Origin of the sequence: Nocardia colli, from assembly GCF_008704205.1 — a bacterium.
Classification (GTDB): Bacteria; Actinomycetota; Actinomycetes; order Mycobacteriales; family Mycobacteriaceae; genus Nocardia; species Nocardia colli.
The window spans coordinates 1-57,671 of record NZ_VXLC01000045.1 but is presented as its reverse complement, the minus strand read 5'-3'; the positions used below and the strand labels follow the sequence as shown (position 1 = coordinate 57,671).

At 67.8% G+C, this 57,671-nt stretch carries 48 protein-coding genes and 1 riboswitch (1 of these 49 running past the window's edge); of the genes, 18 read left to right on the top strand and 30 right to left on the bottom strand.

Going from position 1 to position 57,671, the window contains the following annotated elements; translation table 11 throughout:
• The 5 genes in view from F3087_RS43815 to F3087_RS43795 are tightly spaced (at most 27 nt apart) and all read right to left on the bottom strand, a layout consistent with a single transcriptional unit that may run on beyond the window.
• Window positions 1-4,824: the 5' portion of a type I polyketide synthase gene (locus F3087_RS43815; protein ID WP_150408116.1), read on the bottom strand. It extends 1,164 nt beyond the left edge of the window; only the first 4,824 of its 5,988 coding nucleotides appear in the window; its start codon is at window positions 4,822-4,824; the stop codon falls past the left edge of the window.
• A complete protein-coding gene (locus tag F3087_RS43810) occupies window positions 4,817-5,866 on the bottom strand; it encodes a serine hydrolase domain-containing protein (RefSeq protein WP_150408115.1) in 1,050 nt (349 codons plus the stop codon). The genes F3087_RS43815 and F3087_RS43810 overlap by 8 nt, the downstream gene beginning before the upstream one ends.
• A gap of 2 nt (window positions 5,867-5,868) precedes the next feature.
• Window positions 5,869-6,675, bottom strand: coding sequence for an ESX secretion-associated protein EspG (locus tag F3087_RS43805; RefSeq protein ID WP_150408114.1), 807 nt, complete (start codon window positions 6,673-6,675; stop codon window positions 5,869-5,871).
• Window positions 6,672-8,069, bottom strand: coding sequence for a hypothetical protein (locus F3087_RS43800; protein ID WP_150408113.1), 1,398 nt, complete (start codon window positions 8,067-8,069; stop codon window positions 6,672-6,674). The genes F3087_RS43805 and F3087_RS43800 overlap by 4 nt, the downstream gene beginning before the upstream one ends.
• Window positions 8,070-8,096: 27 nt before the next feature.
• Window positions 8,097-8,495: a hypothetical protein gene (locus tag F3087_RS43795; protein ID WP_150408112.1), complete on the bottom strand. Its 399-nt coding sequence runs from the start codon at window positions 8,493-8,495 to the stop codon at window positions 8,097-8,099.
• Between the two features lie 835 nt (window positions 8,496-9,330).
• On the opposite strand from F3087_RS43795, the gene F3087_RS43790 reads away from it, so the two are divergent.
• The 5 genes from F3087_RS43790 to galE all read left to right on the top strand — a co-directional run bounded on the left by F3087_RS43790 (window position 9,331) and on the right by galE (window position 14,283).
• Window positions 9,331-10,074, top strand: coding sequence for a tRNA-dependent cyclodipeptide synthase (locus F3087_RS43790; protein ID WP_223885804.1), 744 nt, complete (start codon window positions 9,331-9,333; stop codon window positions 10,072-10,074).
• Window positions 10,071-11,261, top strand: coding sequence for a cytochrome P450 (locus F3087_RS43785; RefSeq protein WP_150408110.1), 1,191 nt, complete (start codon window positions 10,071-10,073; stop codon window positions 11,259-11,261). The genes F3087_RS43790 and F3087_RS43785 overlap by 4 nt, the downstream gene beginning before the upstream one ends.
• Window positions 11,262-11,482: 221 nt before the next feature.
• Entirely contained in the window at window positions 11,483-11,797 is a 315-nt protein-coding gene (locus F3087_RS43780; protein ID WP_223885803.1) for a hypothetical protein, read from the top strand.
• Between the two features lie 124 nt (window positions 11,798-11,921).
• Window positions 11,922-13,157: a hypothetical protein gene (locus tag F3087_RS43775; RefSeq protein ID WP_150408108.1), complete on the top strand. Its 1,236-nt coding sequence runs from the start codon at window positions 11,922-11,924 to the stop codon at window positions 13,155-13,157.
• Window positions 13,158-13,233: 76 nt separating this feature from the next.
• Entirely contained in the window at window positions 13,234-14,283 is a 1,050-nt protein-coding gene (galE, locus tag F3087_RS43770; RefSeq protein ID WP_150408107.1) for a UDP-glucose 4-epimerase GalE, read from the top strand.
• On the opposite strand, the gene F3087_RS43765 is transcribed toward galE, so the two are convergent.
• The 13 genes from F3087_RS43765 to F3087_RS43705 form a co-directional block, all read right to left on the bottom strand.
• The gene (locus F3087_RS43765; protein WP_191094442.1) at window positions 14,270-14,962 is read right to left on the bottom strand and encodes a DUF4232 domain-containing protein; all 693 of its coding nucleotides are present in this window, start codon (window positions 14,960-14,962) and stop codon (window positions 14,270-14,272) included. The genes galE and F3087_RS43765 overlap by 14 nt on opposite strands.
• Window positions 14,963-15,177: 215 nt before the next feature.
• The gene (locus F3087_RS43760) at window positions 15,178-16,317 is read right to left on the bottom strand and encodes an aminotransferase class V-fold PLP-dependent enzyme (protein ID WP_191094441.1); all 1,140 of its coding nucleotides are present in this window, start codon (window positions 16,315-16,317) and stop codon (window positions 15,178-15,180) included.
• Window positions 16,314-17,069: an amino acid ABC transporter ATP-binding protein gene (locus tag F3087_RS43755; protein WP_223885807.1), complete on the bottom strand. Its 756-nt coding sequence runs from the start codon at window positions 17,067-17,069 to the stop codon at window positions 16,314-16,316. Before F3087_RS43755 ends, F3087_RS43760 begins: the two co-directional genes overlap by 4 nt.
• A 71-nt stretch (window positions 17,070-17,140) precedes the next feature.
• On the bottom strand, window positions 17,141-18,082 hold the full coding sequence (locus tag F3087_RS43750; RefSeq protein WP_150408103.1) for an amino acid ABC transporter permease: 942 nt from the start codon (window positions 18,080-18,082) through the stop codon (window positions 17,141-17,143).
• A complete protein-coding gene (locus F3087_RS43745) occupies window positions 18,072-19,016 on the bottom strand; it encodes an ABC transporter substrate-binding protein (protein WP_223885802.1) in 945 nt (314 codons plus the stop codon). The genes F3087_RS43750 and F3087_RS43745 overlap by 11 nt, the downstream gene beginning before the upstream one ends.
• Before the next feature lie 62 nt (window positions 19,017-19,078).
• Window positions 19,079-20,128: a LacI family DNA-binding transcriptional regulator gene (locus F3087_RS43740; RefSeq protein ID WP_223885801.1), complete on the bottom strand. Its 1,050-nt coding sequence runs from the start codon at window positions 20,126-20,128 to the stop codon at window positions 19,079-19,081.
• 65 nt (window positions 20,129-20,193) lie between these two features.
• Complete coding sequence (locus F3087_RS43735) at window positions 20,194-22,020, bottom strand: glucosaminidase domain-containing protein (RefSeq protein ID WP_150408101.1); 1,827 nt, start codon at window positions 22,018-22,020, stop codon at window positions 20,194-20,196.
• Window positions 22,021-22,038: 18 nt separating this feature from the next.
• Window positions 22,039-24,111, bottom strand: a complete 2,073-nt coding sequence (locus tag F3087_RS43730; protein WP_150408100.1) for an eL24 family ribosomal protein — start codon at window positions 24,109-24,111, stop codon at window positions 22,039-22,041.
• Window positions 24,112-24,165: 54 nt separating this feature from the next.
• Complete coding sequence (locus tag F3087_RS43725) at window positions 24,166-25,485, bottom strand: hypothetical protein (protein WP_150408099.1); 1,320 nt, start codon at window positions 25,483-25,485, stop codon at window positions 24,166-24,168.
• A gap of 13 nt (window positions 25,486-25,498) precedes the next feature.
• On the bottom strand, window positions 25,499-26,041 hold the full coding sequence (locus F3087_RS43720) for a hypothetical protein (protein WP_150408098.1): 543 nt from the start codon (window positions 26,039-26,041) through the stop codon (window positions 25,499-25,501).
• A gap of 21 nt (window positions 26,042-26,062) precedes the next feature.
• On the bottom strand, window positions 26,063-27,313 hold the full coding sequence (locus F3087_RS43715) for a hypothetical protein (RefSeq protein WP_150408097.1): 1,251 nt from the start codon (window positions 27,311-27,313) through the stop codon (window positions 26,063-26,065).
• Window positions 27,313-29,730, bottom strand: a complete 2,418-nt coding sequence (locus F3087_RS43710) for a hypothetical protein (protein WP_223885800.1) — start codon at window positions 29,728-29,730, stop codon at window positions 27,313-27,315. Before F3087_RS43710 ends, F3087_RS43715 begins: the two co-directional genes overlap by 1 nt.
• 65 nt (window positions 29,731-29,795) lie before the next feature.
• Complete coding sequence (locus tag F3087_RS43705) at window positions 29,796-29,999, bottom strand: hypothetical protein (protein WP_150408095.1); 204 nt, start codon at window positions 29,997-29,999, stop codon at window positions 29,796-29,798.
• Between the two features lie 142 nt (window positions 30,000-30,141).
• Here F3087_RS43705 and F3087_RS43700 point away from each other — a divergent pair, with 142 nt between their 5' ends.
• A complete protein-coding gene (locus F3087_RS43700) occupies window positions 30,142-30,921 on the top strand; it encodes an AfsR/SARP family transcriptional regulator (RefSeq protein WP_150408094.1) in 780 nt (259 codons plus the stop codon).
• On the opposite strand, the gene F3087_RS43695 is transcribed toward F3087_RS43700, so the two are convergent.
• The 5 genes from F3087_RS43695 to F3087_RS43675 form a co-directional block, all read right to left on the bottom strand.
• Window positions 30,862-32,580, bottom strand: a complete 1,719-nt coding sequence (locus F3087_RS43695) for a M1 aminopeptidase family protein (RefSeq protein ID WP_150408093.1) — start codon at window positions 32,578-32,580, stop codon at window positions 30,862-30,864. The two genes, F3087_RS43700 and F3087_RS43695, sit on opposite strands and share 60 nt — an antisense overlap.
• Before the next feature lie 35 nt (window positions 32,581-32,615).
• A complete protein-coding gene (locus F3087_RS43690; protein WP_223885799.1) occupies window positions 32,616-33,317 on the bottom strand; it encodes an AfsR/SARP family transcriptional regulator in 702 nt (233 codons plus the stop codon).
• 226 nt (window positions 33,318-33,543) lie between these two features.
• Entirely contained in the window at window positions 33,544-36,141 is a 2,598-nt protein-coding gene (locus F3087_RS43685) for a LuxR C-terminal-related transcriptional regulator (RefSeq protein WP_150408091.1), read from the bottom strand.
• Window positions 36,142-36,257: 116 nt separating this feature from the next.
• On the bottom strand, window positions 36,258-37,382 hold the full coding sequence (locus F3087_RS43680; RefSeq protein WP_150408090.1) for a catalase family protein: 1,125 nt from the start codon (window positions 37,380-37,382) through the stop codon (window positions 36,258-36,260).
• Window positions 37,379-39,160, bottom strand: coding sequence for a peroxidase family protein (locus tag F3087_RS43675; RefSeq protein ID WP_223885806.1), 1,782 nt, complete (start codon window positions 39,158-39,160; stop codon window positions 37,379-37,381). Before F3087_RS43675 ends, F3087_RS43680 begins: the two co-directional genes overlap by 4 nt.
• A gap of 421 nt (window positions 39,161-39,581) precedes the next feature.
• Between F3087_RS43675 and F3087_RS43670 the strand changes: the two genes are divergently transcribed.
• Window positions 39,582-40,331 carry a hypothetical protein gene (locus F3087_RS43670; RefSeq protein ID WP_191094446.1) on the top strand — a complete coding sequence of 250 codons (750 nt, stop codon included), beginning with the start codon at window positions 39,582-39,584 and terminating at the stop codon, window positions 40,329-40,331.
• A 134-nt stretch (window positions 40,332-40,465) separates the two neighbouring features.
• Entirely contained in the window at window positions 40,466-42,136 is a 1,671-nt protein-coding gene (locus tag F3087_RS43665; RefSeq protein ID WP_150408088.1) for a hypothetical protein, read from the top strand.
• A 33-nt stretch (window positions 42,137-42,169) separates the two neighbouring features.
• Here F3087_RS43665 and F3087_RS43660 read toward each other — a convergent pair whose 3' ends face one another.
• Window positions 42,170-42,559: an Imm7 family immunity protein gene (locus F3087_RS43660; RefSeq protein ID WP_150408087.1), complete on the bottom strand. Its 390-nt coding sequence runs from the start codon at window positions 42,557-42,559 to the stop codon at window positions 42,170-42,172.
• A 161-nt stretch (window positions 42,560-42,720) separates the two neighbouring features.
• Window positions 42,721-43,314, bottom strand: coding sequence for a TetR/AcrR family transcriptional regulator (locus F3087_RS43655; protein WP_150408086.1), 594 nt, complete (start codon window positions 43,312-43,314; stop codon window positions 42,721-42,723).
• Window positions 43,315-43,419: 105 nt separating this feature from the next.
• Between F3087_RS43655 and F3087_RS43650 the strand changes: the two genes are divergently transcribed.
• Together F3087_RS43650 and F3087_RS43645 are read left to right on the top strand one after the other, a co-directional pair.
• The gene (locus F3087_RS43650) at window positions 43,420-44,154 is read left to right on the top strand and encodes an SDR family oxidoreductase (RefSeq protein ID WP_150408085.1); all 735 of its coding nucleotides are present in this window, start codon (window positions 43,420-43,422) and stop codon (window positions 44,152-44,154) included.
• Between the two features lie 101 nt (window positions 44,155-44,255).
• Window positions 44,256-45,284, top strand: coding sequence for a WGR domain-containing protein (locus F3087_RS43645; protein WP_191094440.1), 1,029 nt, complete (start codon window positions 44,256-44,258; stop codon window positions 45,282-45,284).
• A gap of 15 nt (window positions 45,285-45,299) precedes the next feature.
• Here the strand turns inward: F3087_RS43645 and F3087_RS43640 are convergent, their stop codons facing one another.
• The gene (locus tag F3087_RS43640) at window positions 45,300-46,409 is read right to left on the bottom strand and encodes an NADH:flavin oxidoreductase (RefSeq protein WP_150408083.1); all 1,110 of its coding nucleotides are present in this window, start codon (window positions 46,407-46,409) and stop codon (window positions 45,300-45,302) included.
• A 205-nt stretch (window positions 46,410-46,614) separates the two neighbouring features.
• On the opposite strand from F3087_RS43640, the gene F3087_RS43635 reads away from it, so the two are divergent.
• Window positions 46,615-47,061, top strand: a complete 447-nt coding sequence (locus tag F3087_RS43635; protein ID WP_317983965.1) for a MarR family winged helix-turn-helix transcriptional regulator — start codon at window positions 46,615-46,617, stop codon at window positions 47,059-47,061.
• 3 nt (window positions 47,062-47,064) lie between these two features.
• Here F3087_RS43635 and F3087_RS43630 read toward each other — a convergent pair whose 3' ends face one another.
• Complete coding sequence (locus F3087_RS43630; protein ID WP_150408082.1) at window positions 47,065-47,949, bottom strand: LysR family transcriptional regulator; 885 nt, start codon at window positions 47,947-47,949, stop codon at window positions 47,065-47,067.
• A 189-nt stretch (window positions 47,950-48,138) separates the two neighbouring features.
• On the opposite strand from F3087_RS43630, the gene F3087_RS43625 reads away from it, so the two are divergent.
• From F3087_RS43625 to F3087_RS43605, 5 genes are all read left to right on the top strand, one after another.
• Window positions 48,139-49,335 carry a glycine C-acetyltransferase gene (locus tag F3087_RS43625; protein ID WP_150408081.1) on the top strand — a complete coding sequence of 399 codons (1,197 nt, stop codon included), beginning with the start codon at window positions 48,139-48,141 and terminating at the stop codon, window positions 49,333-49,335.
• On the top strand, window positions 49,328-50,191 hold the full coding sequence (locus F3087_RS43620; RefSeq protein ID WP_150408080.1) for a polysaccharide deacetylase family protein: 864 nt from the start codon (window positions 49,328-49,330) through the stop codon (window positions 50,189-50,191). Before F3087_RS43625 ends, F3087_RS43620 begins: the two co-directional genes overlap by 8 nt.
• Window positions 50,184-51,122 carry an NmrA/HSCARG family protein gene (locus tag F3087_RS43615; RefSeq protein WP_150408079.1) on the top strand — a complete coding sequence of 313 codons (939 nt, stop codon included), beginning with the start codon at window positions 50,184-50,186 and terminating at the stop codon, window positions 51,120-51,122. Before F3087_RS43620 ends, F3087_RS43615 begins: the two co-directional genes overlap by 8 nt.
• 60 nt (window positions 51,123-51,182) lie before the next feature.
• Entirely contained in the window at window positions 51,183-52,610 is a 1,428-nt protein-coding gene (locus F3087_RS43610) for an MFS transporter (protein WP_150408078.1), read from the top strand.
• Window positions 52,611-52,720: 110 nt separating this feature from the next.
• Window positions 52,721-53,722 (top strand): NADP-dependent oxidoreductase, encoded by a 1,002-nt coding sequence (locus F3087_RS43605; RefSeq protein ID WP_150408077.1) that lies wholly within the window; start codon window positions 52,721-52,723, stop codon window positions 53,720-53,722.
• A 103-nt stretch (window positions 53,723-53,825) separates the two neighbouring features.
• Here F3087_RS43605 and F3087_RS43600 read toward each other — a convergent pair whose 3' ends face one another.
• A complete protein-coding gene (locus F3087_RS43600; protein WP_150408076.1) occupies window positions 53,826-54,827 on the bottom strand; it encodes a methylenetetrahydrofolate reductase in 1,002 nt (333 codons plus the stop codon).
• Between the two features lie 134 nt (window positions 54,828-54,961).
• Window positions 54,962-55,095, bottom strand: a riboswitch (cobalamin riboswitch).
• 231 nt (window positions 55,096-55,326) lie between these two features.
• Between F3087_RS43600 and F3087_RS43595 the strand changes: the two genes are divergently transcribed.
• The gene (locus F3087_RS43595; RefSeq protein ID WP_150408075.1) at window positions 55,327-56,214 is read left to right on the top strand and encodes a helix-turn-helix domain-containing protein; all 888 of its coding nucleotides are present in this window, start codon (window positions 55,327-55,329) and stop codon (window positions 56,212-56,214) included.
• A gap of 34 nt (window positions 56,215-56,248) precedes the next feature.
• Here F3087_RS43595 and F3087_RS43590 read toward each other — a convergent pair whose 3' ends face one another.
• Together F3087_RS43590 and F3087_RS43585 are read right to left on the bottom strand one after the other, a co-directional pair.
• The gene (locus F3087_RS43590) at window positions 56,249-56,464 is read right to left on the bottom strand and encodes a hypothetical protein (protein WP_150408074.1); all 216 of its coding nucleotides are present in this window, start codon (window positions 56,462-56,464) and stop codon (window positions 56,249-56,251) included.
• A 109-nt stretch (window positions 56,465-56,573) separates the two neighbouring features.
• Complete coding sequence (locus F3087_RS43585; protein ID WP_150408073.1) at window positions 56,574-57,287, bottom strand: DUF899 family protein; 714 nt, start codon at window positions 57,285-57,287, stop codon at window positions 56,574-56,576.
• 174 nt (window positions 57,288-57,461) lie between these two features.
• Here F3087_RS43585 and F3087_RS43580 point away from each other — a divergent pair.
• The coding region (locus F3087_RS43580; protein WP_150401026.1) for a Clp protease N-terminal domain-containing protein at window positions 57,462-57,671 on the top strand (210 nt) is incomplete at its 3' end.

Below are 57,671 nucleotides of genomic sequence, written 5' to 3'. Positions count from 1 at the left end.
CAACGGCCGCAATACACCGGATTCGAACATCGCCGCAATGTCGGCCAGCGCCTGCTGGATCCGCTCGGCACCGACGTCGAGCACGTCGAAGGCCTGGTATGCCACGCCGGGGTGGGCCGCCGCAACGGCGGCCGCGTCGCGGAGGTCGGTCTTACCCAGCTCGATGAACCGGCCGCCGCGGGGGAGCAATCGCAGTGACGCATCGACGAAATCACCTGCGAGCGAGTCGAGTACGACGTCCACACCGGCGCCGGCGGTGGTCGCGAGGAACGTCTGCTCGAACTCGAGCGTGCGCGAGTCGCCGATGTGGTCGTCGTCGAATCCGAGCGCCCGCAGCTCGAGCTGCTTGCCGGGGCTCGCCGTGACGAACAGTTCCGCGCCCCAATGCCGGGCCAGCGCGATCGTGGCGAGGCCGACACCGCCGGTCGCCGCGTGTACCAGCAACCGCTCGCCGGGCTCCAATCGCGTCAGGTCACGCAGGGCGAGGTAGGCGGTGAGGAACACCGCGGGCGTGCCGGCGGCTTCGGCGAACGACATGCCCGCCGGAATCGGCACCACCAACCGGTGATCGGCGATCGCGGTCGACGCGATCGGACCCAGCAGTCCCATCACCCGGTCTCCCGGCACGAGCGCCGTGACGTCGTGGGCGACCTCGACCACGACACCGGCTCCGTCGGCGCCGATTTCGGCGTGCACGTCGGCGCGGGACTCGTCGTACATGCCTAGCGCGATGACGACGTCGCGGAAGTTCAGCCCGCAGGCACGGACCGCTATCCGGACCTCACCGTCCCGCAACGGCCGCTCCGGTTCGGCAAGCGACTCCAAGCGCAGGTTGGCCGACTGTAGCGTTCCGGTGCCGGCGGTCCGCAACTGCCAGGGCCCGGCATCGAGCAACTCGGGTTCGTCGACCATGTCGACGCGGGCGCGAACGAGCCTGGGCGCGTAGATGTTTCCGCGCCGGTAGGCGAGCTGTGGTTCATCGCCGGCCAGCGCCGCCGATATCGCCGCGCGGCGGTGTACCCAATCGTCGACATCCACGAGCGCGATTCGTCCCGGGTGCTCGTTCTGCGCCGCCCGCAGCAGCCCCCACACCGGTGCGTGCACGAGATCTTCCACGTCCTCGCCGCTGTGCACCGCGACCGCCCGGCAGGTGACGACGACGAGCGGGCTGTCGTCGTCACGGGCCAGCCACCGCTGGATCTGCTCGAGCACCGCGGCCAGTCGCGTGTGCACCGCCCGGGGGAGATCGCCGTCGGTCACCGGCGTCGCCCGGCATCGCAATATATTGGGAGACTGGCTGATTCGTTCCGAGCGGGATTCCGGGATCAGCACCGGAACCCAGTCGATGCCATACACCGGCGCACCCGCCAACTGCCGTCGACCGATCGACCGGAATTCGAGCGTATCGATCGCGGCGACCACGGACCCGGCGGTGTCGAACAGCGTCACCGTGGCGCGATCGTCGGCCTGCATCGCCACGTGCGCCCGCAGCGCGGTCGCGCCGACCGCGTACAGCTCGACGCCCTCCCAGGCGAACGGCACTGTCACCCTGCCGGTTTCGCGCGCGGCGAACGGCTCGATCAGCATGTGCAACGCGGCATCGAGCAGGGCCGGATGGAGGCCGAAGCCCGCCGTGCCGGAGGGGAGCGGCACCACGACGTCGGCGAAGAACTCCGCATCCCGCACCCACGCGGCACGAAGCCCGCGAAACGCCGGGCCGTATTCGTAGCCGCGGGCCGCGCATCGTTCGTAGAACTCGGCGATGTCGACCGGCGTCGCGTCCTTCGGTGGCCAGGCCGGGACGGCGGTCGGCGAAGCCGAGCGTGGGCGGGGGGACACCGCGCCGGCGGCGTGCAGCGTCCACCGCGCCGAATCGTCGGTGCGCGTATAGCACCGGACCGGTCGCCTGCCCGAGGATTCGGGCTGGCCGATGATCGTTTGCAGCTGCACCGCATCGGTGTCGGAGACGACGAGCGGCGTGTGCAGTACCAGCTCGGAAAGCCGTGGGCAGCCGACCCGCGCACCGGCCGCCAGGACGAGCTCGGCCATCGCGACACCCGGGAACAGGACCGTTCCGGCGACGGCGTGGTCGGCGAGCCAGGGCTGGCGGTCGACGGACGCCTCACCGGCGAAGGTCACTTCGCCCGACTCCGGGTGTTCGACTATCGCATCGATGAACGGGTGCACCGCCCCGGCTCCGCCCTCGTCGGGCGCGAGCCAGAATCGGTTGTGCTGAAACGGATATACCGGCAGGTCGACTCGTTGTGGTTGCAGCGCTTCGAGATAGGTCCGCCAGGAGGAGACCGCATGCACCGCGGAAAGCAGGAAGCGGCGCATGCCGCCCTGGTCGCGCCGCACGGTCTCGATCACCGTCACGTCGCCGGTGTCGAGCGTTTCCTCGATACCGACGGTCAGCACCGGGTGCGGGCTCACCTCGACGAAGCTGCGGTACCCGTGCTCGTAGGCGGCGCGCACCGCCGCCTCGAATCGCACCGGCTGCCTGAGGTTTTCGAACCAGTACCCGGCGTCGATCACGGTCGGCTCGAGCGGGCCGCCGGTGACCGTCGAGAAGAACGGCACCGTCACCTGTTCCGCGGCGGCGGTCTCGATCCCGGCGAGGGCCGAGCGCAATTCGGCGCTGATCGCGTCGACCTGGGCCGAGTGTGCCGCGTAGTTCACCGGAATCCGTTTGACGCGAAGGTCGTTGGCCGCACTGTGCTCGATCAGTTCCGTGATCGCGGCGGCGTCGCCGGACACCACGGTCGCCCGCGGTCCGTTGAACGCCGCGACGCTCAGTCGGCCGGACCATTTTTCGAGCAGAATGCCGACCTCGTCGACCGGCTGCGGGATCGACACCATGGCGCCGCGCCCCGCGATGGCGATGAGCGCGCGGCTGCGGACGACGACGACCCGTGCGGCGTCGGCCAGCGACAGCACCCCGGCGACGTAGGCGGCCGCGATCTCGCCCTGCGAATGACCGACGACCGCGGCCGGTTCGACGCCGATCGAGCGCCACAGGCGGGCCAGCGAGGTCATGACGGCGAACAGCACCGGCTGCACCACATCGACTCGATCGAGGCCGGGCGCACCCGGCCGGTGCCGCAGCACGTCGAGTAGCGACCAGTCCACCAGGTCGGCGAACACGGCGGCGCATTCGTCGATGTGCTCGGCGAATGCCGGTGCGGTGTCCAGCAATTCGATCGCCATCCCCACCCACTGCGATCCTTGGCCGGGGAACACGAACACGGTGTTCCCGCCCGGCCTGCCGGTGGTGACGACGTTGTCGGCGGCCCGGCCCTCGGCGATCGCGGTCAGGCCCGCGCGCAGTTCGTCGCTGTCCGCGCCGACGACTACGGCCCCGCAGTCGAGCCTCGCCCGACCGGTGGCCAGCGACCACGCGAGATCCACCGGCTCCTGGTCCAGCACCGTCAGCAGCCGGGAAGCGTGCTCCGCCAACGCCTGTCCCGTTTTCGCCGACAGCGCGAGCGGAACCACGACGGGCGGTCGGCGCCGCATCGCGGTAGTCGGTCCGGTCGGCGCCTGTTCGAGGATCACATGCGCGTTGGTGCCGCTGATGCCGAACGCCGAGACACCCGCGCGACGAACAGGGGAGTGCGCCGGCCACTCGGTCGGGTCGGCGACGACCCGTACCGCGCCGGCCGACCAGTCGACCGCACTGGTCGGCCGATCGACATGCAGCGTCGGCGGAATCGTCCCGTGCCGCATGGCCTCGACCATCTTGATCACCCCGGCGACGCCCGCCGCGGTCTGCGTGTGACCGATGTTCGACTTCACCGACCCGACCAGCAACGGCGTTGCGGCCGTGTGCGTTTCGCCATACGTCGCGATCAGCGCGGCCGCCTCGATCGGGTCGCCGACCGTCGTTCCGGTGCCGTGCGCCTCCACGACGTCGATGTCGGCGGGCGTGAGTCCGGCGTCGGCGAGCGCCTTGCGGATGACCCGTTCCTGCGCGGGGCCACTCGGTACCGTCAGTCCGTTCGACGCGCCGTCCTGATTGATCGCCGATCCGCGCAGCAACGCGAGCACCGGATGATCGTGGCGCCGGGCGTCGGAGAGCCGTTCCAGGACCAGGACGCCCACGCCTTCGCCGATCCCGAAGCCGTCCGCCGCGGCCGAGAACGGCTTGCACCGGCCGTCTTCGGCGAGCGCGCCGAGATCGGCGAGCTCGATGATGGCACTCGGCGAGCTCAGCACCGTCGCACCGCCGGCCAGCGCGAGCGTGCAGTCGCCGGTCCGCAATCCCTGGGCCGCAAGGTGTATCGCGACGAGCGAGGAGGAACATGCCGTGTCCACGCTGATCGCCGGGCCGGACAGCCCGAGTGTGTACGCGACCCGTCCGGACGCGACGGCCGGCGCGGTGCCCGTGGTCAGGTGGCCCGCCAAACCCATGCCCTCGGCGGCGAGCCGACCGCCGTAGTCCAGTGCGGCGACGCCGAAATAGACCCCGGTTTCGGAACCGGCCAGCGACAGCGGATCGATACCGCTGCGCTCCAAGGCTTCCCACGATGTTTCGAGCAGCAGTCGCTGCTGTGGCTCCATCGCCAACGCCTCGCTCGGGCTGAGGCCGAACAACCCCGCATCGAACGCGTCCGCCGCGTCGAGAAAGTTCCCGTGCCGGGAATTGAGCGAGGCCGGGAATCTGCTCCGGTCCCAGCCGCGATCGGCCGGGAATTCCGACGTGGCACTGCGGCCGGCGGCCGCGAAGCGCCAGAGATCGGCCGCCGAGGCGATACCGCCCGGATATCGGCACCCGATGCCGACAATGGCGATCGGGTCGGCGGCCGCGCGGACCGGCTCAGCCATCGACGAATCTCGGATACAGCGCCCGCATCAGCTCGAGCGCGATCTCCATACTGATCGCGTCCACGTTCGCCGACATGTTGGTGACGACCGCGATCGACGCGTCCTCGGCGGGATAGCGGTACACCGCGCACGACGAACCGGGCATGACGCTGTTGTGGCCGAGCAGCGCGCCGAGGCGCTGCACCCCGAGCCCGTATCGATGGAAGGCCCGCCGCCGGTCCAGGTGTATCGGCGTCAATCGCGCCCGCTGCGACTCCGTGGACAGCAGCGTGCCGTCGGCCAGCTCGCGCACCCAGACCAGCAGGTCGTCGACCGTGGAGATCATCCCACCGGTCGTCCACAGGACATGGGGGTTCATGTCGCCGAGCTCGCGCAGCGTGCCGTCGGGCATGCGGGTGTAGATCGTCGGGTGCGGCTCGGGAAGCTTTGCGACCGAAGGGAATTCGGTGCTGACCAAGCCGGGCAGCGCGGCGACGACATCGTCGTTGAGCACGTCGGCGGCGCGTTCTCCGGTCACCCGCTCGAGCACGAGGCCGAGCAGAATGTAGTTGCTGTCGCAGTAGTCGGCCTTTGCCCCCGGCTCGAAAACCGCAGGCCCGCTTCGCATCAGATCGACCTTGCGCGCTTGCGGCCAGTCCGCGTCGGGGGTGTCGAAGGACAGCTCGTCGCGCGTCGGCAGCCAGTCCGGCAGGCCGACGAAGTTGGCCACACCGGAGGACATATTGAGCAGCTGCCTGATCGTGATGCGCTCACCGTTCGGGATCCCCGGGACGAACGGTTCGAGAGGGTCGTCGAAACCGAGTCGCCCCCGGTCGATCTGCTGGAGAACGGCCGTCGCGGTGAACGACTTCGTGAGGCATCCGATGCGATAGTGGTCGCCGAGCCGGAACGGTTCGCCGGTGGTCAGGTCCGAGACGCCGAGCGCGAGCTCCCACCGCTGATCGCCCACTTCGACGACCGCGCCGAGGCCCGGCAGGCGGTGCTCGTAGAACTGCGTCTCGAGGACGAAATCGAGTGTGTCACAGGCTATCTCGTCCAGCATGGTCAGACGACGCGGAATTCGCGTTCAGTGGGCCGGTTCTCCCGGATCCGTCGGACCAGTTCGACGACCCGCTGGTTGACCAGCGCCTCGAACGCGTTGCCGTCCACCGGTATCGCGACCGGATTCGGCTTGGGCTCGATGACGTAGCGGCCGTCGTCGGCGAGGTCGCGCCAGCGCAGGAGATAGCCACGGCGGTCCTGGATCCAGTGCACCCCGCTGCCCGGCTCGACCTTCAGCTCGCCGAATTGGGTCGCTCTCGCGTTGCGCCAGTGGTCGGATCGCTGCTCCGGCGACTCGTCCCCCTCGAGCACCTGCGAGGAGCCGTAGCTGTAGTCCATGCCATCCGGCTTCTCCGAGAGGATCGGGATTTCGCCCCGCCTCCCGGGTCCGACCTTCGGCAATTGGTCGAGCACGGCCTTCGCCAGTCCAGGGACGTCGGTCTCGTAGACATTGATGTCACCACCGCGCTCGGCGGTCTCGCCGGGCTCCTGGGCCAACACCACTGCGAAGCTTTCGCGCCGCAGTCCGACCACGCGCGTCACCGCCGACATGTCCGTCTCGTCGTCGGGCGCCTCACCCGCCGCCCAGATGACGATGTCGGGCTTGACGACGGCCTCCCACAACTGTTGTGCGTCCTCCGGAAGAATCGCCAGCAGTCGTTCCGCGGTTTCCCGCTTCGCCTGGTAGTAGTCGCTCTCGTACTGGTGAGTCGGCCAGTGCGTCAGCGGAAACGGCAGGGTGTCATCCGACATCAGCTCCCACAGCACGACGAGCTCGAGCGACGTCAGCCGCCCCCGGTGAACGCTCACCGCTCGACGACCGGCTTCGACGTCACCGGGGCATCACCGATCGCCTCCTCGATGTGCTCGGTCGAATCGAGGTAGTCGGCTCGCTTGTGCTCCTTCTGCTGACCCTGGGCGCCGGGACCGGGGCCGGGGCCCATGCCCATTCCCGCGTTCGACGCGAGACCGGCACGCGCGCCGGTCGCGGCGCCGTTCGCCGTCGCCTCGGCCCGCGGGAACAGCTTGGACGCCTTGTCCAGATTCTGGTTGACGCCAGTGGTTTTCGGTGCGCCGCCGGGACCGGGGCCCGCGCCCTTGGACCCGGCGGTACCCATCGCCTTCTTCGCCTGCTCTTCCAGGTCCTTCAGGCTCGGGATGCCGGGGATGCCGGCCAGGCTCGCCTGCTGTGCGGCCTGCTGTGCCGCACTGGCCAGTTGCGATCCGACCTGCTGGGCGGCCTGCGAGAGCTGCTGGCCGATCTGCTGCGCCATCTGCGCGGCCTGCTGGCCCGCTTGCTGTGCGGCCTGCTGGGCTGCCTGTTGCTGGGCCTGCTTCTGCTGTTGCTGGGCGCGCAGCTCCTGGTCCGCGCGCGCCTTCGCCATCTGTTCTTCCAGGGCTTTGCGCTGCGCTTCGGCGTCTTGGCGCTGCTTTTCCGCCTGCGCCTGGAGCTTCTGCTGATCTTGGAGCGCGCTCTTCTGCAGGCCAGGGGGTCCGGGCGGCCCAGGAGGTCCGGGCGGCCCTGGAGTCTGGTGCGGCGACCGGGGGTCCGGCAGACCGGTCGTCACCGGTTGGGGGAGCGGGAAGGTCGGCATGGACCCGTCCGCGGATTTCCCGCCGGGAACGAAGATCTGGTTCATGACGTCGTTGGCGCGCTGGGTGAGCAACTGCTTCATCTGCGCGCGCGTCTGATCGGTCTCGTAGTCGCCCGAGGTCTTGATGATCGACTGCCCGTTGATCAGGTTGCCCTTGGCGTCCGGAATGTTGTTTCGCGTGTTGTCCAGGACCTCCGCCGAGTAGTCCAGACTGTGCGCGACCGCGTTGATCACCGTGGGGAGGGTCGAGAGTTGATCGGCGTAGCGCTGGACCGCCGCCGACGCGCTGCGGCCGCCGCCGGAATCCCACGAATCGTGGATCTTCGACTTCACCTCGTTGGAGAATTTGCCGGCGAGTGCTTGCAGCGCGTTGCCGTGATTGCGCCAATTCGTCGCCATCCCGCGCACCGATGTGGAGTTGATCGAGTCACGATAGGCGACAAGGGTTTCCAGGTCCTTGCCGTAGGTCTCCCAGGCGATCTCGCCGGTCTCGGTCCCGACCTTGTCGTCCGTGCCCAGCACGGTACTCGCGGGTACGTTCCCGTCTTTCGGCTTGAACTCGTTCAGGTTGTACGACTTCGGCTTACTCGGCGGTGGCGAGTCACCCATTGGCTACCTCCATGGACAGCTGGAACCTTACGGCTTCTTCGGCCGGAAAGCGTCCACTGCCGAATCGTATGTGGAAATCGCAGCGGTGGTGGCGTGTTCGTTCTGCAGATACGCACGGCCGGCCGAGATGAAGGTCTCCAACATGTCGTTGACGACCTCGCGGTGCTTCGTCAGCGCGTACTTCAGCGAGGAGTCGCCATTGTTCGCGCGGTCGTTGTAGCGCTTGGCGAGGTCCGTCGCGTTCGGGAGGTTCGTGCCGAAGCCCTGGACGGTGGCGAGGTGATCGGCGTCGTTGATCGCCTTGTCGAGCTCGGTGATCATCTGACTGCACATCTTGGCGCAGTCCTGTGCGGCCTGCGGTTCCAGCCGGATGTAGTTGTCCTTGGCGGCCTTGGTCAGGCGGTCGAATTCGCTGGGGTCTGCCATCGGCTGGTCCTTCTACGACGGAACACGGAAACAGGGCGTCGGCGCAGCGCCGCCCGGGCGCTGGCAGCTATGGGCTGATTGCCACACCTATAGAACTCCCCACCCGACCTCGTACGCACTGGTTTCGTCATCATAACGGACGGCCGGTGCCCGTCCATGACCAAGGTTCAAGGGGCACGGCGGTGCGGATTCGACCGTTCCGAGCGGCATCGGGCGGTTGTTGCCCTGCGGCGCCGGCGCTCGAAGAGGGCCGAGTTCAGATTGCTGGCCCTTGGCCCGTTACTCAGTAAAAGGCCCGTGTGGAGCGCAGTGAGTGTCCGGCGACGGTTGTTCTCGGCCACTACTGCACGGTCGGTCGGTGCGTCCGGATCGGATTCCGCTGCTCGAACCAGTGCGTCGACCTCGTGCACCGGGCCAACCCTTGCTGATTTCGCTCCGGGCGGGTGGGCTATGTCGCGCGGCGCGTGATTCGAGCGCAGGGCCTCGCCCCTATGAACGTCCGGCGATGTTGCGGGGGTGCGCGGTTCGAAGCGGACGTCCGGCAGGTCCTGAGCACCTGTAATCGCCTACGATGCAAGAGATTTCGGCGACGCCGCGGCGCCTGTGCAGACGATGGCGGCCGGGTTTGCAACGGTGCGATCATGAGAATTCGGCGCGCGAGTAGGCTGTGGGCATTGGACCTCTCACCGTTGCCGAAGTGCGGTGGGTGCCGCGAGGATTTGTGGACTCGTGAGCGTCGCAGGGGGCCGGGTACGACGGCGTGCACCATTGCCTCGGCAGCGCGGGAATGAGCGGGTAATTCGGTAGATCACCCTTCGGCGAAAGGCGCGCAATCGTGACGTCGGCAACGCTCCCTGGATCTGCAACACAAGCACTGAAATCCATTGTCCAGCAGGGCTTTCTGGTTCAGCCATGCACTCCGCACTGTCAGGTCGTCCAGCGCGACGGTGACCACGCCGTCATCGGTGTGTCGCCAGGAAACAGCTACTTTTCCGCTCAGCGAATCCGGGATCTCGCGCGGTGGGGCCTGGCGCACTTCGATCGAGTCGACATCGTCTACACCGACGTGTATGTGGCCGAAATGTTCTCGGCGATGGGATATTCCGAGATCGAGGCGCGGCGCAAGGCGGACAAGAATCTGCGCGGTGTGCGCGCTAAAATCGTTGCGGCCGTTGACGATGCGGATCCGGCGGGACAGCGACTGTTCGCGCGAGCGATGTCGGACTTCCGGTCCAACGACGCGTACCGGGCCCTGCACGCGGATCTGCTCAGGCGATCGGCTGAGGACGAGGAATTCCGTGCGGTGTGCGCGGAACTGGTGGCGCGGTTCCTGTCCTCGAAAGCCCAGGACGGTGTCGCACCCACCCCGCGTCAGCACGAGGTGTGCCTCGACTACATCCGCGCCGAGGTCCCACTGTTCCTGGACACGCCCGCGATCCTCGGAGTGCCGTCGTCGCTGAACTGCTATCACCAACTGCTGCCCATGGCGGAACTGCTGTATGCGCGCGGATCCGGGCTTCGCGCGTCCCGCAATCAGGGACACGCCATCGTCACGCCCATCGAAGGAGGCGTCGCATGACGACCGTCGACATCCTGCCGGCGTTCCCGTTCTCCGCCCGTGGCGACCGAATTCCCCATGAGGTCAACGTCCTTCGCGAAACCACACCCGTACGCAAGGTGCGCACCCTCGCCGGTGACGCGGCTTGGCTGGTGAGCTCCTACGCCCTGTGCAAGCAGGTCCTGGAGGATCGCCGGTTCTCGTTGAAGGACACCTCCGCTCCTGGAGTGCCACGCCAGTACGCCCTCACCATCCCGCCGGAAGTGGTCAACAACATGGGCAATATCACCGGTGCGGGTTTGCGCAAGGCGGTGATGAAGGCCCTGAACCCGAAATCGCCTGGCCTGGAGGAGTTTCTGCGAACCACGGCCACGAGTCTGGTCGACACCCTCGTCGCCGAGGGTGCGCCCGCCGATCTGCGTAACGATTTCGCCGACCCGTTCGCGGCCGCACTGCACTGTCACATCCTCGGGATTCCGCAGTCGGATGCGCCGAGGTTGATGCGCAGTCTGCACATCGCGTTCATGAACTCCGCGGAGCCCATCGCAGCCGCCGAGCTCAACTGGAATCGGGACATCACGTACATGGTCGAGCGCCTCGACGACCCGGCCACCTCGGGGCTGATGGCCGAATTGGCGGCATTGCGCGACGATCCGGAATATTCGCACGTATCGGAACAGATGCTGGCCACCGTCGGAGTCACCATGTTCGGGGCGGGCGTTATTTCCACCGGCGGCTTCCTCACCATGGCACTAGTTTCGCTCATTCAACATCCGGAACTGAAAGCCCAGTTGCTGGCCGACCCGGCGTTGATACCCGCCGGAGTGGAAGAGTTGCTGCGCATCAACCTGTCCATCGGCGACGCGCTCCCACGACTGGCGACCGAAGACGTCGAGCTCGGCGACGTCCGGATCGGCAAGGGAGAGTTGGTGCTGGTGCTGGTGGAAGGCGCCAATTTCGATCCCGCCGCCTTCCCCGAACCCGAGACGGTCGATCTGAATCGCCCCAACGCCAGTGCGCATTTGTCCTTCGGCGGCGGTCAGCACTTCTGCCCGGCCACCGCACTGGGCCGCCGCCACGCCCAAATCGGCCTGGAAGTGCTACTGGACCGCATACCGGGCTTGGACCTCGCCGTGCCCATCGACCAACTCGTCTGGCGCACCCGCTTCATGAAACGGATCCCGGAACGCCTACCCGTTCTGTGGTAGCCGCCTGACCGGCGATCACCAGTTGCGGACCATCGCCGTAAGGCCGGGCCGAGATTTCGGCCCGGCCTTACGAGTGGCGAGGAACCCCGCCGATTCGTTCATGATCTGCTGACCGCATCCGATTCCTGGGACAAGCTCGTAATGCGAGAACTGAGGAGAGGACGATGAGTAGTACTACACCGATAGAGCCGAGGCCGCTCACGGAGCTCGAAACGAGCGTCGTGACCGAACTGCTGTCCGCCTCGGGCAAAGCCGGTGCTGGTGACTATCTGGCGCAGGTCCCGTTTACACAGGTCATCGGCACTTGGGGTGAGGGTTCCCCGAGCGTCGATCTGAGGGTTCCCGCTGGTGCGACAGCTGCCTCCGATTCAACAAGCGGAATCTTCATCGATGGAAGCGTCACCGACCGCAAGGGTGCACCGATCGGCGAAGTCATTCTGTGGGTCGAGGACGGAAGACTCAGCGCAATCGAGCACACCTGGTACACCGACGAACGCCCGAAGACGCTGCCCGACCCCTCGCGGATCGAGATTTAGAAAGCACTCAGCGATATCTGGGGGCGTGCGAGTACTGGTGCGTTCCTATACTTTTGGCCGCATGCTCAACCAGGGGTTCCGGCTGCGCGATCGTAGGGTGCGGGGGCCCTGGGGCCTTTATGCGATGGCTGCCACGATCGGGCTGCTGGTGTCCGTGGTCGTGTTGCGCACGCCGGCCTGCTATGTCTATGAGTGCCGAGAAGGGTTGGTGTCCTTCGGCTTCTCGGCGGGGTTGATCGTCGTCGGGGTGAGCGGCACGCTGGTCGTCACCGCGGTGTTGATCGATCGTGCGGCGCGCCTGGGGCGGCCGCAGTTCAAGTGGGCGAAGCTCGCGATGGCCGGAGTGCTCGTATCCTCGTGCAGCGGTGGGACACTCCTGGCGGTCGACGGGCCCGGTAAGCCGTCGCTGTTCCGGGAATCCAGAGACATCCAACGGGCGCTCGCTCAAATGCCTGGAGTTCAACGGGTTTCGACCGAAAGCGCCGCGAACTTCTCGGCGATTGTCGTGCTGACCGAGGAAGCGTCGGCCCAGCAGACCGCAGCGGTGATCGAGGGCTTCCGCGACCGGATAGCTGCCGCACCCGACTTCCGTCGGTGGCGCACGGATATCGAGTTCCGCCGACTCGATGATTCCTTCAAAGCCGGAAACGAGGGATTCGCCACCGCTGCGGCGCGCGCTGCCGAATGGCACGCCCTGATTCGTGCTTTTCCCGAAGCGCAGGTGGCGTGGACCTACAACTGGGCCTACTTCGCGGATATGTTCCTCGGACCGGGAGACCTGATCTCCGAGGGAACCTTCGGTGCGGGTGCTATCTCCCTGAAACCGTTGCGCACGAACGACTTCGATGCCATCGGCGCGGCATATCGGCGTCTGATCCGAGAGTTCCCCGATCTCGGGAGCGCGAAATGGGAGATCGGCTACTCGGCTCCGGCGCGGAGGCTGCTGCAGATGAACCACCGATACCCGACCGAAGCCGAGCTTTCCGCCTGGCAACGGCTCGGTGAGGATCATGACCCGCCCCGCGATGTGGTGATGTCTTCCGAATTCGCCCGCCCCTCGAGCTCTCCGACCGTACCCGGCGTAACCGAGCAGCTCCGGTCGGAGGATTTCGACGATGCCAAGGTCCTGGCCGAGAAGCATCTGCCGATCCTCGCCGAACTCCGCACGCCGATCGCGTACCTCGCGACGACATCGTCCACCGACTCGCTAGGTAGCAGTGGCGTTCGGTCTCTCTACAACGGAAACCAGCCGCCCTACGACCGGAGCGTGCAGATCACCGTCAGTGGTTGCGATCGCCATACCTACTACCATCGGAACCCAGCTGAGCAGGCGCTCGCGCTTCGGTACGAGAATTGCTGACAAGCAATACGCACCGATGAGCGTCGCCACCACCGTCGTTCGAACCGCACTGCCGCCCAAGGAGGATTCGACCACTGTGAAGCTGCTCGTTACCGGCGGGGCCGGATATATCGGCTCGGTCGTCGCCCACCAGCTCGTCGAGGCCGGCCACGAGGTCGAAATCCTCGACAACCTCTCCACCGGCTTCGCCGCCAATTTGGCTCCCGGCGCGCGGTTCCACGAGATGTCGGTGCATCAGGTCGCCGACATCCTGACTCCGGCCGCCCGGTTCGACGGGGTGCTGCATTTCGCGGCCAGCATCGAGGTCGCCGAATCGGTGGTCGACCCGGACAAGTACTGGCACAACAACATCGAAGGCTCCCTCGCGCTGCTGCGCGCGATCCGGGCCGCCGGCGTGCCGCGGCTGATCTTCTCGAGCACCGGGTCGATGTACACCGGCGACGGCGCCACCGCGTTCGACGAGACCGCCGAGGTCCGGCCCCGAAACCCTTACGCCGCAACCAAAGCCACCGTCGATCAGCTCATCACCGGCGCCTGCGGAGCCTCGGCCACGCTCGGCGCGGCCACCCTGCGCTACTTCAACGCCGCCGGCGCCGTCCGCGCGACCAGCGGAGCCCACCTGGGCGAGCGCCACGACCCGGAATCGCACCTCATCCCGATCCTGCTCCAAGCGGCGGGCGGGCAACGAGACACCTTCACGCTCTTCGGCACCGACTACCCGACCCCCGACGGCACCTGCATCCGCGACTACATCCACGTCTCCGATCTCGCCGCCGCGCACCTGCTCGCCCTCGATACCGTCGAGCCCGGCCGCCACGACATCTTCAATCTCGGTAACGGGCAAGGACATTCGAACCGCCAAGTGCTCGACACGGTGCGTGCCGTCACCGGAGTCGACTTCCCCGTCCGCATCGAAGGCCGCCGGCCCGGTGACCCCGCCGTGTCCATCGCCTCCAGCGACAAGGCGCACCGTGAACTCGGCTGGAAACCCCAGCGCCCCGACCTGGCCGACATCGTCGCCGACGCGTGGCAGTTCCATCAGGCCGTGGTCGAGACGGCGCTCGTCCAGAGCGCAGCAGGCCCGCGGCCGGCGGAAGGACCGGGAACTGTGCCTACAGCGGGGTGATCGCGCGGACGACGAGCATGTGCTGCGGACTCGGGCAGATCAGGTTGTCCCAAGGCAGCCAGAGTGATTCGGTGTTGTCGGGCGGGTAGACGCGCAGGGTGTTGGTGCGCAGGGCGGCGCACTCGTTGATCTGCTTGGGGTAAGAGATGAACTCGAATTGCGCTGCCGCGCCGGGTGCCAGCGTGACCGGGGCAGGCTGGGGCGCCTGCGGACCCTGGTCGCGGGTGGCGGGCTCGCCTACCGGATCGCCGGTGGGGCCGTTGGTTTGCGAGACGCCCGGGAACCCTTGCAGGACACAGGTTCGCGAGCTGGAGTTGATGAACCTCAGGAACCAGGTCCCGCCCACCTGGCCGCCGATTCCCTTGTCCAGGCGAAGCTGGGCGGTCACGCATTTCGGGGGCGCGGTGTCGGCGGGCGGCTTCGGCTCTGCGACAACGGTTTTGGTTGTGGGCACGCTAGGCGCGTCGGGCACACCGGGGGTGTCGGGCGCGGCGGTCGCCTCGGGCACGCTGCCGCCGGGCTCACTCGTGCGCCCCGGCTGGGTGGACGGTTCGGTTTGCGCCGAAGGTATCGGCGTTCGGGTGGGCGCCGGCCCGGGTGCCGAGTTCGAGTCGCAACCGCTTGCGGCGAGCGCGACGCCCGCCGCGAAGCCGGCGACCAGCAGTGATTTGATCCGCATGAGATCCCCTCCAATTGGTACCGCACCCATTCGGTATGCAAGCAGCACATCGAGGTGTACCAGTCGCCGTTACGTCCCGCGCCGGCGCGGATTCGGGTAATCGGCTGCGAATCAACGCGGTTCGCCGCGCAGTTGCCCGAAACCTCCTGCTCTGGGCACCTTCGGTCGAAGTGTTAACACCAAGCCGTGCGGACCGTGCCCCAGAAAGAGGGGGGTCACCAGGCCCCCTGGCGGCGTGACTCCCGGATCGTGGAAGTGACCGCCTCGATAGCTGCGTCAGTGGTAGTTGCGTGGACCGACAGCCGCACGGCGCCGGCGTGCACCGTGGCGGTGACGCCCCCGGCAGCCAGACGCTTACCCAGTTGTGCCGGTTGGTGATCGGCGAGCGCGAAAGCGAGGATCCCGGCACGGTGCGCAGGGTCGAGCGCGGAGCGGATCATCGGGTCGAGGGGGAGGAGCGCCTCGTGCAGCGCGTCGATCCGTTCGCCGATTCGGCGTTCGATCCAGGCCGGCCCGACGGATTCGACCAGTTCGAGCGCGGCGGCGAAGGCGGCATGATCGACCGGGCTGAGATTGGTGAGGGAAAATCGCGCGGCGCCGTGCGCATGCGGATGGATCAGCCCGTCGTAGTGGGTGGGATCCACGGCGCCGGTCCATCCCGACAACAGCGGATCGACCCGTTCCAGCGCCCGATCCGACAGCGCGAGAAATCCGGTGCCCCAACCGGCGCGCAGCCATTTCTGTCCACCGACCACGAGAATGTCGCACACCTCCCACGGTTGGGTGGTCACACCGAAGCCCTGGATGCCGTCGACGATCAGCAGCCGCTCGCCGATGACCTCCCGGATACCGGCGAGGTCGGCTCGATAGCCGGTGGCGAAGTCGACGGCGCTGACCGACACCGCCGTGGTGTCGGGCCGCAATTCCGCACGGATCCCTTCCGGCGTCATCCGGCCGCCGGGTGGAGCGAGCACGCGCAGCCGGAACCGACCGGCCTGGGCGGCGCGCGCCCAGGGATAGTGGTTCGCCGGAAAGTCGCTGCCGCTCACCAGAACCTCGCCGATCGCCGGCTCGAACGGGATGGCGAAGGCCGCCTGGAACAGCCCGGTCGAGGTGTTCGGCACCAGCACCACCGACGACGTCGCGAAGCCGGCCAGCCGCGCCACGGCCCGGACCGCTCGGTCGGTCGCGCTCATCAGCTCATCGACCGTATCCGGGCCTGCCATCGCACCGGAATGCATCGCCGTGGCGCTCGCGGCGACCACGGCCCGCGACGGGGGACCGTACCGCGCGAAATCGAGATAGCCTGTGGTTTCGCAGAATTGGGCCAGATACGCGGCCCGCGGATCGGTCACTGGTGCACCCGCGCCAGGAATTGGCGGGTACGGCTGTGCGCCGGATTGCCGATGACCTGCTCCGGCGGGCCCATCTCGACGACAACCCCCTGATCGATGAAAACCACCTGGTCGGCCACCTCCCGCGCGAAGGACATCTCGTGGGTCACGACGATCATGGTCATGCCCGCCCGGGCCAGTTCGGTCATCACGCTGAGCACCTCGCCGACGAGTTCCGGATCGAGCGCGCTGGTCGGCTCGTCGAACAGGATCAGCTTGGGCTGCATGGCCAATGCCCTGGCGATCGCCACCCGCTGCTGCTGTCCGCCGGAGAGCCGGCCCGGGTATTCATCGACTTTGTCGGCGAGGCCGACTCGATCGAGCAGGTCCTTTCCCTGCTGCCGCGCCTGCGCCACCGGCGTCCCCTTCACCCGGACCGGCCCCTCGATCACGTTCTCCAGCGCCGTGCGATTCGGGAACAGGTTGAACCGCTGGAACACCATGGCGATCTGAGCGCGTTGCTTGGCGAACTCACGCTCGCGCAACTCGTGCAGCCGGCCGCCGCGCAACCGGAACCCGATCGGGTCGTCATCTACCCAGATCTCCCCGGAATCCATCGACTCCAGATGGTTGATGCAGCGCAGGAAGGTGCTCTTGCCCGCGCCGGAGGGACCCAGCAGCACGACCACCTGACCGCGACGGACGACGAGATCGATGCCTTTGAGCACGTCGACGTCGCCGAACCGCTTGCGCACCGACACGGCCCTGACCAGAACGTCGGGATCTTCCTGCGTGGCTGCGCCCGGTGACGGCTCGGGTTCGGTTGTGCCCGTTGTTCGCTCGCTCATGGAGTGGTCCTGACCATCGGAGGGGTGCCGAGGGATCGCCCGATCCGCCGCCACGGTGTTCGGCCGCCATTCGAGCGGTCCGAGGCCGAGTACCTCCGTTCGAGGAAGTACTGGCCGACGCTGGCCACGCTGACCACGACCATGTACCAGATCGCGACCGTGAACAGCGTCTCCATCGGATTCAGGCTGTGCGAGGTCAGGTTTTGCGCGGCCTTGATCAACTCCAGGTATCCGATGACCGACGCCATCGAGGTTCCCTTGAGCATATTGATGAAGTCGTTGCCGGTCGGCGGGATGATCACGCGCATCGCCTGCGGCAGAATCACCCGCCGCAGCACCGTGCTGGGCGGCATGCCGATCGACTGGGCGGCCTCGACCTGCCCCTTGTCCACGCTGTTCAATCCGGCCCGCACGATCTCGGCCATGTAGGCGCTCTCGTTCAGCCCTAGCCCGAGCAGCGCGGCGACGAAGACCGTCATCAGGGTGTTGGCCGACTGGTCGAGCAGGGTGACGTCGACGAACGGGATCAAGATCGTGATGCGCGGAAAGATGAACGCGAGATTGAACCAGAGCAGGATCTGCAGCAGCACGGGCAATCCGCGGAACAGCCAGATGTAACCGCTGGCGAACCAGCGTGCGACCGGATTGCGGGAGGCCCGCATCAGCGCGACGACCACGCCGAGAACGATCGCTCCCGCCTGCGCGACGACGGCCAGGAGGATGGTATTGACCAGGCCCTCCAGGATGATGGGCTCGGTCAGCAGCGCGGGTATGGACGCATAGTCGATCTGGCCCTGCGACATCGCAAATCCGAGCGCGCCGAGGAGCACCAGGATGAGCACGCCGGATACCCATCGGCCCCAGTGCCGGAGGGGGACCTTGGGCAGCAGCGTGACCGCGGGCGCCTCGTCGCGGACCGTGCGGAGGTCACCCGGCATTGACCGTTACCTTCTGCAGCGCGCCCGAGGTGATCTGCCAGGCAGCCAGGATCTTGGTGTAGGTCCCGTCGTCGACAAGGGATTGCAGTGCTTTCTGCAATGCGTCGGTCAGCGCCTTGTTGTCCTTGGCCAGGCCGATCCCGTACGGACCGCCGTTGAGTGGCGCCTGATCGACCGTCTCGAAGAACTTTCCGTCGCCGGCGGTGCGGGAGATATACGCCGCGGACGGCAGGTCGTTGAGGATCACCGCGATTCGGCCGGACCGCAGCTGCTGCTGGTTCTGCGCGTCGCTGCTGGTGTCGGTGATGGTGAGGGCCGGCTTGCCCGCCGCCGTGCAGGTCGCGCTCTGCGACTTGGCGAACTCCTGCTGACTGGTTCCGGTCACCACCGCAATGGCCTTGCCGCACAGGTCATCCACCGTGTGGATCTTCTCGGGGTTGCCCTTGGCCACCATCATGGTGATGCCCGAGGTGAAGTAGTCCACGAAGTCGATCTTCTGCTGGCGCTCCTTCGTGTCGTTCATGCCCGCGATGGTCGCGTCGATGCGTCCGGTCTGCAGACTGGTGATCAGCGAATCGAAGGACATGTCGCTGTAGGCGACGTCGAGGCCGAGCTTCTTCGCGGCGGCCGTGATGAGGTCGACCTCGAACCCGACGGCCTTCTTGCCGTCCGCGCCGTAGAAGTTGTTCGGCGGCGACTGCACGTTCGAGCCGACCGACAGCGTGCCCTTGCCCTTGATCGCCGCGGGCACCTGGCCGGCCAGGGCCGGATCGCTCTGCACCGCGTTCACGATCGCGGAGTTGTCCGGGATCGCCGATCCGCCACCGTCCGAGCCCGCGGTGGACTCGCCGCCGCGGCAGCCCGTGGTCAACAGGATGCCGGCCAGTACGACCAGGGTTGAGTAGCGGCGCAGGCGCGCCGTCGGGTGGGTCACGGGATCTCCTTCGATCTGTGTTCGACGATGACTGTGCGGTGTTCGCCGCCCGGCCGGGCGGCTCATCGCCTGAGGTGCCCCGACTCCCGGACGATCAGATGAGTCGGGACGACGACCTGCCGCGGACTGCCGGTCCGCCCGCCGATGCGGTCGAACAGCATCTCGGCCGCGCGCGCCCCCATCAGCTCGGCGTCCTGGGCGACCGTGGTGACGGCGGGGCGCAGCAGATCGGCAAGGTCGAAATCGTCGAATCCCACGTAGGCGACCGACAATTCGGGAGCGGAGCGCAGATGGCGGATGAGCGCGAGGGTGGCCCGGTTGTTTCCGGTGACCACGGCCGTGACCGGTTCGGGCCCGCCGGCCCACCGCTGCCAGATCTCGGCCTGACTGCTCGGTGTGTGTAAACCCATGCCGACGAGGTCTGTCGCGTCCAGACTGTGTTCGCGGATCGCGGCGAGAAAGCCGTCGCGGCGACGGCCGGCCGTCCAGAAATGCTCGTCGTCGCCGAGGTAGCCGATCCGGCGATGGCCCGCCGCGACGAGATGCGCCACGGCCAGTCGCACGCCGCCTTCGTTGTCGGAGACCACCGAATCGAACTTCGCGCTCGAACTCGGCCGGTCGACGAAGACACATTTGGTTTCCGGGGCCAGCTCGGCCTCGAGCGCCACCTCACCGGCCAGACTGGCCGCGACGATCAGCCCGTCCACCCGGCGGGCGAGGAACGCACTCGTCAGTTTCGCGGCGCGCGCGGAATCACCCTGCGCCGATCCGGCCAGCAACAGGTAGTCCCGTTGTCTTGCCACCTGTTCGACGGCGGCCATGATCGTGCTGTAGAGGGGACCGGTCAGGTCCTCCATCACCAGGCCGATGCTCGCGGTGGCGTTGCCCTGCCGCAGAATTCGCGCCCCGTCGTTACGGCGGAAGCCCAGTTCGTCGATGGCCGACCGAACCCGCTGCGCCGTTTCCTCCCGGACACCGGGCTCACCGTTCACCACCCGCGACACGGTCATCAGCGAGGCGCCGGAGCGCCGCGCCACATCCGCCATCGTCGGCCAGCGCCGCCGCTCACCCTGCGCCGGAACGTCGCGCTCAGGGTCTGGTAACGTTACCATCGGACAAAGGTGACGTGTCGGAAGTCCTTTGTCAACCCCCCGACGGCTTCTTCTGACCGCCCGGCCTACGGAACTTTCTCGATCATTCTCATCACGCTGGTCAGCTTCGCGGCATAGCTGGGCTCGGTGGCGTAGCCGGCCGCCGCGACTTCGCGGGCAAAGGCGTAGGGATCGCCGGTGTGCGCGAAGGCTTGTGCGTAGCGCGGTTTGAGCAGCGTCTGTGCGTGGCCGTCGAACGACTGCACGGGGGAGTCGAAAGCGCGGAACCAGTCGCGGACGACATACTTGTAGCGGCCGTCCGGCCTCGGGGTCACGGAGATGATCTCCGGGTAGCCCCGCACATTCGGGGTGCTGTGCACCTCGGTAGTCACGCAGAGCTTCCGCTGGACGGCGGGCACACTCGGGCCCGCCTTGACGCCGAAGAAGTTGTTGCCGCATGCCTTTGCGCCCCAGCCGGTTTCGAGCGCGGCCTGGCCGAGGGTGACCAACCAGGGGATGCGACTGCGGGTTTCGTCCGCCTTCGCGTGCGGGCGGTACTTGCGGACGAACTCGGCAACGTGCGCGGGTACTCGACCGCTCGGCTTCGGCACCGGGCCTGGTTTCGGTGCCGGCTTCGGCGCCGGCGCGACATTCCCGCCGAGGCCGGGAACAGGTCCGGCGAACAGCGGACTCGGGGTCAGCGCGCCTTCCCAGCTGAGGTCGACGTGGATGTGGTCGGTGTGCGGATTGCTCCCGCCGTACGGCCGCCAGCCCTTGGCGCGGAACTGCCATCCCCACTGCCGGCGATTCCAAATGATGTACGCCACTTGGAGTTCCACCGCATTGGCCTGCAACCAGGCGATGTATGCCTCGGCCTGGGCGCGCTGCCCCGGGTCCGCCGCGTTCGCGGTCAGATCGATCGAACGACCCTCGCCGTGCAGTGACGGCGTGCCGAACGTGGTGGCGCGGCAGTTGAACGTCCCCGCGTGCCGGCCGGTCGATCGCTGCCATTGATTCGCCATCGCGCGGGCACCCGGCTGTTCCCCGGTCGCGCACTTGGTGAACGTGCCGCGCCGGACGACGCCCGCGGCGCGATCCGGCGTCCGAGTCGGTGTGGGCGTCGGCGTCGGCGTCGGAACGGGTCCGGGCCTTGGGGCAGCGCGGTTTTGGCGATACTGCCGGACATGCGCGAGCGCCGCCGCGTTGGCCTTGCCCGGCAGATAGGTCCAGGTATCGGGTCGCCCGCGGACATCGATGTGAGCGAAATTGCCCCCGACACCGAGCGCGATGTCGTTGCCGCAGGCGTCGATCGCGAGCTCGGCGATCTGCAACCCGGTGAGTCCGGCGATGGTGATGTCGGCGGCCTGTCCGCTGCAATGCCTGCTCAACGTCGGCTGCTGCCCGCGTGCGCGATAAACCGCCACGTTGTTCGCCCAGGAACGGTATCCCGAGCTGATCTTGACCGGCCGTCCCACCTTGTCCCGGATCGCTTGCAGGCAGCGGACCAGGGCCGGTGAGATCCGGGCGCGATCGGCGGGTCGGCCACCGCTGCTGACGAGTTCACCGACGGTGAAGTTCCGCGCCAGCTTCTGCTTGCGGACCGCGGGCCCCGTGTCATAGAGCGGGAAGCCGGTGTTGTTCGGATCCCAATGCTCTTGCCCGTGCGCCGACGGGCCCGGCCTGGCCACGAGGACGAGTCCGGACGGAAACGTCTCGCCCTCGAACAGAGTTTCCGCGCCGGAAAAGGTTTCGTCGAACTCGTGCTGCTCGACCTCGCCGGATTCCTCGGCTTCGTCCACCTCCGCGTAGCCGAACTCCCCGGAGCCGATGTCCTCGGAGTGGACCGGCTGATGGTCGTATTCGGCTGCGCCCGGGTAGTTTTCCTGGACCGGCCATTCGGCGACGGTGCTCATGACGCGGCTCCCCTCAGCTCAGTAGGTGTTCTGGTAGACCACATTGCGGCGCTCCCTCGGCTGGCGCACGGGTGCCGCCGCGCGCGCGTTGATCTCGGCGAGGGTGACCACGGCGCTGCCGCTGGTCCAGAAATTCTTCGCCTGTCCGCGGGCGACGAGCTCGACGCACGCCGCGTGCGCGCACTGGCTCACGCCGGCCCGGGCGGGATGGAATTCGTAGTAGTCGAGCATCGAGATCTCGAGCCGGGTGGCGGGCTTCTTGCGCCAATCCTTCGCCACCGGCGGAAGCACCCGCCATTGCACGCAGTCGATGGCGCCGTAGGCGAATTGCAGCTCGCTGTCGCGGTATTCGCTCTGTTCGATCCGCGTCATGCCGGAGGTTCCGCCCCGGGCGATCGACTTGCGGATCTTATCCCGCACCCCGGCCGAGCGCTTGATCATGTCGGCGACATCGATGGTGACCTCGGTGCCGCTCGCGCCGAGGAAGTGTGCGAACAGCCGGGCCGCGAGCGGGCCCGCGGCGATGACCCGCGCCATCGAGAACATCGCGACCTGGCGCGGATCACCGAACGCGCACGCGCAGTCGACGGCCGATTTCGCGTCGAGGCGATGGGTGGACAGGCTGCAGCTCTGCCGGAATCGCTGTTGCATCTCGCTCCACGGCGCCGCCGGCTTGCAGTCGTCCTGGGACGGCTTGCACGCTCCGAGGCCCCGGCTCGCGAATTTCGGCGGGCACTGCACACTCCGTGGACCTTCCTCCTCGAACGACTCGCGTTCCTGGTGCTGGCAACCGCACTCCTGCGACGTCGACTCACCGAGGTACTCCGCTGACTCCCAGGCGGTTTCGCCCCAGTACTCGCCGTCGCCCTCCTGCGGAGTCCACAGCTCGTCGGCGGATTCGCGGGCGACGATGCCGCCGCGCAGGTTCGCGGACGCGTCGGCCAGCAGCTGCCAGCCGAATCGGCGCGGAATATCATTGTGCGGCACTCGGGTTCGCTCGACCCGGAAGTTCGGCGACGCCGCGCCGCCGACCACCGTTGCCACCCGCTCGCTGGCCCGCGCGGTGCCCTCGCCGGGGCGATAGAGCACGCGCAGCGCACCGGTTCCCGTCGCCATGCGCTTGCGGGCCCAATCGATCAGCGCCTTCGGGTCGTTGTACAGCGCGTCGAAGGTGTGCACCTCGTCGGGATCGGTGTGGCCCAGAATGGCCATCAGCGCGGCACCGCCGCCGGAGTGGGCGGTCAGGATCAGCCGATTGCGCCGCACGGTGGTTCCGGTCGCGGCGCCGAACCGGGCCAGCGCGTCCTCGATCAATCGGTGCAGCGCACCGGGTTTGGTGAGCGCGGGGAACGTGTACCGTGCCGGGTTGCCCTTCGGCTGGTGATGGCCGCGCGGCAGGATGAGTAGCGTCGGGGCGGTCCGCCCGACAGTCGACGGGTTGGCCGGATCGGTGAAATCCAGTCCGCTGATCGGCTTCTTGTGCTTCACGATGTTCATCGCCGCGCCCTGCCCGGCGTAGCCGTGCAGATGGACGACGACATCGACCACCGACGGCTCGACCATGCCGTTCCACTCGAGCAGCAGATCCGGCGGTGTGCCCGCGTGCGAGCGCAGCAGCGGGTGGCGTTTGACGAGCAACCGGCCGGGCGTCACCGAGACCGGCTGGGCGTCCTCGTAATCCGCGTCCTCATAGTCCGCGTCCTCGTAATCGGCTTCTCCGTAGTCCGCGTCTTCGTAGTCGGCGTTCTCGAAATCGGCGGCCTCGTAGTCCGCGTCTTCGTGGTCGGTCTCGGCGTAGTCGGCAGCCTCGAAATACCCGGTCTCACTGTCGACTTCGAGGTCACCCTCCTCGTGGTCGGCGTCCTCCTGACCGTATTCGGCTCCGTAGGTGTAGGTTTCCCCGGACTCCGCACCGCCGTACCCGGTTTCATCCAGTTCGGTGTCGGAACCCTCGTTCTGCCAGCTTGTTTCGCCGTCGTATTCCGTGTCGCCCACGTCCTCGGCGAACACATCTTCGCGAGTGGGCCACCCGCCGGGGTCGGGCGTCGATTCGGGCGAGGCGAAGATCGACGATTCGGCAACAGTACTCATATCAGGCTCCCAATCGGTGTCGCGCGGTGGCGAACGACTCGGCGTCCCAACGGCTCAGAGCCGAGGGGCGACTCGTCGATGTCCGTTCGTCGCGGGCGCCGCCGGTGCGGTCGCGCCGGACAGCACGCCGGCGGGCAGCAGTTTCGCCGGTTGCGCGGAACGGACCTGGTTCGTGGTGCGGCGCATGGTGACCGCGAGGTCCTTGACCCGCTCCCCGGTCGCCGACTGCCACAGGTCGATGATTCGCGTCATCGTCTGCGCGGGCTTGGTCCCGGTCCCCGGCACGCCGGTGGAGCGGTAAAGCAGCGCGGCCTGGGGCTGCTCGTCGAACACGCCGAGCTCGATGGCCCACAGCAGCGGTGAGACCAGGGAGGCGAGTTCGAAGAGCTCGCGGGCCTGACGCGACGGTGCGACGCCGACCCGGGCCCCGACCGTCGCGAGCCGGTCGGCGGGATTGCCGCCGGCGACACCGGCGTTCGCGCTGAGGTCGCGCACCACCGCGCTTTCGTAGTCGACGGTGAGATGAAACCAGTTCAGCAGGCAGGCATAACTGAACTCTTCCCGGGACAGCATCCCGCCGAGGCGGCGCAGCCGCAGCATCTCCGCGAGCGTCTGGCACAGGTACCCGATGTAGCTCGCGTCGGTCGGATTCGAACCGGACGTGTTGCGCTCGTTCTCGATACCGAGCCAGATCTGGCGGAGCAGTTCGTTCCAGATCTCGATGAACCGGATGCTGCTCGCGGCCCCGGCATCTCGCTTCCAGGCCTGGCTGTCCGCGCCGGGCGCCGGATGCGGCAGATCGAGTCCGAACATGCGCCAGTAGGCATTTCGCCGGTTCACCCGGGCGTCCGGGCGCAGCTGACTGGTCAGGCCACCCACCCGGAACAGCGGCGGATCGCGGAAGAACAGTTCCTCGGTGGCGCGCACCCAGGTCATGGTTTCGACCGTCGGCGCGGGCAGCGTTTCGCCGACGACGTAGCGCCGCACCACCTCGGCGAAGATCTCCACGATGCCGGTGCTTTCCACCAGGTACGCGTAGAACATGTGGTCCCAGAGCGGCACCACCTGCGGGTCGTTGCTCGGGTTGTAGCCGAGCGGCGGAGTGAACGGCGGCGTCCCGGCCGGCCCGCGCACACCGGACCTGAACGATTCCTTGATGAGGTTGTCCGGGATCTGGGTCAGCTTGACCGCCGCCTGGTCGCCGAGCGGCACCGCGGTCGGGTTGAAGACTTTGGGCCAGGCGGTGATTCCGCCTTGCGCCCAGATCTCGTCCAGCCATCGGCTCAGCTGCTCGGGGTGGAATGTGAAGACCGCATCAGCCGGCGTGAGCCCGCCGGTGAGTTTGGGGAGCTGAGTAGCCAACTGTCGAAACATGGCGCTGCCTTCCTTAAAATGCTTGCGGCGAGTCGGAGTACACGGCGACCCTGGAATCGGAGCCGGAGGTGTCGATCGGCACGTACGTCACGAAGCTGACGAGCCGGACGCGCTCGTCGCAGTCCTGGATCTGCACCGCGATCGCCTCATCGGCATGGGGGAGTCTGAACGTCGGTCGCTGCTCGCAGTCCGCACCGTTCCCGCCGTCTCGGCTGTCCTGGTCGTAGATCTGGACGAGGACCGCGGGAAGGCGGTTGCCGCGGTAGATGGCGACGACCCGCTCCGCGTAGTGCGGCAGCGCCCGTTTGAATACCAACCGGCTGTGCGGCACATCGACCTGGGCGGGCAGCGCCTGCGTCGCCGGCCCTTTGGCCGAGAGGTTGCGTGATTGCAACGCGTACTGCAGCTCCGAGAAGATCGACAGCGTCAGGTCGTTGCCGTCCTCGAGCGTGTTCGACGGGGTGCTGTCCGGCGGCCGGTACTGCTGAATTATGGCGGTGCACAACTGGATCAGCTGATCCACGTTCGCGGGCCCGTTGCCTGGCTCGTTATCCATGTCGGTCTCCTATCTATCCGTTCAGGCGGCGAGTCGGTCGCCGCCACCCATCCGTCGCAGCCAGGTCTCCATTGCCGATGGCGCGGTGGATGATTCGAGACCGCGCAATACGGTCAGCGCCAGAATGCGCATCGGCTCGACCCGTTGCAGGTAGGTCGAGGTGTAGAGCGATTCGCCCGCGCGATCGGCCAGCCGGGTGAGCTCGTTCGGCGCCACCCGCCGCGGGTCGGCCAATGCCGAGAGCGGCACGCCGTGGAAGGCGCGCATCGGCACCCGGGTGCACACGTCGGCGATCGCGGGCAGCAGCGGCATGCTCGCCGCGACGATCGCCGCGACATCCGAAGGCGCCTGTGCGAGTGGGTGTCTGGTCATCCAGCGGGTCGCCAGCGCGTCCCACGGTCCGGCCCCGAACCAGGCCCGGCACAGCGCCGCGTTGAACTGCACCCGCAGCGCCGAGACGGGGTGCGGGTCACCGAAGGGCATCCGGTACACCTGGCTCGACGGCCCGTCCACGACGGTCGCCAGCGCGGGCACCGGTGCGTAACCGAGCAGGCAGAACGCGTAGACATCGGCCGCCACCTCGGAGGCCCAGCTCTGCCACGCCTCCGCGGCGACGGGGCTGTGCGGTGCGAGCGCGGTGTGCAGGGCGGCCGCCAATTCCTTTGTCCAGCCGGTCAAATGGGCGACTTGATGACCGGTCTCGTGTACCAGCGAGGTCGGCTGCCAGAGATTGTGGCGAGTGATCTTGATGGCGGCGGCGGGGGACAGCGAGGCGTCCCAGAGCCGGGCGCCGGCCCGCAGAATCGAGGCGCCCATCCCTTTGTCGAGGTAGGTCAGCACCGAGGGCGTGTCGATGCCCAACGGCCGCAACACCTGATCCATGCTGTGCACGGCCAACGCGTCCAGCCCGCGCAGCACCGCGGCGATGCGCGGATTCGTCCGGGTGTTCACCGCGTCGCAGTAGAAGTCGACGACGGCCTCGGCGCGACTGTAGCGGCGCCGCAGCCGGAGTAGCTCCGCGCGTGCGGTTTTCAGGTCGTTCGGCGTGGTCGCGCCCTTGATCGTGAAGAGAGTGCGATCGGCCTGCGCGGTGAGCCTGCGCGCCTGGCCGCTGAGGCTCGCCCGGACGCTGAGCCCGAGATAGGACTCGAGCTCACGCCAGGCCGCCGGCGACGCGCTGACCTCGAGGTCACCCAGCGCCGCGCTGGCGCGCCGCCAGTGCCTCGCCTCGGTGGCGAGAGCGGCTGTCTCGGTGGCGAATCGGGCGTCCATCACTTCAGTCCTGGGGTTGCGACGACTTCCGGGGCCGGGATCTGCGCCGAATCCGGCTGAATGCCGGTGAAGGTCACCGACAGCGTGACCCCGTCGGCCGGATCGGCCACGGCGGCGGCGAATTGAGCGCCGCGCTGCGCGAGATAGGTGGCGATGCCGGTGCTGGTCGCGGCGGTCAGCTCACCGGCCAGCTTGGCGGCGGCGGCCGGGTCGGTGACCACGGTGGCCTTCAGCAGCCGTCGGGCGATCCGATACTGCAGGCGGGGCAGGAAGATCTCGCGCAAGGCCGACAGCACGGCGGGCAGGTCGCGCTGCCCCGCGGGTGCGGCCCGGTGCAGGCGGGCCTGCAGACCGCGAGCTCGCCGCTCGGACAGCTTGATCACGATGGCCATCCGCTTGGTCGCGGGATCCCAGCGCACCGTCGTGAGCCTGCGTGGCCGACGGGCCTTGCGACCGGGCATTTTCGCGACCCGGACCCGGAAGTACCGCTGACCGGGCACGGGCCGGTAGGCGCCCGGTCCGGTCCCGACCGTCCGGCGGCGGCCCAGCGCGGGTTCGCGAAGCAGCAGTCCCGCGGCCTCCGCGGTGAGCGGCTGGAATTCGTCGGCGCCGGGTTGTTCTGCGGCAGGCAGGGTTTCGTCCCGGGTGAGGTGTCCGAGCAGGGTGCCGGGCAGCGTCTCGTAGAGGTCGATCTCGGCCTGCACCGGCCACCGGTCGACGCCGCGGTCGAGCAGATAGGTCTCCAGCGTGCCGCCGTCGTTCCAGCGCACCGCCCGCGCGACCTGCCGCGGGATCGGCATCGCGAAAACCCTGGTGTACTTGCGGAATCGGTAGCGCGGCCTGGTCGAGCGCGGCATCATCACCCAGAAGCCGCCCTCCTCGGAGGTCTCGCGTTCCGGCAGATCGGCCCGCAACAGCCGGTCCGGCAGGTAGGCGGCGGCGGACTCGGCGAACGCGCGCTGCACCGCCGCACTGACCTGCAGGGGATCGGTGAACGCCGCCTCGGGCAGCTCGTCGAGCACCCGGGTGACCGTCGCCTCGACGGCCGAGGCCAGCGCCTCGCCGGGAATCGTATCTTCTTCCTGCCCAGCGGTTTCCAGGCCGAGCGCGGTGAACCCGACGCCGACCACCGCCCGGGCGATCATGACCGACGGGTCCTGCCCGGCGATCTTCCCGATGGTGCGCGCGGCTTCGGGACCGACCATCCCCTTGATCAGCTTGGCCAGCGGCTGCGCGATCAGATTGACCAGTTTCGCCCGGGCGCCGGTGACTTTCAGGCCCAGCTTGAGCAGCGGCCGGATGGCCAGCACCGCGGGCACGAACTGCTCGATCTCCGCGATCGGCTCCTCGGATCCGGTGTAGGCGCTCAACTGTGCCGCGAGCCGGGCCCGGGCGTCGTCCAGCTCGGCCACCGTATTGTGTTCGGGCTCTTCGGAATCCGCCTCGTCGAACTCTTCGGCGCCGGCCTCGTCGGTCTCCTCGGCGGTGAACATCGCGAAGAGCTCGTGGTCGAATGCCTCGGCCATGGCTGCCGCGGTGCCGAATTCGTCCGCGCCCTCGTCGGCCTCGTCCGCCGATTCGTCGGCGGCCTCGCCGATACCGAGACGCTTCGCCAGGATCGGGACCAGCGGGCGGATCTCGGCGGGCAGGATCCGGGTCAGTGGGTTGAGCAGCTTCTTGACGACCCCCTTGAGCAACGAGAGCCCGATCTTCTTCAGCCGCTCGAGAATGGGGCCGATCAGGTGCTTGCCGATGGTCTGCAGGCCGCTCTTGATCGTGTTCAGCCCACTCTTGGCGATGCCGATGACGCCCTTGACCGGATTCTTCACGAACCCGATCGCCTGCCGGACCTTCTGCTTGATGACCGACTTGACCTTGCGCACGATCTTGCCGAGAAAGTTCTCGAACACCTCCGACCCGAGCGCGGCCGGGGTCTCCAGCGAGTCGAGCAGCTCGTCGAGCTCCTGCTCGGCGAGGCCGTGCAGATCGGCGTTCTCCAGGCCGCTCGCGAAGCTGTCGATCGCGCGTTCCCATTCGCTGATCAACGGGGCGATCCACTCCTGCAGCGATTCCCGGCATTCGGACTCCGACGGCGTCATCGACCACTGCTGGGCATCCGCGAGCGCACGGGCGGCGCCCTCGTCGAGCAGCTGCTCGAGCGCCTCGGTGAACTCCTCGTCGTGCAGCGCCTCCAGGAACTCGGTGGCCAGCTCCGACTGCTCATCGGCCTCGGAGTAGGAGTGCTCCCCGAAGGGGGACTCGGTGAACGAGTAGCTCTCGAACGGCGACTCGTCGAATGCGGCCGTCGGTTGTTCGGCCGCTTGATCCACCGCCTCGCCGAAGGGCGACAGCCCGGAGAACGGCGAGACATAGTCCTCGGTATCACCGCGAGACTCGGTGTATGAGTCACTGCGCATTGTGGTCACCTCCGCAAACGACGGGCGTTTCGCGTCACTGTGCGGGACCGTGGTGTGCGCAAACGTCAACGCTTTGTCTCGTCGGACGCCGCATCCGTCCGCAGCTCGCCGAGCAATTCGCCGATGTGCGCCAGCGAGGCATCGATATCGGCGAAAACCCACTCCTGACCTGAGCCGAGATCGCCGGTACCGGTCAGCACCCGGATGATCAGTCGGCCGCGGTCACGCCAGGCCCGCACCACGATGGTCTTGCTCTCCGGTCCACTCACCGGACCACGGTCGCGCGTGGCCGTACCAGCTGCCGTCAATGCCGCGTGGGCGGTGTTGACGCGGTGTTGACGCGCGCGCAGCGCGGGCTCGGCACGCTTGCTCGACCGGCCAATTCCCGGCCTGGGACGGAGGGATGATTCGATGCGGCTCGCCATCTGCTTGCTCGGTGGATTCGCGCTGCGGGTCGACGCGAGCCATGTTGCGCTGCCCCAGCATTCGCGCCGGGTACTGGCATATCTGGCGCTGGACCAGATCGCCGAACCCGATTGCGACCGCGGGGTACTCGCGGAGCGGTTGTGGCCCGACGCGACCGTCGACCGGTCGCGCGCCAGCCTGCGGACCGCGCTGTGGCGGATCCGGCAGGCCAGTCCGGTACTGGTGCGCGGGGAGGGTGGCCGGGTGCGGCTCGGTGCCGAGGTCGAGGTCGACGTGCACGAGTTCCGCCGCAACGCCGAGCGGATGCTGGCTGAGCAGTGCGACTGCCCGCGCGACCGGGCCGCACTGCTCGCCCGCACCAACGATCTGCTGCCGGGCTGGGACGAGACCTGGCTGCTGCTGGCCCGGGAACAGTTGCGGCAGATGCGGTTACACGCGCTGGAGGTGGACGCGCGCAAGCTCGCCGAGCAGGGGCGCTACCCGGAGGCGATCGATGTGATGCTGGCTGTGGTCGCCGAGGAGCCACTGCGTGAGTCGGCACAGGCGGCTTTGATCGAGGCCCACCTGTGTGAGGGCAATGTCGTGGAGGCGCGCAGGCAGTTGGGCATGTTCGCGGACCTGCTCTGGACCGAGCTGAGCATCCGTCCGTCGCCGGAATTGTTCGGCCGGGTCGGCATGGTCGCGCCGCCGCCGCCCACCCCGCGCTCAGTCAATGGTCATGTCGCGCTGGGCAATCGACGCCTGCTCCCACACGTGCGTGCCTGACGCCGGATGCGAGCGGCGGGCGTGCACCGACGCGAGCACGGACACCCGGGCGCCGTGGGCGGGCACCAGTGCCGCCGGCCAGTGCGCGGTCACCGTGCGCCAGCGGCCCGGTGCGAGCTCGAAACCCACCGTCGCCGTCTGCGCGGGGAAGAAGTCGGCGGGGTAGGTGGGTGCGGTGGTCGTCGTGGCCCGGACGGCGAAGGTCACGACGAAATGGCGGCACGGTCCGGCCGTCGCGCGATTGCGCACTCGGGCGTGAATCCAGTTGTCCTGTCCGGCCTTCGGATTCGCGTGGGTGGCGACGCCGTCGTCGGCGCGGCGGACCCACAGGGCCGGCGTCGCCACGAATTCGAGACGTGCGTCCGGCGTCGACTCGGCGAAGCCGTAGACGAATCGGTGAAAGGCATCGACGAGATCCGTTGCACCGGAGCCGGAGACGAGGTGCGCTGCCAAATCGGCTGTGCTGACCGGCGTTCCACGACCCGCCCGGTACAAACCCGCCATCAGTGTGCGCAGCGGGGCCGCGCCGATCCGGTCCGCGACACCGCGGAAGAAGCGGCTGCCCTCGTCGTACGCCGACACCGGGGTGGTGCGCTGGAACGGCCGCCGGGAGCAGAGCTGCACCGGCGGCCGGGTGAAATCGAAACGCTCCGTGCGGGTGTCGCCGTCGTCGCGGAAGCTGGTGTACGCCTCGTCCCACCAGCCGTCGGTCTGCGCCGCCGGGCTGATACCGCGAGCGAACCACGAGTGGAACACCTCGTGGCCGAGCGCGCCGGCCGCGGTGGTCGCGCCGCCCGCGTATTCCATGCCGCCGTCCGCGCCGTGGAAGAAGCAGACGAACCGGCTGCCGAGGAAGTCACCGAAGCTGGTCTCGTAATCCGCGAGCAGTGTGCCGACGCGGGCATTCAGCGCGGGCAGATTCTCTTGACCGCCAACCGGTTTCCAGGTCTCCACCACCACCGATCGCCGCGACACCGGCAGCACGACGGTCGATGAGCGCAGCACGACCGCGTCGGACGGACGGAGCTCGAGCAGCGCCGACATCGTGGTGAACCAGGCCGGGAAGCGCACGGTCCAGGCGTTCGCGCCGACCACGGTCGCCGTGCCGTTGGTGATCAGGGAGTGCGCGACCGTGGTTGCGGTGAGCCGCAATTCGAGCGTCCACGGGAACTGGTCGAAGGGCAGGTTCGACGGAAACCAGGCCTCGAGATAACGCCCCGCGTACAGATCGGACATGCCGAACGACCAGCGAAGCCCACCGTGCACCCGGCGCAGCACCGGCGGATAGGCGCCGCCGAGGTCGGCGTCCGGCGTCGCCAGCCGATAGGTCACGACCAGCCGGTGCGCCGATCCGGCGGCCTGCGGGACGCCGATGACCCGGATCGAACTGTGCCGGCCGGCGCCGGTATCGCGTGCCGCGATCTTCGCCGGGTCGAGCCGCGTCCCGTCGAGCCGGCAGGTCTGCACGGTTTGCCGGAGGTCGAAGATCGGCGATCCGGCGTGCGGACCGACCACGTAGTCGACCGTCGCCTCGACCGTGCCGTCGCCGGTCGCGGCATCCAGGGTGACGACCGCGCGCAGTTCCCGGATGTGCATCGGCACCGCGCGCAGCCCGCCGATCTGTGTCGGAGGTGGCGCGTTGGTGAAGTCGGCCGACATCACGTCAGCATGCGACGGCCCCGTGCCCGGGAGCGTCAATATCGCGTAGTCGCGGCGAACGCGGGCAGGCCGACCCGGTGGCCGAGCTCGGTGGACGGGCGCAGTTTCAGTTCGCGCCACAGGGTCGCCGCGAACCGGTCGAACTGCCTGCGCGCCTCGGCGGCATTGCCCTCGCCGAGATGGGCGTCGATGAGAATCGCCTGGGCCGATTCGCGTAACGGCTCCTCGGCGACAACATGCAGGATCAGGTCGATGGCCTGCGGATACCGTTGCTGCTCGCAGTACCTCCGCGCGACCGCCTCCAACGTGTGCAACCGCAGCAATCGCACCTGTTCCCGGAACAGCAACAGCCAGTCCTCGTCCCAGCCGGGCAGTAGCTCGACCGCGGTGCACAGCATCCGGATATTCGCGGGTGAGCAGTCGGCGCCCGACAGCATCGCCTCCGCGCGCTGCCGGAAGCGATCGACGTCGACCGCGACGTAACCGGCCAACCGCACGCGTTCGGCATCCCCGGCCAGCAGCTCGGGCCCGGCCCGCCGAATCCGCCACAACGCCGTGCGCAGGCTGGCCGCGGACCGCTCCGCCGACGAGTTCTCCCACAGCCGCTCCGCGAGCACCTGCCGCCCGCAATCCGCCCCGGTCATCCGGTGCAGCGCGAGGTAGGCGAGCACCCGTTGGGCATGCAGCGGGAGCACGATCTTCCGCCCGCCCTGTTGCAGCTCGAACCCCCCGAACAACGAGACCTGCGAAGTCGGCCGCGGCCCCTCGACGGAGGCGGGCTTACCGGCTGCGCACGTCGTGACCCGCGGGTCAGCCGGACCAGGCCGCGCCGCCCACCCCATCATCGCTGATCTGGCTACCCACATTTCGCTCGTCTCTCGGCCGACAATGCTGTCGATACCATCAGACCGCAGGTCAGGACTCCGAACACGAGTAGATCGCTACCCGAATCAGGCGAAGAACCTACTGCTTGTCCTCCCAGATCATGGACGCGAGCTGGTCGCGATCGGCGGCGCCGAGTTTGAAACAGGCCCGGTAGATGTGGCCCTCGACGGTGCGCACCGAGACGCAGAGCCGCTCGGCGATCTCGCGATTGGACAGTCCGCGCGCGATGAGCGCGGTGATTTCCCGTTCGCGGGCGGTGATCGGCAAGGGCTGGGCCGCGGACACGATCGCTGGGGTGGTCGCCCCGTCGCACCGGGCGGCCAGTTCGAGGGCGCGCGCCGCGGCCTGCGCGCTCAGCAGGCGTTGTGCCGCGCGGTCGTGCATCGGGACCCGCTGTGCGGCGGAATCGGCTGCGGCCGGCAGTAATCCGGCGTTCTCGAACTCGACACTGACCTCGGCCAGTGCCTTGACGTCGGAGTGGCCGAAGGCGGCGGCGTGGCGGGCGTAGATCCCGACCACGGGACCCTGGACGCGGCCGGCGAGCGCGTGCAGGCGGGCGGCGAGGGTGCGGTCGCCGAATCGGGTGGCGAAGTGCAGGGCCTCGGCCTCCAGCGCGTATTGCCCTGTGCTGTGCGCGATTTCGGCGGCCTTGCGGGCCAATTCGATCGCGGAGTGCTGGTTGTGGGTTGCGGCCGCGAGCCAGGCGCGGGCGATCATGCGCTGCGGTTCGTGCAGGGTCATGTGGGGTCCGGTGTGTTCATCCGCTTCGAGCAGGACCCGCTCGGCTTGTTGCGCGTCGCCGAGCGACGCGTAGGCGCGCACGAGCAGCAGCCGCGCCGGCAACTGCCAGGGGAGCGCGGCCTCGGCGTCGAGCGCCGCCAGCGCTTGCTCGAACGCGGCGATCGCCTCGCGGTACCGGCCGCGGTAGGTGGTGATGACACCGACCGCTATTTTGGCGATCGCCCAACCGGCGAACTGTCCCGCGGACGAGAATTCGGTGCTTTCGGTGGCGCGCTGCTCGGCCAGGTCGAATTCGCCGATGATCGTCAGCGCCAGCACATCGCAGTAGCGGACCATGGCGCGGATCATGCCGTCGCTGGCTTTGCGCTGGGCCCGGCTCCGGGCCGCGATCGGGGCGAAGTCGGCGCCGCGCCCGGCCACCGGCATCGCCAGTCCCGCGGCGAACGCGGCGAAGTCGACGGCGTGTCCGGGCGAATTCGGGTCGGCGAGAACACGTTCGGCGGCGTCGATACCTTCGGCGATACGGCCCTCGTGCACCGCCATGGCGGCGTTCACCGCATCGAGGACGAGGCGCAGTGCGGGATGCTCGACGCGGTCGCCGAGCAGGTCCATCAGTTTGCGGGCGCGGTCGGCATCGCGCAGGGACCAGAACAACAGGCTGGCGCGGGGAATGCCCCACTGGACGAGTTGAAGTTGATCGAGGTGGTCGGGGTCGAAGCCGGCCAGGATTTCGTCGGCTTCGAGCGGACGTCCCTGCCACAGCAGGGCGCGGGAGAGCAGTTCGGCGGCCGCCAGCCCGCCGCCGCGGTCGTTGGCGGCCCGCGCGAGTCGTTCACCCAGCGGCAGATTGGACAGCGCGACAGCGTCTTTCGCGGCGGTGATCAACAGTTCGTTGTCGATGGGCTGGTTGCTGTCGACGCACAGTTGCGCCAGCCGGATCCGGTGCGCGGCGGTGCCGAGATTCTGCTCCCGCAACATCTCGACGATGCGACCCCGCAGCTTGCGGGCCGCGGCCGTGCCGATCTGGCGGCGCACGACATCACCGAGGAGCGGATGGCTGAACCGGGCGCTGCTCGGCCAGCCGTCGTGGCTGATCCGGATCAGGCCGGCGATCTCGGCGGCGTCGACGGCGTCCTCACCGACGAGCTCGGTGAGGATGTCGATGTCGAGCGGTTCGTAGATGGCCAGCGATTTCAAGGCGTCCAGGACCTGCTCGCCGGCCCGGGCGAGCCGCTCGTCGAGCAGGGCGACGAGCCCGGACGGGACGGCGGTCGGCCCGCGCAGCTGCCAGACGCCGTTGACTTCGGTCAGGGTGCCCGCCTCGACCGCGCCTTCGATCATGTTGCGCAGGAACAGCGGGTTGCCGCCGGAGGATTCCCACATGACGTCGGCGCTGAGGCCCTCCAGGGTTCCGCTCAGGACGGTCTCGACCAGGCCGACGCACTGCTCCTTGGTCAGTGCGGCCAACTCGATGCGTTCCAGGTAACCGTCCTTCCACAGCGAGGTGACCGCGTCGGGCACGGGTTCCCCGGTGCGAACGGTGGCCACGATGTGCGCGCTGTGATCGACGGCGATTTGGTGCAGCAACGTCGCGGACAGATTGTCGAGCAGGTACGCGTCGTCGACGCCGATCACCGTGTCCTGTTGCGCCAGAAGGTTTTCCCGCGCCGAAGACAGCAGCGCGATGGGGTCGCGCGAGGCCGACGGTGCGATCCACGGCGCGAAGACGCCCAGCGGAATGGCCTGGGACGATTCGGTACACGCGGCCCACCGCACCGGGTTGCTCAGGGCCGACGTGACGATCCTGGCGAGGGTCGTCTTGCCGATGCCCGCGGCACCGACGAGCACGACGCCACCGGTGTCGGTGCTCGTCAATGCCGTGCGGACCGCCTCGAATTGGTCGGGACGATCGAGCAGCTGCCAGCGATCCCCCATGACCGATAAGTGTAGAGACTGCAATGCGTGGCCGCGATATGTTTCCCCCGGCGGGCAGTCCCCGGGGTGGTCGACCGGTCGGGGTGGTGGACGCGGGTCTGGATACGGCGCGGCGGTCATCGCGGAAGTTGGTCCACGGTCGGTTCGAGCCGAGGGGTGTGGTTGACGCCGTGCCGGTAATTGCTGGACGCCTCGTACACCCGCTGTTTGAGCCGGTTGATCGATCCCATCGGCCGGTGGGCCCGCAGGCCACGCCAGGAGTTGAAGGACAGGACGTCGTCGCCGAACGTGCGCCGCTCGGGGGTGTCGGGATCCTGGATGTCGAACCGGATGGTTGCGACCGTCCGGTGCGGCGAGGCGTCCTCGGACCAGGCGACGGTCGCGTCCTCGATGGGCATGGCGTCCGGATCGGTGCACAGTTGCACGCGCAGCTCGTATTCGGCGCTGTGCGTGGCGAAGAAGTCGACGACCTGGGCCTGGTGGGCGTTGCTGCCCGCGTCGCGGCGCACCGGCCGGCCCCGCAGGGCCGTGACCTCCGGCGACACCGGAATGTAGAGGAGCTTGGCGATGTAGTCGCCGAAGCGCAGCGGCGCCGACGAGTAGAACGTTTCGCCCAGAATGTGGGTGTTGGGCCGGATGAACACGGCCAGGTTCGGGGGCAGGGGACGTCCGATGCGCCGCAGCAGGTGCTTGTCGAGCGCGGAAAGGATGGTGCTGCCCGCCTGGAGGACGGGGTCGGGGAGCCGGGCCAGCACCCACGCGACCGGCATCCCCCGGCGGAGATAGGCGTGGGCGTCGGCGAACAGGAACTCACGGTGGGTGACCATGATGAAGTCCTGCGTGGTGGCCTCGTCGCCGGGCAACGCACGTGCCCCGCGGACACCGAGCACCTTGATTCCCAGGCCGCGCACGCCGCGCAGCTGGTCACTGCGGATCACCCCTGAGGTGCTCGAGAGGCGGGCGATGACGGGATATGAAGCGGGAGTGGCGAAAAGGCCCTGCGCCAGTTCGGGAGGCAGGCCGGGGGGAACGGTCAGTTCGCCGCGCAGGATGCCGTGGCTCTTGGCGTGCGCGTCGCGCAATCCGTGCTTGTATTTGCGGTAGGCGCGTTCGTTGTTGCCGCGGAGCACCGCGATGATCTTGTCGATGATCTGTTCTTCGTCGGGGCGCGGTTGCTCCAGGTCGTCGCGGTAAAGAAGGTACTTCTGCGCGGTTATCCGCGGTGCTGCCACGTCGGTCATCGGGATCGCTTCCTTTGCCTGGTCTGGGGATCGACGCTCCGCCACGGAGCGAACGGGTTGGCTACGCCGTCGAGCGCGGGCGCCAACGAGGGGAAGTGCCGCAGCAGCACGCTGCGCATGGTGTTGTCCCGCACCCACGCCATGCCCGCCTCGGTGTAGACCTCGGGCCGGAAGTCGGTGGTGAAGAACCGGTCACCGGACAGCCGGCGGGAGGCCATCAGCACGAACAGCCGAAATGCGGTGTCGCTGAAGCCGAATCCGGGCGGTTTGGGTTCCGCGTACAGTCCGATCATGAGGTCGACATTTTCGACATCGCCGTAGACCTGCTCGAGCTCACGCGCCCACAGTGGGTTGTCGGTCAACTCCTCGAATGTGGCGGCAGGTCGCAGCCGCAGTTGCCGGCGGAACTCGTTGTAGCGTGGCACGCCGCGTTCACGGACCCGCAGAATGTCCACGGTCGCAAGGTCCAGGAGCGGATGTCCGGGGCGCGTCAGGTTCTGCAGATGACGCGGATAGTTGTGCAGCGTCAGCGTTCCGGGGTAGGCGCGACCGAACGAGTAGAACAACTCGTCCATCGAGGTTTCGGCGAGCCGCTCGCGGATGTGGGCGACCCCCAGATCCGGGAAGGGATGCTCGGCGCGGACACTGTCGTCGGCCAGGCTGCGAACCACCAGATTGTCGGGTATCAGCGGATGCATCCGATACACGGCGACGAATTCCTCGGTGAGCGAGAACGGGATCCCGCTGTCCTCGAGGGCGGATCCCGGTATGCCGCACAACACTTCGCTGCCGCTGAGCCGGCCGAACCTTCGTTGCACTCGCTCACCGAGAACCCCGAACCAGTTGGCGCGCATCGCGGCAACCGTGGTCGGGTGGGCGATGATCGCCGGTGTCCAGTCGATGGTGTGGATCTTGGCGATCAACGCCGAATTGACCAAACGTGCCGTGTTGTAGAGGTTTTCGTCGGTCATGTGCGGGTAGCGCTGGGCCAGCTGATCGCAGATCGCATTGTGCTCGGCCATGAACAGCGCATGCAGCAAGGCGAGTCCGACCCAGGCGTTGGCGGCCGCGCTGGACAGTTCCAGCAGGCCTTCCACACTGATCGGCGGCAGTCCCAGCTCGTCGACCTCGAGTCGTCCTTGCTTGCCGGTCCGCAATGCGTCGGCGAATTTCGCTGTGCTGCCATAGATTTGCGAGGCATCCCACCAGTGGGTGTCCGCGGTCGGGTAGGTCGGGGGTCCGCCCGGAGTGGGGCTGGCGACCGCGGCGGTGCGGGGAATCGTCATGGGCCGGGCCGGCCACGAATCGTGATCGCTCAGCGGAACCGCCCACGGCTCGGTGTCGGCGTCGTCGTGGCTGACCCAATCGTGCACCTCGAACTGGATCCAGGCGGCCGCCAGGAGGTTCAACGTGGTGGCAGGCTGGAAACGGTCGCGGGTCAGCAGCTGCTGACTGACCAGCCTCGGGTTGGGCTCCAGGATCCGGGCCGGATCCTCCGGGTAGGTGTGCCGCAAGGGGACGTTGCGCCCGAACCGGCAGCCGACCGAGCCCGCTCGCGGATCATCGGGGGAGTTGTAGGTCCCGTCGATCGTTCGCGCGCGGAGCTGTTCGCGGCCGCCGGCCGGGTCGGCGGGGAGTGGTCCGGCCGGATGCGGTCCGGTGTCGAAGAGGTTCGCCGAGCGCAGCCGGGCCCGCAGCCCGACCAGGACGGCCAGTCCCAGCGGCTTGGGCAACCTCGGCCAGCCGACGGCGCGGTCGATCGTCTCGGCGACTCGAATCAGCAGGTCGATCGCGCGGGGTATTCGGCGGGCCGGCGGCGTGGTCGCCGGCGACGGTGTCGTCGGTTGTGCCCTGACTATCAAAGGACCTCCCAGTGGCGGGCGCGAGCGGGTGGCTCGTCCGAGATCGGATCGGATGCATAGTCTTTGGGCGGGCAGGGGTGCACGTCTTGCGTAGTCGGCTACTTCAAACCCGGCCGTCGCGCTCGGGCCGCTGATGTCGCTACCCGAATTTCGCGATGGAACCGGCGGTCGGGATCGCAGCGCGCCGCCCACGGCAAGCGCCCCCGGATGTCGTCCGGCAGGTAATCGAGTAGCGAAGTACGCACGCGAGTCGGCAACCAGTTCGCCAACGCTGTCTTCGATGGTGTTGCCGACCGCGGGGAGGTACTCGGGGCGGGCACCACGAAAGGGCACTGGTGTGATCACTCCGATCGAGATCAAGGTCAATCTCGCCGGCGACGTCGCGGACGCGCTGGCCCGGTTACGGTGTTCGGGGAACCCCGCTACCGAGCGCCGCATCTGGTTCGCCGAATCCCGCAGTGACCGCTCCGGCACCGCATCGGCGTTGCTGTCGAGCCGGATCGTCATCCGGTTGCGCAGCGGTGAGCGCGACGACCTCACCGTGAAGCTACGGCCATGCCGCCGTTCGCAATTGGCCGGTCGGTGGACTTCGCCGTTCACCGATGAGGCCTTGGAGTACCGCATCGAAAGCGACTGGTGTGGCGAGCGGCGGGTGTTGTCCGCCTCGGCCGTGGGTAGGCGGCCGCCCGGATCGCTGCGGGATGCCGCGCTGCTCGGGACCGATGTCACCGCCGCCTTGGACTCCGCGCAGCGCCAGTTCCTGGTGAGCTGCACACCCCCGGGCGTCGCGGTGGATCACCTCGCGGCGATGGGACCGATCGCGTCGACGAAATGGACCAACGTGCGCTTAGGGGATCTGGAGGTCGATGTCGAACGTTGGTGTATCGCCGAGCTCGAGTTGCTCGAGTTGTCGCTCAGAGTCACCGCCAGGCACCGGGAGTCGGACGCCGAGATGGAAAGTCGCGCTGCGGCACAGCAACTCGGGTTCGAGGCCATGGTGCGCCGGCACGGTTTGTCGGTCGCGGCCGGTGAGACGAAGACCGAGCGGGTGCTCGCCGCGTTGGTGGCTCGGTCGCACCGGCAGTGATCGACCGCAGTGTTCGTCGGCTGTCGGACTGTGTGTGCGGCTGAGCCCTAGAGCCTTGACCAGGAGACTAGGGCCTCGCGCGGCTGTTGTGCTCGTGGTTCCATATCGGGGGCGCAGGACGAGGCGGAGGATTTATGGGATACGACTGCACATTGCATCTGGTGGACGAGGGCGCGATCCGGGAGGAGTTCGTGCCCCGGTTGCTCGGCAGTTCGCCCGGGCCGACGGCGTTGGATCGGGTGCATCCGGGGGCCGAAGAGGTGTGGCGGCAGGTGCGGGAGCTGCTGCTCGGCACGGACGGGCGAGCCGCCGCCGAGGCGGTGTCCGTGGCGGCGATCATGTTCAGCGCTTCGATGCTGCCGTACCGGTACGAGCGGGGACTGGCGCTGAGCCTTGCGTTCGAAGCGGGGCGGGTGTTCCCGGACGCGGTGTTCGAGCCGAAGGCTACCTACGAGCCGGACGGCCTGTTCGCCGAAGTCGTTGCGGCGCATCCGCAATTGCGGGGACGGTTCTCCTCCGGATGGTTCAGTGGGAACTATTCGACGGGCCTGTATGTGCCCGCCGATCAGGTCGCGGAGGTGCTGGAGTGGCTGGAAGGGCAGCTCGCGCCGATGCCGAAAGGCGAGCAACGCAAGTACCGGGGGATGGTGGCGACGCTGCGGGCGGCGGTCGACCGCAAGCTGGGGTATTGGGAGGCAACCGATCTCGCGGTACCCGCGGCGGGTGAGTTCCCGGGAGATCCGGAGCTGATGTGGGCGCAGTACCTCGGCAACGACGGGGTTCCGGCCGCCGCGGTGGAGACCGCGCCGGCCTCGCCGCTCGCGAGCGTGCTCGACGACATCGTCGACGGGTTCCTGTTGTCGCACAGCGACGGCCGGACACCGTGGGTGGAATTGTGGGACCTCGAGGCCTGGCCGCCGCGTTTGGCGTTGCAGCGCAAAGAATTCTGGGTGGGGGCGGCACGGTCGCCGTCCGGCGGGTGGCTCGCGCAGTCCACCACGGACACGCAGGCGCGCCCGCGGGTGTTCGGACCGATCCTGGTGGACGGCTCGGACGATGCCCCACGAGTACTGCCTGGCAAAGGGCCGGGCGAGGCCGACCTCTACGCGCACGAGTGCTACTTTCTCGGTGAACGGCCCGTGGTGTTGCACGAAGTCAAGACCCACCTGCTGAGATTCGGTGGCTTGAATATCGGTGACCCGCTGCCCGGCCCGCTGTGGCTCACGGAATCCGGTGCGTGGGAACAGATTCCGGGCATCTCGGCGGCCGCCGTGGTGAAGAGCTCGATCGGCGATGCCGCACTTCCGCTGACCGGGGCCGCCCGGCTCGCGGACGGCAGCACCGTATTGATCTGGGACGGAAACGGTTACGAACTCGACGCGGCGGGCACCGGCTGCATCCGGTCCTTCGAAATGAGCGCACAGCGCTCGTTCGTCAAGTTCACCTCGGTACCGGCGGGAGACGACGGATTCTTCTACCTGTCCGATCGCGACCTGTACGAGATCCATCGAGGTGGTACGCCGATCCGGCATGGTGCGGCATGGACGAATGTGATGGCCGTGCGTCCGGGACCCGAAGGCGGTCTGCTGCTGAAGTTCGGTGGCAATGACGAAGGCGACGTCGGCGTCCTCTACTTCCCGGAGCAGGGCACGTATATCCCACTGCCGCCGGAGATGTTCGATGACAGATCCAGCTACTCGGCCCTGTACTGGAGCCGGGAAGCCAATCGAATCATTGTGTCCGGCAACGGTTTTGTCGCTATTCCGGTGAAAACTGTGCTGGCCCGACCAAGATCGGCGGTGTAGTGTGCGTCCAGCAACTCGCTGTGGATCCCACCTCTACTCGTCTTGGTTCTCGATCAGCGGAACGCAAGGAGAGAGAAGAGTGTCGCTCGCCGTTATCGTTTGTCCGCGGCGCATGGCGAAGATTTGAAACTCGTTGTGGAGTTCCGGGTCTTCATCGTTTCTGACCCATAGGGTGCCGAACGAGCCCGGCGCTATGGTGCCGACTTCGTTGAAGCTGTCCAGCACACTCCAGTGCGGATGGTTTGTATACCCGCCGAAATGTAGCTGGATTTGTCCGTTGACCCGCCTGAGGTCGACGAGCCCGCTTCCGGTGTCGAAGGCGTCGAGCTTGGCCGCTAAGGCCCGGTACGTCGATTCGAGCTGCGCATGATCGTCGTACTCGACGTCGTACTGAACTGTGAGCCATCCGTGGTATTCGAACACGCGTCCTCCTCGAGCGGATGTTTGGCTGCCTTTCGGATCGCGGCGGCGCTAAGTCGGCGAACGAGTGATCGGCGGCTGCGGACTTCGCAGTCGAAGACCGCGTACGGATCGTCCTTTGGCTCGCGACGCCGAAGCAAGCCTGCCAGGTGGCGCCGCTGTCGTCAGCGCGTGACGGAGCGGTTGATCAGTTCGAGTACGGCGGTTTTGACGAGGTTCAACTCGTCGTCGCCGATGCCTGATTTGTAGAGGAATTCAATGCCCTGCATGACGGCGATCAGGGCGCGGGCGGTTGCTTCCGGGTCGAGGTCGGGGTCGATCTCGCCGGTTTCCTGGGCCTGGGTGAGCTGGCGGGTGAACAGGGCGCGGGTTTCGGATTGGGCTCGGCAGGCGCGAGCCCGGATCTCCTCGTCGTGGGTGCTGAGGGCGGCGACGGTGCTGGCCATCAGGCAGCCCTGGGGCGGCAGGTCCATGCGGCCGCCGTCTTCGAACACGACCGCCGAGGTGATTCCGTGCCAGGGGCTCGGGTCCGCGGTGACGGCGGCCTCGAGTCCGGTCGATTGACGGGCGCAGTAGTCGTCGAGGATCCGGAGGAACAGGTCGCGTTTGCTGCCGAACGCGCCGTAGAGACTCTGTGTTCCCAATCCGGTTGCGTCGGTGAGGTTCTGCACCGACGTGTCCGCGTAACCGTTGCCCCAGAACGTATCTCGCGCGGCAGTGAGGGCGGCCTGCTCGTCGAACTTCCTTGGCCTCGCCATAGCAGAATGATACCGGTTATTGAGTGATCCCTCAAAATTTGACAAACCGCGCCGTCTCCGCTGTATTTGAGTGATCGTTCAAAAAACTGGGAGAGGGTGCCACAGATGACCACACGACTGCTCGAGGGCAAGACCGCACTGGTGACGGGAGGGTCCAGGGGTGTCGGCGCCGGTATCGTCGCCCGGCTGGCCGCGGACGGCGCGCGGGTCGCGTTCACCTACGCCAATTCCGCGGAGCGCGCGCAGGCCGTCGCGGCCGCGGCCGGCGCCGCGTACCCGATCCGCGCCGACAGCTTGCACGAGCAGGACGTCGAGTCCGCCGTCGCGCAGACCGCCGACCGCTTCGGCACCCTCGACATCCTCGTCAACAACGCCGCCGTCGCCACGATGGCCGCGATCACCGACCTGAAGATGGCGGAGATCGATGCGATGTTGACGATCAACGTGCGGTCGTCGATCGTCGCCATCCGAGAGTCGTTGGCGCACATGGGCAACGGCGGGCGGATCATCAATATCGGCAGTATCAACGCCGACCGCACGCCCTTTCCCGGCCTCTCGGTATACGCCATGACCAAGGGCGCGCTGGCTAGCCTGACCCGCGGCCTCGCACACGAATTGGCCGCGCGCGGAATCACCGTCAACAACATCCAGCCGGGCCCGATCGACACCGACGCCAACCCCGCCGACGGGCCAACCGCGACGGCTCAGCTCGGAGTGATGGCAACGGATCGATTCGGCACCGCCCCCGAGGTCGCTGCCCTCGTCTCGTATCTCGCCGGGCCCGACGCGGCCTACATCACCGGCTCGAGCCTGAATATCGACGGCGGGTATACCGCGTAACCCTGCCCGTTCGCTGATGCAGGAGGCGCCACTTCAGCGCGCGAGAAGCCGGGAGAGCAACGACCGCAGCCCCCGGCTTCTCGATCAAGCAAGATGAGGGCGTGCCCGAGGTGCGATATTTCGAGAAGAACGACGATGGCGTGGTGCGGTTCTGGCGGATCCGTCGTGAGGGAATCCGCTGTCACATGTCCTGGGGGCAGGTGGGCGGCCGGACTCAGGGGTCGAGCATGACACTCGACGACCTTGCGCATGCCGAGCGGCATCTGGCCAGGAAGATCGGCGAAAAGCAGCGCCAGGGATACATCGAGATGGCACCGCGGGCGGCCGAGGCGGCCGACGAGATGGCGGACGCCCCACTGCTCGACGTGATGCGGGCGCATGAGGACAAGCGGTACGCGGGCGCCTGGAATGCTTACTGGGCAGGCTATGCGGCGGTCGCCGGGCACGCCGGGGTGTTCGCGAAATTCCATGACTTCCAGGGCGGGCCGGGTCCCTTCTACGACTATCTCGTGCTGAGCGAGGACGAGCGCCGTGCCCTGCATTTCGTGGTCAAGCAGCCGGGTCACGATTCCCGGACCGTGTCCGCCTTCCTCGACTTCGTCTGCCCGCGAATGGAACTGGCCTTCGACGGCCGGTCCCACCACAAGCTGCCGTTGCCCGCGCCGATCGGCCGATTCGATCACGTGCTGTTCCGGGCCCCGTCACTGTGCGGCAACCGGTACGGCGGCCGAATAGGCGGGGCCGTACCGATTCTCGACTGCGAGATCTGCGACGACGACACCGAGACACTGGTCGAGGCGCGGATGCAGGGGCGGGACGCGATGCCCTCGACCAGCTGGGATCGCGAGCCCTACCCGGTGATCGACCTGAAATTCGATCTGCGCAGTGCCAACGGCTTCGCCGAACTCGGCGGTCGATCGTCACTGCGCGAGAAGACATTCAAGGTCTACCGGCGATCGATGCTGGAGCGGGGGATCAGGCTGTTGTCGGCGGCGGAACCCGGCAGCCGGTTCGAGATCCGGAACTACCGACGGGAAATCCTGGCCCTTGCTCCGGCGGACGTCGCCCCGCAGACTCCGGCCGAGATCGACCGGTTCCTGCTGGGCGACGTTGCCGGGCAACATGATTGAGCCGAGATCCGAGTCTCAGTTGAGCGACTTCAGCACTCCGCGGTCGAAGGCGATCGCCTCGTCGAGGCGACCCTGGAGCGCCTTGTTCGCCCAGTCGGGATTGGCCAGCAGCGCGCGGCCGACGGCGACGAGGTCGAACTCGTCGCGTTCGAGACGATCGAGCAACTGATCGATACCGGCCACGTCGGCCTGCTTCTGCCAGCCGGCGGCGCCGACGAACTCCTGGTCCAGCCCGACCGAGCCGACGGTCACGGTGGCCTTGCCGCTGAGTTTCTTGACCCAGCCGGCGAGATTGAGGTCGCTGCCGTCGAATTCGGGCAGCCAGTAGCGGCGGGTCGAGGCATGGAAGGCGTCGACGCCCGCGTCGGCCAGCGGGGTCAGGATCTGCTCGAGCTCGCCCGCGCTCTCCGCGATCTTCGCCTGGTAGTTCCCGGACTTCCACTGGGAGAGCCGGAAGAACAGCGGGAAGCCGGGGGAGACCGCGGCGCGCACGGCTTCGACGATCTCCACGGCGAACCGGGCCCGGGATGCGGGGTCGCCGCCGTAGCCGTCGGTGCGCTGGTTGGTGCCGTTCCACAGGAAGCTGTCGATCAGATAGCCGTGCGCGCCATGCAATTCGACGCCGTCGAAGCCGAGGCGCTCCGCTGCCGCCGCGGCATCGGCGAACGCGGCGACGGTGTCGTCGATGTCGCGCTGGGTCATGGCATTGCCGGTCGGGCCGCCGTCGAGCCCCACGCCGGACGGGCTTTCGGCAGGCGGCTCGGTCGCCGTGCGGGCCACCCCGGTGTGCCACAGCTGCGGAATGATCCGGCCGCCGGCCAGGTGCACCTGCTCGGCCACGTTGGCCCAGCCGGCCAGGGACTGCTCACCATAGAAGTGCGGCACATCGGGGTAGGCGCCGGCCGCGGCCCGGTTGATGTACGTGCCCTCGGTGACGATGAGACCGACGTTGTTGGCCGCCCGGCGGGCGTAGTACTCGGCGACGTCGGCCCCCGGAACACCGTCCGGCGACATGTTCCGCGTCATCGGCGCCATCGCGATCCGGTTCGAAACGGTCAGATCGCCGACCGTGAACGGCCGATCCAGCAATCGCCGGATCCGGGTGGTGTCTACTGCCGAAGTCATATCGTCTCCAAAGTCGGCGCCGAGCTGATGACAGCACCATGGTCGGCTGCGGGGAAGAGCAGGTTCTCGAGCGTGGAAATAGTTGAGCAACTCAAGCGACTCACCGACAGTACAACCGCAACTGCTTGATTCTGTCAAGCATTCCAGGGCGCGGCACGGGCTCGAGAAGCTTGAGTTCATCAAGTATTCGGCCTACCTTGGCAGAGTGCCGCACTCCTCACCACCCGCATCGCCGACCGCGCTGGACGTGATGGCGACCCTCACGGAGTTCTGCCGCGTCTATCAGCAGGACTTCCTCGCCGCGGCCCAGGGCCTGGACCTGACCTACAGCCAAGCCAAGCTCGTCTGCCTACTCGCCGGGCCGTGGTCGATGCGGGAACTGGCCGAAGCCCTGTCCTGTGACGCATCGAACATCACCCTGCTGATCGATCGATTGGAGCAGCGCGGCCTGGTCGAGCGGCACATCGACCCGTCCGATCGCCGGGTGAAGAAAGTGGTCGCCACGACCGAGGGCACCGCGATCGCCCAGCAGGTCCGCGAACAGATGCACGGCGTCCGCGCGGCGCTGGAAGCGTTGAGCCCGGCACGCCGACGCAGCTTGCAAGGCATCCTCGAGCAGATGCATGCCCATATGACGATCCGCCCGGACTGACCCTCAGGCAACCAGCTGTTCTCGGGCATACTGCCGGAACGCGTCCAGCAGACTGGAATCCTCGGTGCGGGTCGCCAGGACGACCCGGCTCGGCGCGACACCGCGGAGCGGGATGAGCGCGAGATCTGTTCGGGTGGTGTCGACGTGGCCGCGGGTGGCGACGGCGAGCGTGTCGCCGGCGGCGACGAATTCCCAGGTGTCGTCGAGGGTGTTCATCGCGGGGCCGGTGGGCGCGGGCCGGCCGTCCGGTCGTGGTTCCAAGCGCCAGAAGGCGTTGCTGGTGGGGTCGAGGCCCGGGACCCATTGCAGGGGTTCGTCGGCGATGTCCGCCAAGACCGCGAACGGCTGTCCGGCCAAGCGGTGGTCGAGGGGGACGACGAGGACGCGCGGTTCGTCGTAAAGGTGAGTGATGCGCAGCCGATCGGCCGGAAATGGCGCGCGGGTGACGACGGCGTCGACCTGGCGGTCGAGTAAGGCCTCGGCGGGACGGCGCCACCCGAGATACGTTGTCCGTACGGTGACCTCCGGATGCCGACGGCGTAGCTCCCTGGTCGCCGCGGTGATCACCAGACCCGGGGTGTATCCGATCGAAATGCTGCCGGGCTCGGCGGTCGCCCGCGCCGCGGCCGCGGCGTCGCCTGCGGCACGCAGCAATATCCTGGCCTTGGGCGCGAAAGCGTGCCCGGCCTCGGTCAGCTGCGCGCCCTGTGGTGTCCGGTGGAACAGCCGCACCCCCAATTGCTGTTCGAGGCCGCGGATCTGACGGCTGAGCGACGGCTGCCCCACCCGCAGCGCGGCCGCGGCCCGGCTGAAATTCGCCTGGTCCGCGACAGCCAGGAAATAGCGGACCACCCGGAGGTCCAGATCCAGCGGCACGACTTCGGTCATCTCCCCACCGTAGCCACGCCCCCGCCCTCGGCTATTTCTGGCCGGCGCACGCCCGTCTGCGCGCTGACGTCGGACGATGCCTCGCGGGCATGTCCGGTTCCGGACTGGGCATTGGACGCCCGCCCGTCCCGGTCACACGCTGAAGACAGCCGCCGAGCAGGCGCTGTCATCCCGTGAGGAGCGCACCGAGTGTTCACAACCCGCAACGACTTTCGCGCCGTACTAGACGATATCGCTCGCGGTCCGAGCGAACGGCCGATCGAAACGCCGCAGTCGACCCGGATTTCGGTCGACGGGCACGAGCTGCTGAACTTCTGCGCCAACGACTATCTCGGGCTGGCCAACCATCCGCGCGTAGTCGCCGCGGCGAAGTCGGCGCTGGACACGTACGGATTCGGCATGGCCAGCGTGCGTTTCATCTGCGGGACCCAGCCGCCGCACCTCGCCCTCGAACGCGCGATCTCCGAGCTGCTGCGCACCGAGGCGACCCTGTTGCAGAGTTCGTGTTTCGACGCCAACGGCGGGATTTTCGCGGCGCTGCTCGACGAGCGGGACGCGGTGATCAGCGATGAACTGAATCACGCGTCCATCATCGATGGCATCCGCCTCAGTAAGGCGGTTCGATATCGTTATCGCACAAGGGATATCGATGATCTCGAGGTTCAGCTGCGCCGAGCCGCCCGGTTCCGCCGTCGCCTCGTCGTGACCGACGGTGTGTTCTCCATGGACGGCGCCCAGGCGCCGCTGGCCGCGATCTGCGATCTCGCCGACCGCTATGCCGCGATGGTCATGGTCGACGACTCCCACGGGGTGGGCGTCCTGGGCGCGACGGGCGCCGGTACCACCGAGGCGGCCGGGATGCGGAACCGAGTCGACATCATCACCGGAACGCTCGGCAAGGCGCTGGGCGGCGCGTCCGGGGGATTCGTCAGTGGCCGAACGGAAATCGTCGAGGTGCTCCGTCGTCGTTCGCGCCCGTATGTGTTCTCGAACGCGGTGCCGCCGGTCGTTGTCGCCGGGTCGCTCGCCGCGCTCGACGTGGTGAAAGCCGGTGCGGTCGAACGGCAACGGCTACGCGAGAACGCGAAATCGTTCCGTCGCTCGATGATCGAGGCCGGTTTCGACGTGCTGCCCGGCGATCACCCGATCATCCCGGTTATGTTCGGTGATGCCGCTGTCGCCGACCGGATGTCGGCGGCCTTGTTCGGGCACGGCATCCATGCGGTCGCCTTCACCCACCCGGTCGTGCCCCCGGGCGCGGCGCGCATTCGCATCCAGCTCTCGGCCGCGCACACGGACGGCGAGATCGCCTGCTGCGTAGCGGCATTCGTTCGGGCCCGGCGCGACATCGCGGCCGATGCGCACACCGGGACGGTCGATGAGTAGGGCGGCGTTCGAGCCGCCGATGCGGTGGCCGGACGGCAAGAAGGCGGCGGTCATGATCACCGTGGCCCTGGAGTTGTGGTCGCCGGGCCACTGGCCGGTCTATGCCCCGATGGCTACGGCGTGGCCACTGCCGGGAGTGCACGATACGCACAGCGTCTCCTGGTCCGAATACGGCGCCACCACCGGGGTGTGGCGGTTGCTCGACATTCTGCGAGCTCATCGCATGCCCGCCACCTTCGGTATCAACGGCCTTGTCGCCGAACGCTTTCCACAGGCGGTACGGGCCGTGCAGGATGCCGGGCACGAGATCGCCGCGCACTCCTACGCACAGGATGTCATCCCCGCCCTGCTCGACGTGCGCGCCGAACGCGAGAACATCCACCGCTGCACCGCGATCCTCGAGGATCTCACCGGAGTGCGCCCGATCGGCTGGATGAGTCCCCGGGCCTCCGGCACGGAGCACACCCCCGAGCTACTCGCCGAAGCCGGATACCTGTGGTCCGGTGATTACAACGACTACGAACTACCCCGGGTGATGACGACCCGGCATGGCCCGCTCGTCGCACTCATGCACAGCGAGCTGTCCGACATCCGCGGCGGCGCCGGGCCCCGGGCCTACCTCGACAGCCACACCGGCCTGCTGGCGGACGTGCTCGACGCCCCGGGCCCGGGAATCTACAACCTGACCGTGCACGCCCACGTCGGCGCGCGGCCGCTGCTGTCCGGCATGGTCGACCGGATCCTCGAGCGGCTCGGGACCGTGCGCGAACAGGTGTGGATCGCCACGCACCGGCACATTGCCGAACATGTTCTTACCCAACAGAATGCACAAGGGAGCTGGATCGAACATGGTTGAGACGCTGGTCATCGGAGGCACGGGTGCGATGGGCGGCGCGGTTGTCCACCGACTGCTCCGCTCGCCCGGCGACACCGTTGCCGTACTCACCCGAAATGCCCACTCGGACAAGGCCGCCGGGCTGCTCGCGCATGGTCGGGTCCGTATCGTCCAGGGTGATCTGGACGATCCGGAGAGCGTCCGTGCGGCTGTTTCCGGTATGGAACAGGTCTTCTGTAATACCGACTTCTGGTCCGGTGCAAGCGTTCTCGGTGAATATCGGCGAGGGGTCGCCGTGCTGGAGGCCGCGCGATCGGCGCGGGTCGAACGATTCGTCTGGTCCTCGCTCGACAGCGCCGTGACCCTGACCGGTGGATCGATACCCGTACCGCATTTCGACGCCAAGGCGGCGGTCGCGGCACACATCAACCTGCTCCGCTCCGACGAGATGATGCGTGAGGTCGACAACGGCTGGTACACCGAGCACGTGTCGATCCTGACCACCTCGCCCTACTTCGAGAACCTGCGGGAACGGCTCGCACCGCAGCGCGGCCCGCTCCCCGACGGACGGTCCGGGCTGTTGTTCGCCTTCCCGTTGGGAACCGGGCGGTATCCGCTGATCGGCCTGGACGATATCGCGTGGTTCGCCGATTTCCTGTTCCGGAACTGGCAGAGCTGGGGCGCCCGCGACCTCGCCGTCACGGCGGACAGCCTGACCGGTGACGAGATAGCCGCCGCGGTCGAACGAGTCAGCGGGACGCCGTGCCGGTACGACCCGATGCCGCCGGACACGCTGCGCTCATCGATGCCGGGCGTCGGCCACGATTACGCGGCGATGTTCCGCTTCTTCCAGGCCCGCGACGTCCTCGCCCTCGACCGCGACCTCGCGCACCTGCGTGCGCTCCATCCCGGGATGATGACCTTCGAAGACTGGCTGCGCGCTACCGGATGAGCCGGGCGCGAGCCGGAGCGTCGGCCGTGGATCGGTCCGTCGTCGCCTTAGCCTGAGGTAATGGCCGTGCTGAGTCCGCGCGAACGTCCGAGGCGTTGGTCGCTCGACGACATCGTCGTCACCGATCCGCCGATCATCCGCCGGGCGATCGGCGCGGCGAGCATCGGCAACATCACCGAGTGGTACGACTTCGGCGTCTACGCCTATTTCGAGCCGACTATCAAGGAAGTGTTCTTCTCGCATCTGGGCGACACCGCGGGCACGATCGCCACCTTCGGCCTGTTCGCGGTGGCGTTCCTGGTCCGCCCGTTCGGCGGGATGTTCTTCGGGCCGCTGGCCGACCGGATCGGCCGCAACCAGGTGCTGGCCACCACGATGATCCTGATGGCACTCGGCACCTTCGCCATCGGCTGCATCCCGGACCAGAACTCGATCGGCATCTGGGCGCCGATGCTGCTGCTGTGCGCGCGGTTGCTGCAGGGCTTCTCCACCGGCGGCGAATACGGCAACGCGATGACCTTCATCGCCGAGTACGCGCCGGACCGGCGGCGCGGGTTCCTCGGCAGCTGGCTGGAATTCGGCACCTTCACCGGATATCTGCTCGGCGCACTGGTCGTCACGCTCGCCGACGCCACCCTGACGCACGAGCAGTTGCTGGCGTGGGGCTGGCGATTGCCGTTCTTCGTCGCGCTGCCGCTCGGCATCGTCGGCGTCTATCTGCGCATGCGCCTGGCCGACACCCCGGCCTTCGCCGCGCTGGAAAAGGAATCCGAGGAGCGCGAGAAGTCGAACAAGACCGGCGACGAGGCCAAGATCCTGGCGAAGCTGTGGCCCTACGTCCTGGTCTGCATGGGTCTGGTCGTCGTCTGGAACGTCCCCAACTACATGCTGACCTCCTACATGCCGACCTACGTCACCTCGACGGTGCCGGACGCGACCGGCGGCGGGGTGTCCTCGTCGACCTCGCAGTGGTTGCAGATCGGGGTGATGGTCGTCGCGCTGCTGACCATTCCGGTGATCGGCCTGATCTCCGATCGGGTCGGCCGCAAACCGATCATCTGGACCGGGATCGCGGGGCTGATCGTGCTGGCGTTCCCGATGGTGCTGCTGGTCCGCACGGACAATGCGTTCACCGTCTTCGTGGGCCTGCTGATGATGGGGCTGACGCTGATCTGTTTCAGCGCGACGATGCCGTCCACCCTGCCCTCGCTGTTCCCGACGAAGGTGCGCGGGGCGGGGCTGTCGGTAGCGTTCAACGTCGCGGTGTCGCTGTTCGCGGGCACCACCTCGGTGGTGGTCGGCGCGCTCGTCGGCGTGACCGGCGATTTGAACTGGCCCGCTTACTATCTGATCATCGCGGGCGTCGTGGGCGCTGTGTCGGTCTACTTCCTGCAGGAACCCAACGGCAAGCACATGTGGGGTTCGGCGCCGGCCGCGCAGTCCGAGGAGGAGGCAGCGGAGTTCGTCGGGGCACAGGCACCTTCGTAATCGGTTCGCTCCGGTCGATCTGCTGCCCATCGTTCTCGCAGCGAGACTGCCCGCCGGGCTCGGGTTCGCCACTACAGTGGGCAGCATTTCCGTTCGGCGAAGGAGCGTGTGTGACGACGACCCGACAGGTGCGGCTGGCCAAGCGTCCGCAGGGGCGGCCCGATGCGGACACGTGGAATGTGGTGACCGAGGAGCTGCCTGCGGTGGGGGCGGGTGAGATTCTGGTGAAGGTGGATCTGATCTCGATCGACCCGGCGATGCGCGGATGGCTCAACGACGTCCGGTCGTATCTTCCGCCGGTCGGGATCGGTGAGGTCATGCGGTCGCTGGATGTCGGCACGGTGGTCGAGTCCACCCATTCCGGTTTCTCGGTGGGCGAGACGGTCAGCGGGACGTTCGGCGTCACCGAGTACGCGATCAGCGATGGCAGCGGCGTAGAGCGGATCGATCTGGCGGTCGCCCCGGCGGCAACGTGGCTCGGCGCGCTCGGAATCACCGGCATGACAGCCTATTTCGGGCTGATCGATGTCGGAAAGGTGCAGGCGGGCGAGACCGTGCTGATCTCCGCGGCCGCCGGTGCGGTGGGCAGTGTCGCCGGGCAGATCGCAAAAGCGTTGGGCGCCACGGTCATCGGTATCGCGGGTGGTCCGGAGAAGTGCCGCATGCTCACCGAGGAATTCGGTTTCGACCTGGCGATCGACTACCGCAGCGAGAATGTGCTGCGGCGGCTGCGCGAACTCGCGCCCGGCGGCGTCGACGTGTTCTTCGACAACGTCGGCGGGGAGATCCTCGATGCCGCGCTGGCCAACTTGCGCAGGGGCGCCCGGGTCGTCATCAGCGGGGCGATCGCGTCCTACAACGCCGAGAAGCCGCCGCCCGGCCCGTCCCGGTACATGTCGTTGCTGGTCTTCCGGGCGTCCATGACGGGGTTCGTCGTGTTCGACTACGCGGACCGCTACGGGGAGGCCGTCGCGCAGATCTCGAAGTGGCTGGCCGAGGGCAAGATCAAGCCCCGCGAGCATGTCGTCGCGGGCGGCGTCGATCAGTTCGGCACGACGCTCGAGATGCTGTTCACCGGTGCGAACACCGGCAAGCTGCTGCTGGCCATCTGAACACGGGCGACGACACCGGTCGATCCCCGCGCGAGCACGGTAGCCCGCGCGGGGATCGAACGTCAGCGGTGACTCGATCGAGCAACCCCGACCGAGTGCCGCGTCAGGCGCTGAGCGGCGCGGCGGTGACTTCGTAGCCGAGGTTGGTCAGGACCTCGTTGGTCGCCTTGGCGAAGTTGAGCGTGATGAAATGCAGGCAGGGCGCGCCCTCGTCGATGAGCTGCTGGGCCATCTCGGTGGCGATCTCGATGCCGGCCGCGCGCACCGCGGCCCGGTTTTCCTCGGGACCGGTACCCGCCGCGGCGCGCAGCCGTCGCATGATCGACGCGGGCAGGGCGCGGCCGCTGAGTTCCTCGGCACGCGCGATGGTGCGCAGGGAGGTGATGGGCATCAGTTCCGGGATGATCGGTTTCGCGCCCTGCTCGGCATCGGTGGCCGCGACCCGATCACGCAGGCGCAGATAGTGATCGACCTCGAAGAACATCTGGGTGATCGAATAGTCCGCTCCGGCACGGAGTTTCGCGGCCAGGAACGCGGCGTCGGTGTCCAGGTCGGGGGAGTGATGGTGCCCCTGCGGGAACGACGCGACCCCCACATTGAAGTCGCCGAGATCGCGCACGATTCGCACCAGTTGCTCGGCGTACTCGACACCGTCGGGGTGGCGCTGCCACTCGCCGAGCGGATCACCGGGCGGATCCCCGCGCAGCACGAGCATGTTGCGGATGCCGCAGTCGGCGTAAGAGCCGACCAGCGCGCGTAGCTCGGCGATGCTGTGCCCGACCGCCGTCAGATGGGCGACCGGCAGCAACGTGGTCTGCTGGGCCAGCTGTCCGGTGATCCGGGCGGTGCGGTCCTTGGTCGAACCACCCGCGCCGTAGGTCATCGAGACGAACGCCGGATGCATGCGCTCGAACTGCCGCACCGTGCGCCACAGCCGCGCTTCGCCGGCGGCATCGCGCGGCGGGTTGAACTCCACCGAGAACGGCACGCGCGGCCCCGAATGGATGCGCAGGCTCTCGACGACCGAAGGAACGCCGGAGACTGCCGGGGTGATTCGAGCAGGGAGCCCGTGATTCGAACGGTCACGTCCGGGAATGGAATGCATGGATGAACTCCAAGTCAGCGGCCAGTGGCCACCGCCGAAACGAACCGGTACCGAGGAGCCCACGAAGCATCAATCCCGTGCCCGGGTCCACTCGGCGTAGCACCCGATCCACGAGGCGACGACCGCCGGATACGGTGTACCCGGCACAATCGGCAGGTCCTCGGACTCCTGGGCACCGACCCGAGTTCGGGTGCGGTCCCGGAGTTTCGCCGGGTTCCCTCTCACCGGCCACGCACTGATGTACGAGACCAGTTCGACGCCTTCGTGCGGTCAGGGGCTCCTCGACTCCGCCTCCGGCGAACCAGTTGCACCTGCGAATATAGCGAAGTCCTGGGGGATCACCAAGGACAGGGGCCCGCCGTGGCGCGGGTGACGCGCCGTGGATCCGAACCGCGGGTCGGTTTGCGGCGCGCAGGATATCATCTGTGGGACGCGGTGTGGTGCGAGACGGAAATGGGCGCGATACCGCTGCGAGTCTTCGAGAAGCGGGGTAGTGGTCATGGTCGCGGAACCGGTCCGGATCGCCGGTATCGACGCGCGCGTCGTAGAGCGTGGTCCGACCGCGCTGCGGATCGCGATCGGTGGTCAACTGCGCAAGCTGCGGGAAGCGAAGGGCATTATGCCCGCCGCGGCCGGCAATCACATTCGTGGTTCGCACGCCAAGATCAGCCGGCTCGAACTCGGGCGCACCGGCTACAAAGAGCGCGACATCCGGGATCTGCTGACCCTCTACGGCGTCACCGATCCGGACGAGCGCGAGATGTTCCTGGACCTGGCGCGCAAGGCCAATGAGCCCGGCTGGTGGCACCGCTACAGCGACCTGCTGCCACCCTGGTTCGAGACCTATCTCGGCCTCGAGGGCGCCGCGCAGTCGATCAGAACCTTTGAGGGGCAACTGGTTCCGGGGTTGCTGCAAACCGAGGACTACACGCACGCGGTCATCGAGGTCAGCCAGCAGAACGCCGAGGCGGTGCGGCGGGTGGAGTTGCGCGCGAAGCGTCAGCAGGTCCTCGACCTGCCGGACGGGCCCCGGTTGTGGGCGGTGCTGGACGAGGCCGTGCTGCACCGGCCGATCGGCGGCCGGAAGGTGCTGCGCGAGCAGATCGAGCATCTGGTGGAGGTGTCGTACAAGACCGGCGTGACGATCCAGGTGCTGCCCTTCGCCGCCGGCGTCCACGCGGCCGCGGGCAGTTCGTTCACCTTGCTCCGCTTCGCCGAGCAGGAACTACCCGACATCGTCTACCTGGAACAGCTGACCAGCGCGTTCTACCTGGATCGCAGCGACGATCTGGAGGTCTACCGCGATGTGATGGACCAGGTTGCCGTGCAGGCGGAAACACCGGAGCGCTCACGCGCAATGATGCTCGCGGCCGCCGAGCGGCTCTGAACAATTGCCCGAACCGATCAGCCGCCTCCTCACCTCAGGGCCGAGCAGCCGCTGAGCCGCCGCCGGACTTCACCGCCAGCCCGTACTCGATCGCCGTCGCATCCGGTGCGGCCGCGGGCGTCGACGCCGTCCCGGCGGGCTTCGCCTGTGTATGGATCACCCCGTTGTCCGCGGTGCCCGGACCCGCGGCAATCGTGACCCCAGCCGCGATCGCGGCGGCGAACACGGTGCCCGCGATGATTCGTTTCATGGTTCCTCCCGTGGTCGAACCCTCTCGTTTTACTACGTTCTTGGCGCAACCCGGGTTCACCTCTTTGCCCAGCCCCCTTGCGCCGCAATAGGTTCAGGGCGGGTGCCAGTCAGGCTCGGCGGTCGCGGCCGGCGTAGTGGTTTTCGGCGTACCAGTCGCCGCGGCCGGTGGGGAGTAGGTCGAGGATGTTCCAGACGGGGGACAGTTGATCTATGCCGCGTTGGGCGTCGTCGAGGAAGTTCGCGGGCAGGGTGTAGTGGTGTCGGACCTGGTCGCCTTCGGGGGTGAAGACGCTGATCATCGGGCGCTGGTCGCCGTTGGGGCGTTCGGCGTTCAGGTCGGCGTTGAAGGTGGTGTCGTGGCTGGAGAGGATGCGCAGGCCGTCCCAGCCGCGGCGCAGTGCCCACGCGCGCAGTTTCGGCAGGGGAGCCTTGGCGATGACGGCGAAGCTGGTGCGCTGGGCCAGGTGGTGGGCGACGCCCTGGAAACCGTCGACCCACATCGAGCACATGGGGCAGGCTTCGTCGTCGTCCGGATGGAACATCAGGTGGTAGACGACCAGAGTGTCGTGCTCCCCGAACAGTTCTCGCAGTCGCGTGGTCCGGATCGGTTCGGGGCGGCCGAGATCGGCGGGGCCCTCGGCGAAGGAGTAGTCGTCGAGGAGGAGCCCGGGTGGCACCCGCCGGCGCGCGGCGGCCACCTCTTCGATCTGATCGCGCAGCGTGCGTTCGGCTTTCGCCAGTCCGATCCGGGCCGCGATGTACTCCTCGCTGGCCCCGTTGGGCCACATCGGCTCCATCGCCGCGGCATCCACTTCGCCCATGACGGGTTCATCTCCTTTGGTTTCGGATAGTGAACGTGCCCCTGCTCAAGGTAGAACAGCGACACCGGGAGCTCAAGGGAGACACGGGGTGGCGACGAACCCGGGGTTGCTTCTTCGACGCAGGAGATTACTGTATATTTATGTATCTATCTACGCGGTGGTGAGGAGCGCGCGATGTTCGAGAGGTTCACCGACCGCGCGAGGCGTGTCGTTGTCCTGGCCCAGGAAGAGGCCCGGATGCTCAACCACAACTACATCGGTACCGAGCACATCCTGCTGGGGCTGATTCATGAGGGTGAGGGTGTCGCGGCGAAGTCGCTGGAGTCGCTCGGTATTTCGCTCGAGGGGGTGCGGAGTCAGGTCGAGGAGATTATCGGGCAGGGT

What these genes read in the sequence shown, in the direction of transcription:
- F3087_RS43810 (WP_150408115.1), bottom strand. Translation starts at nt 5,866, where the DNA reads ATGCTGGACGAGATAGCCTGTGACACACTCGATTTCGTCCTCGAGACG.
- F3087_RS43800 (WP_150408113.1), bottom strand. Translation starts at nt 8,069, where the DNA reads ATGGGTGACTCGCCACCGCCGAGTAAGCCGAAGTCGTACAACCTGAAC.
- F3087_RS43795 (WP_150408112.1), bottom strand. Translation starts at nt 8,495, where the DNA reads ATGGCAGACCCCAGCGAATTCGACCGCCTGACCAAGGCCGCCAAGGAC.
- F3087_RS43785 (WP_150408110.1), top strand. Translation starts at nt 10,071, where the DNA reads ATGACGACCGTCGACATCCTGCCGGCGTTCCCGTTCTCCGCCCGTGGC.
- F3087_RS43775 (WP_150408108.1), top strand. Translation starts at nt 11,922, where the DNA reads ATGGCTGCCACGATCGGGCTGCTGGTGTCCGTGGTCGTGTTGCGCACG.
- F3087_RS43765 (WP_191094442.1), bottom strand. Translation starts at nt 14,962, where the DNA reads ATGCGGATCAAATCACTGCTGGTCGCCGGCTTCGCGGCGGGCGTCGCG.
- F3087_RS43750 (WP_150408103.1), bottom strand. Translation starts at nt 18,082, where the DNA reads ATGCCGGGTGACCTCCGCACGGTCCGCGACGAGGCGCCCGCGGTCACG.
- F3087_RS43740 (WP_223885801.1), bottom strand. Translation starts at nt 20,128, where the DNA reads ATGGTAACGTTACCAGACCCTGAGCGCGACGTTCCGGCGCAGGGTGAG.
- F3087_RS43735 (WP_150408101.1), bottom strand. Translation starts at nt 22,020, where the DNA reads ATGAGCACCGTCGCCGAATGGCCGGTCCAGGAAAACTACCCGGGCGCA.
- F3087_RS43730 (WP_150408100.1), bottom strand. Translation starts at nt 24,111, where the DNA reads ATGAGTACTGTTGCCGAATCGTCGATCTTCGCCTCGCCCGAATCGACG.
- F3087_RS43725 (WP_150408099.1), bottom strand. Translation starts at nt 25,485, where the DNA reads ATGTTTCGACAGTTGGCTACTCAGCTCCCCAAACTCACCGGCGGGCTC.
- F3087_RS43720 (WP_150408098.1), bottom strand. Translation starts at nt 26,041, where the DNA reads ATGGATAACGAGCCAGGCAACGGGCCCGCGAACGTGGATCAGCTGATC.
- F3087_RS43715 (WP_150408097.1), bottom strand. Translation starts at nt 27,313, where the DNA reads ATGGACGCCCGATTCGCCACCGAGACAGCCGCTCTCGCCACCGAGGCG.
- F3087_RS43710 (WP_223885800.1), bottom strand. Translation starts at nt 29,730, where the DNA reads ATGCGCAGTGACTCATACACCGAGTCTCGCGGTGATACCGAGGACTAT.
- F3087_RS43700 (WP_150408094.1), top strand. Translation starts at nt 30,142, where the DNA reads ATGCGGCTCGCCATCTGCTTGCTCGGTGGATTCGCGCTGCGGGTCGAC.
- F3087_RS43695 (WP_150408093.1), bottom strand. Translation starts at nt 32,580, where the DNA reads ATGTCGGCCGACTTCACCAACGCGCCACCTCCGACACAGATCGGCGGG.
- F3087_RS43685 (WP_150408091.1), bottom strand. Translation starts at nt 36,141, where the DNA reads ATGGGGGATCGCTGGCAGCTGCTCGATCGTCCCGACCAATTCGAGGCG.
- F3087_RS43680 (WP_150408090.1), bottom strand. Translation starts at nt 37,382, where the DNA reads ATGACCGACGTGGCAGCACCGCGGATAACCGCGCAGAAGTACCTTCTT.
- F3087_RS43665 (WP_150408088.1), top strand. Translation starts at nt 40,466, where the DNA reads ATGGGATACGACTGCACATTGCATCTGGTGGACGAGGGCGCGATCCGG.
- F3087_RS43655 (WP_150408086.1), bottom strand. Translation starts at nt 43,314, where the DNA reads ATGGCGAGGCCAAGGAAGTTCGACGAGCAGGCCGCCCTCACTGCCGCG.
- F3087_RS43650 (WP_150408085.1), top strand. Translation starts at nt 43,420, where the DNA reads ATGACCACACGACTGCTCGAGGGCAAGACCGCACTGGTGACGGGAGGG.
- F3087_RS43640 (WP_150408083.1), bottom strand. Translation starts at nt 46,409, where the DNA reads ATGACTTCGGCAGTAGACACCACCCGGATCCGGCGATTGCTGGATCGG.
- F3087_RS43630 (WP_150408082.1), bottom strand. Translation starts at nt 47,949, where the DNA reads ATGACCGAAGTCGTGCCGCTGGATCTGGACCTCCGGGTGGTCCGCTAT.
- F3087_RS43620 (WP_150408080.1), top strand. Translation starts at nt 49,328, where the DNA reads ATGAGTAGGGCGGCGTTCGAGCCGCCGATGCGGTGGCCGGACGGCAAG.
- F3087_RS43615 (WP_150408079.1), top strand. Translation starts at nt 50,184, where the DNA reads ATGGTTGAGACGCTGGTCATCGGAGGCACGGGTGCGATGGGCGGCGCG.
- F3087_RS43610 (WP_150408078.1), top strand. Translation starts at nt 51,183, where the DNA reads ATGGCCGTGCTGAGTCCGCGCGAACGTCCGAGGCGTTGGTCGCTCGAC.
- F3087_RS43600 (WP_150408076.1), bottom strand. Translation starts at nt 54,827, where the DNA reads ATGCATTCCATTCCCGGACGTGACCGTTCGAATCACGGGCTCCCTGCT.
- F3087_RS43595 (WP_150408075.1), top strand. Translation starts at nt 55,327, where the DNA reads ATGGTCGCGGAACCGGTCCGGATCGCCGGTATCGACGCGCGCGTCGTA.
- F3087_RS43590 (WP_150408074.1), bottom strand. Translation starts at nt 56,464, where the DNA reads ATGAAACGAATCATCGCGGGCACCGTGTTCGCCGCCGCGATCGCGGCT.
- F3087_RS43585 (WP_150408073.1), bottom strand. Translation starts at nt 57,287, where the DNA reads ATGGGCGAAGTGGATGCCGCGGCGATGGAGCCGATGTGGCCCAACGGG.